Consider the following 54,860-nt stretch of genomic DNA (forward strand, 5'->3'; position numbering starts at 1 on the left):
TTCACCGCGCCCTTCACGAGCGTGAGCCGGTAGGTCTTCGCGGTCCGGCCGTCGCTTGCCAGAGTGCGGATCTCGACCTTGTTCTTGCCGTTCGCCACGTTGACGTCGACGGTCGCGCCGTCGGCCACGGCGCTGCCGTCGACGGTGATCGTGCCGCCGGCGTCGCTCAGCGTCGGGGTCAGGCCGACTGTGCTCGCCCCCTGATCGACGAGCAGCGCGTAGTCACCGCGATGCCCCTCGAAGGCGAATTCCGAGACGCCGGTGAGCTTCAGGTCCTTCAACGTCGCGTCGAAGTGCTGCTGCCCAGGCGCGAGACGCACGCGGAATCCGTCGAACCGCACCTCTCTGTCCTCGAGGTTGGTGATCTCGATCCGGTGCCTGCCCGGTGTCAACCCGGTCTTTCGGAACGCGGTGAAGCGGTCGTACTGGACCGCCTCGTAGAGGTCGATCACCGTCGCCGGGCCGCCGTCGACCGACACGGACACCTTGCCGGTCGTCGTGTTCTTCTCGAAGAACGCGTCGACACCGGTGCCCTCGAACTCGTAGGCCGCCTTGTCACCGGCGGTTTTGCTGATGTGGACGCTGCCGAGATAGGCGGACTGCCGCTGGCGCGGCGCCCAGCCGGGGGAGTAGCCGATGCCGTCGTCGGTGCTGTCGAGCAGGAACGTGTCCGGGACGTCCTGCCCCTCGTACGGGCTGGTCGGCTGGGGAACCGCACCGACGCTCTCGCCCGCGGCCGCCCGCACGAGGTAGTTGTGCAGGGTGTCGAGATATCCCGGGTCGAGGGTGTAGCGCCGCGGGTCGTCCGGGCTGATCGCGCTGTCGACGATCTGCCGCGCCAGTGCCGGGTCGCGCTTTTTCAGGATATAGAGGAGCTCGTAGTCCTCCAGGCCGTCGCGTTGTGCCTCGAGCCGCAGGCTGCTCTTCACCGTCTGGTTGGCCTTGTCGGGATAGACGATGTAGGAGTCGCCCTTCCAGGGACCCACGTACCACGCGTTCCACGCCCAGTGCAGATGACCCTGCACGCCCTCGCGCTCAAGGTCCCAGTACAGCATGCGGCCGGTCATCGTCGGCTGGGTCCAGAACCGGTTGAGCCACGGGGGAGTGTTGACCTCACACGTGTAGACCCACAGATCCTGACCCGCGGCCTGCTGTGCCTTGTAGCCGGCCTTCTTGTGCTCGAATGCCGGCGTCAGCGGAACCCAGGTGTCGACATAGGGCTTGGTCCTGTCGTCGAGCAGGATGCCGTCGGGGTCGGCGTCCATGGTGCGGAAATCAGCGCCGAGGTCCGCGTTGATCTGCTGGATCTTGCGCGCGACATAGGTCCAGAGGTTGCGCTGGTCGGCGCTGATGGGCTCGTCACGAATGTGCTGGTACCACGTCAGGCCCTTCGTCCAGCCCTTGCTCTTCAGGTGCTCGTGCAGCGCGGTCAGGTAGTTCGTCAGGAAGGCGTCGGTGACCGGCAGGCTGTCCGGCAGCTTGGTGTTCCAGCTGTCGTCGGGCTTCTCGTTGTCCGGCATCTTGTTCAGCGCGTGAACGAGATGCTGGTTCGCGAAGTTCGTGATCCCGTGCCGCTTGAACGCCTCGACGTAGCGGTCGAAGTTCGTCCAGTCGATGTCGCCCGGGATCCCCTTGACGAAGTCCGACAGCTCCGTGCCGGTGGACTGCAGGAACAGGTCGGTACGGAGCCAGACCATGTTGGTGCGGTATTCGGCGAGCTTGCGTGCGAACTCGTCCATGAGGCCGAACCACGCGTCGCTGTAGGTGTCGACGCCGTAGTAGTACTTGCCGACGTCGTAGGGCTGACCGGCCTCGCCGTTCCAGCTGAAGCCGTCCCAGGTGAAGCCGTTCGTCATCGTCCAGTGGTAGTTGGTGAACGGTGACTTGTCGATCGCGGGGATCTCGACGTCGCGCACGCTGAGCCGGATCGGGACCGGGTAGCTGCCACGGGTCGTCTCGACCGTGGCCGTGCCGCTGTAGGTGCCGGGCGCCGTACCGCGTGGCACGAAGCCGGTCACGAAGACGGGCTGGGTCCGACCTGCCTCGACCCAGGTCGCCCGGTCGTTGGACAGCGGGTCCGGCATGGCCGACTCGGGATAGAGCGGGTTGCCCGCGCGGTCGGGGAAGAACGGGTTCGCCGCGACCTTGCTGTCGTCCTTGTAGGCGACGAAGTGGTAGCTCAGGTTGGCTCCCGCGATCCGCCGCCTGCCGCCTGCCGTGAGGTCGCCGAATCGGACGCGCTCGATGCGCAGCCGTTCTTTCGCGCGCACGGCGATCTGCGCGCTCTCGTATTCACCGCGGGCGGCTACGAGGTCGATGGAGGTGCTCGGCCTCTGCGGGACGGTCGTCGTGCGATAGACGGTCTTCTGCGGACTCTCGACCCATAGCTGCGCGGCGTTCGGACCGGCCAGGGCGGCCGGCGTGAATGGTCCGAATGGCGCGAGCAGCAAGGTAACGCAGAGTAAGGGGAGTGCTCGACGTCGCATGGGCACTTATCATGGGTTCTTGTTTAAGTCTGGTCAAGGGGCGTACCTCGCCACTTGCCTCATCAGAGGAAAACGCGAGCGATGTCCAGCCACTTGTCCGCGTCCTCGCCGACCGCCGTGAGGTCGGTCTGGGCCCGGGACCTGCGGTGGGTGACTCGGAGGCAGAAGTCGAGGGCGCTGCCCTGAACCCGTTGCGCGGCGTCTTCCGGCCCCCATGCCCAGGTCTGGCCGTCGGGACCGGTCAGCTCGACCCGGAACGGCTCCGCCGGACCAGGCACTTGCGCGGCATAGAACGACAGCTCTCGCCCGACCACTCCCAGCGAGGCCACATGCCGGAGCCGGCCCGTCGGACGGCGTGAGGCACCCAGCGCATCGAAGACGTCCTGCCCGTGAGCCCAGGTTTCCATCAGCCGAAGCGGCACCATGAGCGCTGTGGTCAACTGCGCCCCGTACCACGGAAACCCGTGGTCCGGCGGAACGTCACGTAGCTCCGCCGCCACCTCGGCGCGACCGGCGCGCCACTGCTCCAGCAGCACCGATCGCGGTCTGGCCGCCCCCGCGGCGGCGTCGAGGTCGGCGTATCGGCTGCCTGCGGCTTCCGCCTGCTTCAGCACGGCCTCGAACGCCTCCGGGGTCCGCAGGGCGATGAGGACGTTCGCGTCGGCTGAGGCAAGATGGGCGATCTGGTGGGCGATCGTCCATCCCGCTGCCGGCGTCGGCTTCGACCAGTCGGCCTGCGCCGATACCAGGGCGTCAAGCTCATCCCCTTCGGCTGCCAGGTCGGGCAGAGCGAGGTCGAGCTCTATGGCGGACAGGTCGAGGCCGTAGTTCAACATCGGTGTCACCTTCACGCATCGACGGCAACGGGCTTGTCCCGTTTGCATGGATAAAGTTGATCTAGCGTGGTCAGGCTAACCGACCGCTGTCACCTCGCCGTCGTCGAGGCCGCGCTCCGGCGCGAGCTGGACCGCGGCCTCGACAGGGCGCCCCGGGCCTCCGCCAGCCCGGTCTACGAATCAGTGCTGATCGCGCAAATCATCGCACTCCGCAAGAATCATCGTCCACGAGGCGGCGGGCAGCCGCGCCGTCAGCCGGTCACCGTCAGCCCGTACGGTCAGCGGCTGCGGAAGGGCCTCCACCCGGTGCGGGTCGTCCCCGGCGGCGATCACCGAGGCCGACACCGGCCTGACCGCCGCCGGGAGCCGGGCGGTGAGGTCGAGGTCCTGGTCGGGCGACCGGTTGACGGCGAACAGCGCCACCTGGGACCCGTCGACGGTGGCCACCGCCGACAGCGCGGGCGCCTCGCCGTACCGTCCGGTCTCCAGGAGCGGCCCGGACGGCTCCACCCGTAGCACGGTGCCGCGCGCGTGCCGGGCCGTCAGCGCGAACGGGTGGAAGATCGTCTGACGCCAGGCCGGGCCGCCGGGCTCGGTCCTGATCGGCGCGATGATGTTGGCGAGCTGCGCCTGGCAGGCGATGCTCACCCGGTCGGCGTGCCGCAGCAGCGTGATCAGGAAGTCCCCCACCACCACGGCGTCGGCGGCGGTGAAGGTGTCCTCGATCAGCTCCGGCGCCTCCTGGAACGGCGAGCGCTCGCGCCCGGTGAACCGGCTCTGGTTCCAGACGTTCCACTCGTCGAAGGACAGGTTGATCTTCTTCTTGCGCCGGAGCTTCGCCCCGATGTGGTCGGCCGTGGCCACGATGGCCGAGATGTAGCGATCCATGTCCACGGCGCTGCAGAGGAAGCCGGGCAGGTCGCCGTTCTCCTCGTAGTAGTTGTGCAGCGACAGGTAGTCGACCGCGTCGTAGGCGTGTTCGAGGACGGTGGCCTCCCACGCGCCGAACGTCGGCATCCCGCTGTTGGAGCTGCCGCACAGCACCAGCTCGACGTCGGGGTCGACGAGCCGCATGGCCTTGGCGGTCTCGTTCGCGAGCCGTCCGTACTCGTGCGCGGTCTTGTGGCCGACCTGCCAGGGGCCGTCCATCTCGTTGCCGAGACACCAGAGCCTGATCCCGTACGGGTCGGTCACCCCGTGTTTGACCCGCAGGTCCGACCACTCCGTACCCGAGGGGTGGTTGGCGTATTCGAGCAGGTCACACGCCTCTTGGAGGCCCCGGGTGCCGAGGTTGACGGCCATCATCGGCTCCACCCCGGCGGCCCGGGTCCAGGTCATGAACTCGTTGAGCCCGAACGCGTTCGTCTCGATCTGCCGCCAGGCCAGGTCCAGCCGGGAGGGCCGGTTGGGGCCGACGCCGTCCTCCCAGCGGTAGCCGGAGACGAAGTTGCCTCCCGGGTAGCGGACCACGCTCACGCCCATCTCGCGGGTCAGCTCCAGCACGTCGGTGCGGAAGCCGTGGTCGTCCGCCGCCGGGTGGCCGGGTTCGTAGATGCCGGTGTAGACACACCGGCCCATGTGCTCGACGAACGAGCCGAACAGGCGCCGGTTGACGGGGGCGATGCGGAAAGAGGGGTCAAGGGTCAGGTGTGCTTGCGGCACAGGTCAGGCTCCTCGGTAGACGCGTACGTAGTCGAAGTCGGCGTTGACGGCCGGCTGGGCCCCGCCGTGGGCGACCAGGCCGATGCGCACGGCCGTGTCCTTGGGGAAGGTCCACACGCCGCCCCAGGTCCAGGTCTTGCCGTCGCGGCTGGATCCGGCGCGGAACTCGTGCTCCCCGTTGGCCGGGTCCACGTGGTGCGCCAGCCGCAGCCAGGTGGTCCTGGCGGGCGGGCCGACGATGTTGCCGCCGTAGGACAGGCGGCCGGCGAAGGTCAGCTCGCGGCCGTACTCGACCTGGCGGGTGTTCCAGATGGCGACCTGGGACAGGCGGGCGAAGTCGTCGTCGGAGGCGTAGGCGACCAGCCCGGCCTGCTGGTAGTTGCGGACGGCGTCCTCGCCCAGGTCGAGCGTGACCTTGGTCTCCACGACGTAGTCGCCCTTGGGGGCCTCGCGCAGCAGCACCGACGCCTGGTTGCCGGCCCCGACCAGGTCGGCGCCCTGGACGGGCCAGCGCAGCACGCCCTCCTCGGTCTTGGCCGCGGCGTCCTGCCGCACCCAGGTCCAGCGGGAGTCGAGCGGCCCGCCGAACTCGTCGGCGTCCAGCAGCCTGCCCGTACGCGGCGTCGGCGCCGCCTTGGTGACGGCCTTGAACAGCGGGGCGGCGGAGACGTTGTCGAAGTCGGCGCCCCCGTCGGAGACCAGCCCGATCGGGCCGCTCGCGCTGCCCGTGACGGTGACGCTCGCCTGCGGGTCACGGAGCCGGGCCTCGGTCACCTCGGCGGTGATCGTCCGTCCCTCGACGGTGAGAGCCAGGTTGTGCCAGGTCGCGGCCCCTCCGGGCAGCGCCACCGTACGGGACGCGCCGCCCGAGGTGAGCGTCAGCCCGGCGGGCGAAACGACCGCGGACGTGCCGCCGATGCGGATCCCGGCGGACTTGTCCGTCCTGAGGTCGGTCTCGACGCGGACGTCCCCGCCGAGCGACTTACGGCTGATGAGCGTGCCCTGGCCACGGACATGTCCATCCTGTACGGTCCAGCCGGCCGGGTTCCGCCAGCCCGACAGATCGCCCGCGAACCGGTCGTCCACGACCCCGCGGGTCACCGGCGTCTCCCGCGACTGCTCGGAAGGCCCGGCCCCCGCACGCACGGTCGGCCAGCCGTCGATCCAGTCCAGCCGGTCCAGCAGCATGGGCCGCTCGTTGATCCCGTACGGCTCGTCCAGGAACGGGTCACTTCGATCGATGGCGTGGTAGAGCATCCAGTCCTGACCGGAGAGGTCGGTGAGCTGGGCGTGGTGGCCGGTGCCGATGAAGCGGTTGCCGTTCTGGTCCAGGACGGGGGTGCCGCCGGCGCGCGAGGCCAGCAGCGGCACGCCCTCGCGGTCGACGAACGGCCCGCGCGGGCTGGTCGAGCGCCCGGCCAGCACCGAGTAGCCGGTGGTCGGCCCGGCACAGCAGTTCGCCGAGGAGCCGAGCAGGTAGTAGTAGCCGTCGTGGCGCACCACGTACGCGCCCTCGAACTTGTTGTCGATCGCGACCTGCTGCGGCTGCCCGGTGGCGCGCAGCCCGTCGGCGGACAGCTCGGTCACCCACAGGCCGCCGAAGAACCCGCCGAAGTACAGGTACCTGCGCCCGTCCACGTCGGTGAACTGCGAGGGGTCGATCGTGTTCCAGTACGAGCCGCCCGAGGGACGCGGGGCGACGACCGGGGCGTCGATGTGCGTCCACGGCCCGGCCGGCGTGGGCGCCGTGGCGGCGCCGATCGAGTAGTCCCAGTTGGCGGGCGTGGTGGCGGTGTCGGTGACGGTGAAGTACATGACGTACCGGCCGTCGAGGTAACGGATGTCCGGCGCCCAGAACAGGCTGCCCGGCGACGCGTACGACGGCAGGTTGTCCGGCCCGAACGCGTCGCCCACGTAGGTCCAGTTGACCAGGTCGGCCGAGCGGGCGATCGGCAGCCGGTGCAGGACCTTCTCGCCCTCGCGCAGCGGGTCCGACGTGCCGTAGGAGTACCAGTAGCCGTCCTGCCCCCTGATCACCGACGGGTCGGCGAACGTGTCGGAGAAGGAGCCGGACACCGGATTGGTGAAGAGGGAGAGGATCAGTGTGGCGATGACAGCCAAGTGCATGTGTCAGCCCTTCAGGCCACTACGAGAGATGCCTTCGATGACGTACCGCTGGGTCAGACTGAAGAGGATCAGGACGGGGATGCTGGCCAGCACCGCGCCCGCCATGATCACCGGATAGTGGATCGTGTACGCCCCCTGCAGGATCGACAGGCCCGGCGGCAGCGTGAAGTATTCGGGACTGAAGATCACGTAGATCGGCCAGATGAAGTCGTTCCAGTTGGACAGGAAGCTCAGCACGGCCAGCGTGGCCAGCGCGGGCCGCGACAGCGGCAGCGTGACCCGCCAGAAGATGTGCCAGTGGTTGGCGCCCTCCATCAGCGCGGCCTCGTCCAGCTCGCGCGGCAGCCCGAGGAAGAACTGCCGCAGGAAGAACACCCCGAACGCGCCCGCCGCCCCTGGCACGATGAGCGCCGTCAGGCTGTCCAGCCAGCCGAGCCGGTCGACGATCAGGAACTGCGGGATGAGGAAGACGAACCCCGGCACCAGCAGCGTGCCGACGATCATCCCGAACATCAGCTTCTTGCCGCGGAACTCCAGCCTGGCCAGCGCGTACGCGGCCAGCGACGACACCGCGAGCACCAGCAGCATGTGCCCCGTGGCGGCGATGAGACTGTTGGCGAACCAGCGCAGCACCGGCGTGTCCGTGGTGCCCTGGAAGACCGTCCCGTACGCGGACGTCGTCGGCTCGGTCGGCAGCAGCGTGGGCGGCACCCGGGTGGCCTCGGTCTGCGTCTTGAACGACACGCCCAAGGCCCACACCAGCGGCCCCACGAACAGCACGGCGAGGGCCAGCAGGCCCGTGTAGCGCTTCACGGCCGGGTCCTGAACAGCCGGAAGTTGACCACGCTGACCAGGATCAGCAGCAGCGTGAGCAGGTAGCTCATGGCCGAGGCGCTGCCCATCTTGTACTCCCTGAGCCCCTGCTGGAGCAGGTACATGATCGCGGTCCGCGTCTCCCCGCCCGGCGCCCCCTGGGTCAGCAGGTACGACTGCCCGAACATGTTCGCCGAGGCCAGGATCGTCGTCGTCACCACGAACAGCGCGACGGGCCGCAGCCCCGGCAGCGTGACGTGGACGAACTCGCCCCACCGCCCCGCGCCGTCCACCTTCGCCGCGTCGTACAGCTCGCGCGGGATGTCCTGCATCCCGGCCAGGTAGATCACCGCGTTGAACCCGAGCGTCCACCAGACCGTCACCCCGACCAGCGCGATCCAGGCCCACGGCGTCGCGGTGGTCCAGGGGATCGGCGTGCCGAGTATCCAGTCGACCAGGCCGAGGTTCGGGTCGAGCAGCAGCCGCCACATCAGGCACACCACCGCCACGCCCAGCACGAACGGCGCGAAGAACAGCCCCCGGAACAGCGTCCTGCCCCGGAAGGGCCGGTTGAGCAGCAGCGCCACCCCGAGCGGCAGCACGACCAGGAACGGCACGCTGAACACGGTGAAGATCCCGGTCGCCCGCATCGACATCCAGAAGTCGCCGTAGACGGCCGACTGGTCGTCGAACAGCGCCGTGTAGTTGTCCAGGCCGACGAACGGCTTGCCCTCGAGCAGGTAGTCCCAGTCGTGCAGGCTCACCCAGATCCCGAACAGGGCCGGGGCCAGCACGAACACGGAGAACAGGATCAGGTACGGCGCCAGGAACAGGTACGGCGTCGCCTTGCCCGATCGGGGAACGCGCACCTCCCGCCCCAGCGTCTCTTCCGCTGAGATCGCGACCATCAGGCGCCGTACTTCTTCCGGTTGGCCTCAAGGATCTTGTCGGCCTTTGCGGCGGCCTCCGTGAGCGCGTCCTTGGGGCTCTTCTTGAGCAGGATCGCCGCGTTGATCGCCTGGTCGACGACCGCGGAGGCGTCCCCGATGCCCGCCACCGACGGCGGGAAGTACAGGTAGTCGATCTGGGTGCCGATCGTGGCCTGCTCCTTCAGCGCCGCGAACTCCGCGCTGTCGCGGATCGACTTGCGCGCCGGCACCTGGCCGCCCTTGGCCCACTCCAGCGAGTGGCTGCTGATCCAGTTGATGAACACCTTGGCCGCGGTCAGCTTGTTCTGGTCGGGCGTACGCTGCTTGAACACCACGAACTGGTGCGAGCCCGCCCACGCCGCCGGTTTCGCCCCGATCTGCGGGAGCGGCGCGACGCCCCACTCCAGGCCCTTGATCTCCTTGAGCGTGTTGATGGACCAGATGCCGTTCCAGTTGAACGCGGCCTTGCCGTTCTGCAGGGCGATGAAGTCGGCGTCCTGGCCGACGTTCTTGGGGCTGTAGCCCTTGTTGACGAGGTCGACGAGCCAGGTCAGGGCCTGCACGCCGGGGTCCTCGGCGAAGCGCGAGACGCCGGCGTCGTCGGCGAAGAGCTGGCCGCCGTTCTGGTAGAGCAGCGTCCCGAACTGCATGCTTCCGGTGAACGGGAACGGCGTGGCCCAGTGCCCCTGGATGCCCGCCTTCTTCAGCGCCTCCAGCGCCGCCAGGTACTCCTCGCCGGTCTTGGGCGGCTGCTCCGGGTCGAGCCCGGCCTGCTTCATGACCGTCTTGTTGTAGAACATGCCGAGCGGGTGCACGTCGAGCGGGATCGAGTAGCGCGCGCCCTTGTAGACGCCGGCCTTCCAGACCGGCGGGGAGAAGTCCGCCTCGGTGAGGCCGAGCGCGTTGGCCACGTCGTCGAGGGGCAGGACCACCTGGCGGGCCGCGTTGGTGGCCACGCTGTCGACGTGCATGATGCCGAGGTCGGGGCCTTGACCTGCGGAGACGGCCGCGGGGACCTTCGCGTAGTAGTCCTCCCACTTGTAGACGTTCATCGACACCTGGATGTTCGGGTGCTCGGCGTTGAACTGGTCCACCAGCTTCTTCATGACCGGGCCGTCGCCGCCGGTGAAGCCGTTCCAGAACTTCAGCGAGACCGAGGGGCCGGTGTATTCGGTGGGCGCCGCCGTGGTGGCCGGCGCCTGCGCCTGCTTGGGGCCGCCGCCCCCGCCGCAGCCCGCGGCGCCGATGACCAGCGCACCGAGGCCCAGGCCCAGTGCGCGCCGCCTGGAGAGGTTGTCGAGGGACATGCCAGATCACTCCTGCCCGTGAGGTTACGGACGTTTTACATCGTTGGTTCCAACGTTGTAAATTGCCTGGCGCCAGTTCGTTACATCGTTGTAAACCAGGTAGGGTGCCGATGGCGAAGGGGGCATGGTGCGGCCGAGGCTGAAGGACGTCGCCGAGCTGGCCGGGGTGTCGATCAAGACCGTGTCCAACGTGGTCAACGACTATCCCCATGTCAGTGGCGAGACGCGCGCCCGGGTGGAGGCGGCGATAGCCGAGCTCTCCTACCGGCCGAACCTGTCGGCGCGCAGCCTGCGCGCGGGCCGCTCCGGCGTGGTCGCGCTGGCGGTGCCCGACCTGGACAACCCCTACTTCGCCGAGCTGGCCACGAACGTCATCGAGGCGGCTGACCGGCGAGGCTGGACCGTGCTCATCGACCAGACCCAGGGCGACCGGGCCAAGGAACGCGTGGTGGTCTCCGGGATCCGCGACCACCTCATCGACGGGCTGCTGTTCAGCCCGCTCGCGCTCACGGGCAAGGACCTGGCCGGGCGCGACGAGCGTACGCCGATGGTGCTGCTCGGGGAGCGCATCGGGATGGGCCGCTCGCCGTACGATCACGTCGGCATCGACAACGTGGCCGCCGCGCGGGCGGCCACCCTGCACCTGGCCGAGCGCGGCAGGCGCAGGATCGCCGCCATCGGCGTGCAGCGCACGGCCGTCGCCGCGACGGGCCGCCTGCGGCTGAAGGGCTACCAGCAGGCGCTCGCCGAGGCCGGAATCCCCGCCGACCCGTCACTCGTCGCGCCGGTCGCGCGCTGGGGGCGCGCCGACGGCGCCGAGGCCATGAGCCGCCTGCTCGACTCAGGCGCGCCGGACGCGGTCTTCTGCTTCAACGACACGCTCGCGCTGGGCGCCCTGCGAACGCTGCTCAAGCGGGGGTACGAGGTGCCGGGCGAGGTGATGGTGATGGGGTTCGACGACATCCAGGACGGCCGGTTCGCCACGCCCACGCTGTCGACCGTGGCGCCCGACAAGGCGCTGATCGCGCAGTCGGCGGTCGACCTGCTGGCCGAGCGGCTGAGCGGCGGGACGGACAGGGCGCACGAGGTGTGCGTGCCGCATCGGCTGGCATTTCGGGAGAGCACGGATTCGCCCGCGTCGTAGCGGGGCTGACCGCATACCCATGCCGCGGTATGGGTGTTTCATGCATCGGTGCTGACGTTTGCCATCTTTTGGTCGTCGCTTTTCCGTGAACCGGTAAGGAACAAAGGGGGTATCGCGGTGTCTCTGATCAGGAGGGGTGATCAGAGTGAGCTGGTGGCATCGTTATTCGATCAGGTGCCGCCTGGCCATGGTGGCCGGCGTCGTCACGGCACTGATGTGCACCGCCATGGCGGTGTTCATCGTGCTGATGAGCCGGCAGGCGGCCATCGAATACCGGACCGATCAGCTCTTCACCGGCGCCGCGAGCCTCGGCGCCCAAATGCGCCGGCACGTCCCCGATCTGGCCGAGAGCGGCCCAGGACCGGCGATCCAGGTGTTCGACCCGGCCGGCACCCTGGTCACGGCCACCCATGACATGGCGGGCAAGCCGCCGATGACGAACCTGCGCCCGGATCCCGACGCCTACGCCACCACCACCTCCTGCGACACAAGGGTTTTCCCCGGCCGCTGTATGATCGTCCTCGCCTACCCCTTCCACCGCGACGACGGCGTCTGGCGCCTTGACATGGCCGTCCCCTACGTCCCCTGGTACGTCCGCTCCGAGCTGATCATCCCACTCGCCACCGGCTGCCTGCTGCTGGTCGCGGTGGCCACGGCCGGCAGCTACCGGATCGTGGGCACGACCCTGCAGCCCGTGGACGCCATCAGCGGCAAACTAGCCCAGATCACCACATCCGGCGATCTGCGGCACCGGGTGCCCGTGCCGAAATACCGCGACGAGCTGCGGACCCTGGCCGAGACCGCGAACCGGACGCTGGAACGCGCTCATACCGCGGTGGAGCAGCAGCTCCGCTTCGCCTCCGATGCCTCTCACGACCTGCGCAGCCCCCTGACCGCCATACGTACCCGCATCGAGGAGGCGCTGATCGACCCGGACCAGGCCGACTGGCAGCGCACCGCCGACGCGCTCCTGGACAGCGTGGAACGCATGCAGGCCCTCATCTGCGACCTGCTCCAGGAAGCGCGGCTGGACGCCGGCGTCACCGGCCGCCACGAGCCGATCGACTTCACCGAACTGGTCGCCGGCGAGCTGGAGCGCCGCCTCGCCAAGGCTGACCTGCGCCACCGCCTCATGCCCGGCGTCATGGTGGACGGCTCACGGATCGAGCTGTCCCGGTTGCTGAACAACCTGCTGGACAACGCCGATCGGCACGCCACCTCCGCCGTCACCGTCACCCTGACGCTGGATGCCGACGTCGTGACGCTGGAGGTGAGCGATGACGGTGACGGGATCGCCCCCGAGCACCGGGAGATCATCTTCCAGCGCTTCACCCGCCTTGAAGCCTCCCGCGCCCGCGACCCCGGCGGCACCGGGCTCGGGCTGCCGATCGCCCGGCAGATCGCCCAGGCCCACGGCGGAACCCTGACCGTCGAGGACAGCCGGCGCGGGGCCCGGTTCGTGCTGCGCCTGCCCGAGCTCGCCACGCCTCGGCCGCCGTCGGGGTGAGCGGATCGGGGCGCGGGCCTTCCCGCTATTTCGCCTCGACTCAAAACTTTTCACCCAGCAAGAGCATGAGTGATCACGGGGAGAGACTTTTCGGCTGCGCAATGTGGTTATAAGAAAGCGCCCGAAACCCCGGGTCTCCCCGGCACACTACGTGATGCCGAAAGATCACCGCCGCCGCCGGACGGCACGGCGACTCGTAATCGACCCGATCGGAGCACGACATCAAGACCTCACATCGCCAGGACGTCGAGAATCCCCGGCGCTTACCCCTCGTCCGCGCGTTCGCCCGGAGCTCCTTCTTCGCCGCCGTCGCCCTCGCCTTGCTCGTCGCCGGTCTTTCCACGAGCGTCGTCACCGGCGGCGAATTCCGTACGAGCGGCGCGGCGGAGGCCGTGAGCGCCATCGACGCCCGGCCCAACGACGGTTCCGGCTACTGGCCGGACTTCTCGAACACCGGCTACGCCAACACGCCGGCCAACGCCGGAGGCCTGGGGCTGGGCGCGTACCCGGGCAAGCTCACCGACTACGCGGCGGGCATGAGCGCCGACAAGCCGCTGAGGCTCGAGTTCCCGGACAACAGCGTCATCTCCTACAAGCGCTTCCTCGGCCTGAAGGTGCTGATCTACGGCGACAACCTGACGTTCGTCGGCTGCCTGTTCGAGGGCACCAACCCCAACGACAACCTCGTCCAGATCTACTCGGACAACGACATCAAGTTCCTCTACTCGACGTTCAAGCCGAGCTCCTACGCGATGCCGCCCGGCAACGACGGCACCGTCTCGTCGTCCCACACCAAGCCCGGCACGCCGTTCGAGGACTCCTGGCAGCTCGCCACGACGATGAAGGAAGCCGTGGCCGTCATGGACCACAACGACATCTGGGGCAACGCGGGCATGATCATGGTGACGGGTTTCCCGGACCGCCCGTCGACCTGGACGAACAACTACATCCACGACATGGCCGATACGTCGCACGACGAATACCACCACGACGGCATCGGCCCGCAGAGCGAAGGCAACGGCGGTCCCATGATCGTCGACCACAACACCCTGGCCTCCCTGGGCAACACCAACGCCCTGGCCCTGCAGGGCAGCGGCGTGTACGACCACATCTCGGTCACGAACAACTACGTCTCCGGCTGGGGGTACGCGCTCAGCATCGGTGTCGTCAACAACGCCACGAACATCACGGTCACCGACAACGTCTTCTCGGCCGAACTCGAGCAGCTCTACGGCTTCCTGTACGGCAACATCTGGGGCGGGTCGGCGCGCGGCTCCACCTGGCGCCGCAACCTCATCCAGGCCCGTACGGGCGACGACAACCAGACCTACACGACGGCCGACCACGGCAGATACCTGTGGCCGAGCGGTGAGACCCACGCCACCGACTACACGGGCTGAGCACTTTCCCACGTGACGTCGTGGCGGCGGACATCGCGCGTGCCCGCGCGGTGTCCGCCGCAGGCCCGAGGTCCTTGAGCTGCGGCGTCATGCCGTCACTCCCAGGTCGCGCAGTTCGGCGCGGGCGAAGTCGAGCTCGTCGGCGATGTCGACGGCGAGCTGTCCGGGCGTCCTGGGACGCAGCGCCGGCGCTGGTGACGGTGGAGGAGCTCCGCCAGGTGCTGGCCCGCGACACGGACGCGCTCATCGCCCGCCTGTCCGTGAAGAAGGCAGGCTGACCTGTGTCGTGGCGCGCCGGGGAGAGCCGGCGCGCCACGAAGGCCGTCAGCCGGTGATCAGGTCGAACGACTCCCAGGGTCCGATGGCGGTGCGGTTGGCGATGAGCGGCGCGGCGCCGGCGTTGTCGGCGCAGACGTACTGGCCGTTGGCCTGGGCTTTGAGGCTGATGGTGCCGTCAGGGTTGTTGACGAGCTGGAAGGTCTCCCAGGGTCCGACGGCGTCGCGGTTGGCGATCAACGGTTGCGCTCCGGCGCTTTCCGCGGCCACGTACTTGCCGTTGGCCCTGGCCCTGAGGGCGATGTTGCCGTTGCCGAGGTCCACGCGGTCGAACTGCTCCCAGCCGCCGATCGTCGCGCGGTTGGCGATCAAGGGCTGGGCGCCGGCGTTCTCGGCGGACACGTACAGGTTGTTGGCGCGCGAGCGCAGGCTGATCGCGCCGGACGGCGCCGACCCGGTCGGGAGGCCCAGGGTGGAGGCGGTGCCGCTCAGGGACTTCACGCCCTGGTTGGCGGTGCCGGTGAGCCGGGTGGCGGTGTAGGAGCCGAGCGGCTTCGCGGTGCGCTCCACCACGTAGACGGATCCGGCGGCGGTGGCGAAGCCGATCTCCGCGCTCGAGCTCGTCGTGATGGTCGCGTTGTCGGAGGTGCGGCGGACGCGGACCTGCTGGGTGCCCCACGGGTTGACCACGGTGGCCTGCTTGCCGTACACGCTCTTCAGTCCGACGTACTTGACCTCGCCGGCCTCCCGCTCGGAGCTGACCAGGAAGCCGTCCTTGGCCAGCAGGGTGAACTTGCCGACGAACGAGGAGTCGGCCGGCACGGCGGGGAACACCCGGATCCTGCCGTTGTAGCTCTGCATGAGCGACTCGTTGAGCGCCGTGAGGTGCACGCCCAGGTACTCGAAGACGCCGTTGGTGTTGTTCGTCATGCCGTTCGGGTAGTTCTGGTATTTCTGCAGCATGGTCTTCATGCCGTTGTACGCCTGGTCGCCGAGGCCCAGCCGGGCGGCCTGCACGGCGTCGTTGGACCACACGTTGCCGTAGGGGAAGGGCCGCTGGTTCCAGGTGCTGACCGCGGTCTGGTGGTCGGGGAAGCCGATCCCGGTCAGGTCGTACGGCCAGATCAGCTCGGCGGAGACGTTCTCGTTGTTCCTGGTCTGCGAGATCGGCGGCTGGTGCGGCTGGTAGGCGCCGTTCGAGACCACGTAGGGCACCAGGTGGTCGAGCACGTTCTGCCACGTGGACCGCAGCCCCGCGTCCACCCCGAGCTGCCGGCTGACCTCGATCGTCAGGGGGAAGATCGCGCGCACGGCGGCCAGGTCGGTGATCGCGTTGCGGACGTTCCAGTACGTCTCGTGCGAGTTGGAGTTGGCCAGGTAGTACGTGTTCGTGGCCGCGTCGTGGGAGAGCATGGCCGAGTAGAACTTCGCCGTCTCCCGCATGAACGGGTAGGCCACGTCGCGCAGGTAGTTCGCGTCGTCGGTGTAGCGGTAGCGCAGGTACATGCTGTAGGCGGCCTCGTAGCCGGTCGACAGGATGTTCTTGGTGTAGTCGCTGTTGACCGTGCCGCGCGCGTTGCCGTCCCAGCCCATGGTCTCCGGTACCCACAGGCCGTCGACGTTGTACCGCGTCTGGGTGTACGACTTCAGGGCGTTGTAGTTCCTGGCGTACAGGTTGTTGTGCCTGTCGATGAGGTCGGGATGGTTGGAGGCGAGGAAGGACAGGTAGACGTCACGCTGGTTCCAGTACCAGTACGCGTTGCTCCACTTCGTGTTGTCCTGGGTCGCCCTGAAGACGCCGTTGATGAAGTGGGCCGGGTAGTTGCCGTAGCCGCCCGCGGCGATCATGTACGTGGACAGGTAGTAGACGTTCTCCAGGTAGTCCGCGTCGCCGGACAGGCCGGAATACTGGACGAACGACTTGGCCCAGAAGGCGTGCCACCAGTTGCGGTAGTTGGCGAACGTGGTCGCGTACCCGGTGGACTTCACGGCGGCGAGCTGGTTGCGGGCCTGCCCTGCCGAGTCGCGGTTGGGGGCGTTGACCCGGCCGGCCGCGGTGAACCAGATGGTGTAGCTGGAGGTGGGCGTGATGGTGAGCCGTACCGTGCGGGAGTCGACGACCTGGGTGGAGTAGCTCGCGCCCTCGACCGTGGCGGCCAGCGTGTAGCCGAACCCGTCGGCGTCGCTCTGCCCCCGGCTCAGGCCGGCGGCGCTCGCGTCGGCGAAGGTCGAGACGGTCTTCCAGGTGTTCAGGTCGGGCACATCGCCGCTGTTCTGGAGGTTCGCCGTGTCCCACATGCTCAGGGTCAGGGCCACGCTGGAGACACCGCCGCGGCTGTCGTCCACGTGGATGCCCATCACCTCGGAGTTCGGCGACCCCATGACGGTGACGGTGCGGTTGGAGTCGTACTTGGTGGTGAGGGTGCCGTCGTACAGGGACAGCCGCTGCTGGAAGTTCGTGTACCCGGTGTCCATGCCCGGGCTGGTGGCCAGGTTGACCAGCCCCGCCGCGAACGCGGACTGCTGGGACAGGTCCACCCCCGAGGTCTGCATCGTCAGCCCGTTCTGACTCCAGACCATCGCTCCGGTACGGCCGTTGCCCACGGTCATGCCGTACAGCGGGTTGGTGTTGGGCCTGTTGTAGACGATGTCGTGCTTGGACAGGTAACCCGCGTGGTCGACGTCCAGCGCTCCCGCGGACTGGTCGAACGCGGCGTCGGCCGGTGAGGCCAGCGCCGGCGTCCCGGACAGCAACGCGCCGACGATCGCCAGCAGGGGGAGGGACCGTAACAACCTCTTCACCATGCTCACCTTTCGGGGGGTCGGGATGTGGCATGTCACGTGGTCGGAGGTCTGTGCCGCGCACCCGGGCCGGTGCTCGATCAGCCCTTGATCGCCCCCACCAGCCCGTTGACGAAGTACCGCTGCAGGAACAGGAAGAGCGCGATCACCGGCAGCACGATGATCAGGGAGGCGGCCATGACCTCGTTGTAGCTCGGCACGTCACTGGCGATGAGCGACTCGAGTCCCAGCGGCAGGGTGAACAGCGACCGGTCCGAGAGCGACACCCGCGTCAGCACGTACTCGTTCCACGTCGGCACCGCCGTCAGCACGGCGACGGTGATGTGCGCCGGTTTGGCGAGCGGCAGATACACCGACCAGAAGATCCGCGCTTCGCCCGCGCCGTCCGACCTGGCGGCCTCGCGCAGGTCGCGGGGGATGGAGCCGTAGCTGTTGGTCAGCAGCAGCACCGTCAGCGGCGCGGTGCCGTTGACGAAGGGCAGCACCAGCCCCAGATGGCCGCCCAGCAGCCCGAGGTTCTTCTCCAGGATCACCACCGGCAGCAGCACCGTGATGCCCGGCACGAACAGCAGCGCCACGAAGAACCAGTACAGGAACCGGCGGCCGGGGAAGTCCAGGACGGCGAAGGCGTAGGAGGCCAGGCTGTAGACCACCAGCACGCCGATCACCGTCATCGCCGTGACCTTGAGGCTGTTGAGGAAGTAGTCCAGGAAGTGCAGCCGGCCCCACGTGGCGATGAGGGTGTCGAGCGTGGGCTCGCGCGGCAGCAGGTTGCCCTCGAGGATCTCGCCGCGGGTCTTGAAGGCGCCCGTCACCATCCACAGGAACGGATACACGCTGATCAGGGCGTAGACGAACAGCCCGGCATAGGCGAAACGCTTCACTGGACCCTCCGGAGCAGCCGCGCGTTGGCCAGGGTCAGCAGGACGGCTCCGGCGAACAGCAGCCAGCCCAGCGCGCTCGCGTGGCCGAGCGAGGGCGCCAGGCCCTTCATGAACGCCAGCCGGTACGCCATCAGCCCCAGCACGTCGGTGTGCCCGCCGGGCCCGCCGTTGGTCGTGATCAGGAAGATCTGGAAGCCGTGCAGCGCGTCGCGGACGCCGAGCAGCACGACGGCCACGGTGATGGGCCGCAGCAGCGGCCAGATGACGCGCCGCAGCACGTGCCAGGAGCCGGCGCCGTCGATGCGCGCGGCCTCGACGATGCCGCGGTCGATGGCCTGCAGCCCGCTGAGGTAGAGCAGCGTGGCCACGGGCACGCTCGACCACACCAGGACGACGATCAGCGTCGGCAGCGCGGTGTCCGGGTTGCCGAGGAAGCCCTGCGGCTGCCGCAGACCGCCCAGGCCCAGCGAGCCGAGCAGCAGGTTGATCGCGCCGTCGGGCTGCAGCACGTAACGCCAGGCGTAGTAGACGGCGATGCCGCTGGTCACGTACGGCAGGAAGTAGACGGAGCGGAGAACGGCGCGCAGGCGGGTGATGGAGTTCAGCATCACCGCGAGCGGCAGGGAGACGGCCACGGTCAGCAGCGGCACGGCGACCATCACCTGCGCCGTGTTCCCCGCGGCCCGGCGCAGGTCGGCGGCGAGCGACGGGTCCGCGTACAGCAGGTCGGCGTAGTTGCCGAGCCCGACCCAGCGCCAGTCGGGCGTGAAGCCGTTCCACTTGGCGAAGCTCAGCAGGAACCCGCTGGCGATCGTGTAGGCGCCCATCACCAGGAACAGCACGACCGCGGGCGCGACGAAGGCCCATCCGACCAGCCGGCGCCGCCGGCGGGCCGCCCCCGCCCGCGCCGGCGGCCGCTCGCGCAGCCGCCGGGCGGGGAGTTCGACGGTCGTCGTCACTGGGTGGACTTCCACATCGACGCCATGACCTTGTCCAGCTCCGTGCCCGCCTGCTGCGGGCCGAGCTCCTTCAGCGGCGTCAGCCGCACGGTGAGGTCACCGGGCTTGACCTGGTCCCAGTCGGAGGGGAAGAAGCTGTCGTCGGCCGCCTCGTAGGCGCTCTCCGGCGGCCCGGTGAAGTACTTCTGCAGCGCGGCCAGGTCCTTGCCGAGCAGGGCCTCGGCCTGGGTGCCCAGGTCGGTCGCGGGCAGGTCGAGCGACTCCTTGGCCACCATGCCCGCGCCCTCGGGCGAGGTCACCCAGTCGATCCACTTGATCGCCGCCTCGCGGTTCTTCGTCGTGGCCGTCACGCCGAGCCCGGTCAGCGCCAGCGGCGCCATCGAGATCTGCTTGTGCGTGCCCTCGGCCGACGGCGGGATCGGGAAGGCGAGCACCTTGTCGGGGCTCATCCCGTTCTGTGCGAGGAAGGCCAGCGTGAACGTGCCGCCCACGTCGAAGGCCGACTTGCCCTGCGCGAAGGCGACGTCGGCCTCGTCGATGCCCAGCGTCGTGGCGCCGGGCATCCAGTACGGCGTCAGCTTGGCGTACGTCTCCAGCGTCTTGACTCCGTCCGGCGAGGCGAAGCCCTGCGTGGTGCCCTTGCCGAACAGCGCGTGGAAACGCTCCTTGCCGAGGTAGGCGAAGGCCAGCGGCTGATAGATCCAGTTGAAGCCGGTCTGGGAGATCTTCAGCCCCAGCGACAGCCCGCCCTGGCTCTTGCCGGTCGTGGCCTCCAGCGCCTTCAGGAACTCCTCCCACGACTTCGGCGGGGTGTCCGGATCGAGCCCGGCCGCCCGGAGCTTGTCCTTGTTGGCGTAGACGATGCCGAAGGCTCCGGCCGTGAACGGCACGGAGAAGCGCTGCCCGGCCTTGCCGTTCTTGATGGGGGAGTCGACGGCCACCGAGTCGATCTTCTTCTGGGTCAGCACGCCGCTCTCCCGCGTGGAGGGCAGCAGGCGCTGCTTCCAGTCGCCGGTGACGTCGGCCGCGAGGTCCTGCAGCAGGCCCGACGAGCCCATCTCGAAGTCCTCGCCGGCCGCGTGCACCTCCAGCACGTCCGGCAGGCCGTTGGTCTGGGCGGCGCTCTGGACCTTGCTGACGAACACGTCGTCGGGGGTGACCGCCTCGACCGTGACGCTGATGCCCGTCTTGGCCTTGAACTGCGCCGCCGCCTTGTTCAACGCGTCGGCGTGCGACTTCTTGAACGTCCACATCCGCAACGACTGCCCGGCTTGCTCCTGCCCGCCACCGCCACCGCCACCGCCGCTGGAGCAGGCCGCGAGTCCCATCACGAGCGCCGCGGCCAGGCCGAGCACGCGCTTGCCCACCGTTGTCATCGGTCTTTCCTTCCCGTACGGCTAGCGCACGTTCTCGAACTTCTCGACCCAGTACCGCGTGCGGTCCAGATAGGCGGTCTCGGCGGCCCTGCCCTGCTTGCCGTAGGCGCCCTGGAAGGTCTGGTAACCGTGGCCGGACGGCGGGGTGCCGTCGGCCGGCTCGATGACCGAGCCCTCGTGCCACTCGTTGAAGGAGGTGACCGACACCCAGGTCGGCGAGCCGCCGATGGCCGGGTCCAGGGCGTTGGTCCACTGCCTGTCGTAGGCGGCGCCGTCGGCGCGGGCGACCGTCGGCGTGGTGTTGCCGGGCACGGCGCGGTCGTCGATGTAGCCGGGCGCGACCGAGGGCGCCCAGATCAGCCCGTGGGCCTTGGCGTACTCGCCGGCCTGCTTCCAGCCCGGCGCGGTGGCCCCGGCGATGCCGTCATAGGTGTACATGCCGTTGAAGTGCTCGATCTTGGTGGTGTCGGTGGTCTGGGCGAGGATGACGTTGTCCTTGTTCACCGCCTCCAGCGCGGACCAGTCGGCGACCTGCAGGCTCCAGAACACGTAGAAGACGTTGTCGAAGGCCGGGTGCGAGCCGTACCGCTGGTGCAGGTAGCGGATGTCCTCGACGGTCGAGGCGGCCGTGCGGCCCTCGTACGGCTCCAGGTGCCAGGCGACCTTGATGCCCCGCTTGGCCGCGGCGTCCATGACGCGCCCGGCGAGGCCGTCCTCGTAGCCGCCCTGGCCCCACCAGCTGTAGACGATCACACCGGCGCCGGTCTGCCCGATCCACTTCATGTGCTGGGCCAGGACCCGGGAGTCGCCGGAGTCGTAGGCGCCAAGGGCGGGGTAGAGGTCGGCGCCGACGTCCTCGGGCGGGGTGTGGCCGCCCTGCTGCCAATGACGCCACTCGCCACCGGCGGGCGTGCCGTACCAGGGGTAGTAGAACAGGTGCACGTTCCTCGACAGCTTCGCCGCGGCCGCCGGCGTGGCCTGCGGCAGCCAGGCCAGGGCCGCTAAGAGGAGGACGAGAGCGAGATTCCGACGTTTTGCGATCATGGCGTCCTCTCGGGGGTGAAGGATGCTCCGTGGGATCGGCTGCGCGCGCAAATCGTTAAGATGTTCCCGAAATCTACACGTAACGGATGCGGTGTCAAGAGTCCGCGTTCAGGCCTCAGGCGGATTGACGGCGTACGAGGCGCGCGGGGACGACGAGCTCGGTCGACGGCTCGTCGATGGCGCCGCGCAGCCGTTCGAGCAGCCGCACGGCCGTGGCCTGGCCGATCTCGCGGGCCGGGTTGGCCATGGTGGTCAGGCCGGGCGAGACCATGCCGGCGGCGTCGATGTCGTCGAAGCCCATCACGGCCAGGTCCTCGGGAACGCGCAGGCCCCGCTGCGCCGCCACGTCCAGGGCGCCGATCGCCATGACGTCGTTCGCGCACAGGACGGCGTCGGGCGGTTCGGCGAGCTCCAGCAGCCGGGCCACGCCCTCGGCGCCGCCCGCGCGGCTGAAGTGGGTGTGCGCCACGAGGGCCTGGTCGGGCGGCACGCCGGCGTCGGCGAGCGCCGCGCGGTAGCCGGCCACCCGCTCGGCGGCCGGGCCCTCGGCGGCCGGGCCGCACACGAAGGCGATCCTGCGGTAGCCGCAGCCGAGCAGGTGGCGGGTGGCCTCGGCCGCGCCGCCCTCGTCGTCGCTGTGCACCAGGTCCACGCCGTGCTGGACCAGCCTGCCGCCCAGCCGGACCACCGGGATGCCGGCCTCGATGGCCGGCAGCAGGTCCTCGGCGTGGGTGTGGAACACGGCGAAGGCCAGGCCGTCGACCTGGCGGGCGATCATGTGCTCGATCGCGGCCTGCTCGGTGCGCCGGACGCCGTCGGTGTTGCTGATGATCTGGTCGTAGCCCGCCGGGCCGAGCACGTCCTGCAGGCCGCGGGCCAGCGCCGGGTAGAACGGGTTGGTGATGTCGGGGATGATCAGCCCGATCGTCTGGCTGCGGCTGGTGCGCAGGCCGCGGGCCAGGACGTTGGGCCGGTAACCGAGCTCCTCGATGGCCCGCAGCACGCGCCGCCGCGTCTCGTCCGCCACGGGCCGCCGGCCGTTGAGCGTGTGGGACACGGTCGTCGCGCTCACCCCCGCGAGGTCGGCGACCCGCCTGATGCTCGGCCGCTCGCCGCGGAGCGCGCGCGGCTGCTCCTCGGGGATCGGGGGAGCGTGGTGCGGCGCCGCATCCTGGCGGTGCAGGATGCTCTCGAACGCGCCGCCCAGCACGGCGTACGCCTCCTCCAGCGTGCGCACGCCCCGCGCGACGGCCTCGCCGGGGGGCACCCGCTCGGCGGCCTCCAGCAGGATCGACTCCCACACCTGCCGCACGGGCCCGAGCGCGGAGGCCGCCAGGATCCGCGGCCTGAGGCCACCCGTCTCCCTGGCCGTCTGCCCTGCCGTCTCCCTGGTCGTCTCTCCGGCCAGCGCCTCGGCCAGCGCGTGCTCGCGCGCCGCGAAGAGCTCGCGGCCGTAGGCGCGCAGGGTCTCGCTCCCGCGGTAGATCCGGCCGAAGAGCGCCAGGTCGCCGGCCGGCTCGGCACGCAGGATCCGGCCCAGCTCGACCGGCACCCGCCCGCCCGGCCCGCGCCGCCGCGCCACCTCGGCCGGGTCGCCCGCCAGCAGCGGCTCGTGCTCGAAGAAGAGCTGCTCCTTGACGGGGAAGTAGTTGAACACGGTCTTGGCCGACACGTCCGCCGCCTCGGCGACCTCGTTGACGGTCACCGCGTCGAACCCCCGCAGGGCGAACAGGCGCAGGGCCGCGTCCGCGATGGCGCGCCGGGTCTCGGCCTTCTTGCGTTCGCGCCTGGCAGGGGGCTGCTGGGTGGGCATGCGGAGATATTACATCGGCATAATCCTTTCAGCCGCTGAACCTTTTATCTCAGGGCGCCTCCAGCCCCCCGTCGGGCCTGCGCACCCGGGCGGCCCACCGCTCGTGCTGGTGGGTGACCGGCGGGTGCTTCGCCGCCTGTTTCTCGTCCAGGTCGACGCCCCAGCCGGGTGCGTCATCCGGATAGAGGTAGCCCTGGCTCGGGTTGATCGTGCCGGGGAACGTCTCCAGGACCGCGTCGGGGTAGACGTGGCCCTCCTGGATCTGGAAGGCCGACGTGGTCACGTCGAGCGCGAGGTTGGCCGCCGCCCCGACCGGCGAGACGTCCGCGGGCGCGTGCCACGCCGTGCCGACGCCCGTCAGCTCGCACATCGCCACCAGCTTGCGCGCCGGGGTGAGACCGCCGATCGAGGAGACGTGCAGGCGGAGCAGGTCCACGCCGCCCAGCTTGACGACCCGGGCCGCGTCGGTGACGGAGCCGAGCTGCTCGCCCGCCGCGATCGGCATCGGCGCCGCCTGCCGCACCTCCGGAAGGCGGTCGTAGAACTCCGGCGCGATGGGGTCCTCCAGGAAGAACAGCCGGTACGGCTCCAGCGCCCGCGCCAGCCCGATCGCCTGCTTGGGAGCGAGCCTGGAGTGCACGTCGTGCATGAGGCCCGGCTCCTCCCCGAGCTCCTCCCGGGCACGCTCGAACAGCTTGGGGGTGTCACGCAGGTACCGCTGGACGTCCCAGCCGTCCGGGTACGGCTGCCCGGGGTAGCCGCCCGGCGTGCCGGGGGCGCCGTAGTGCCCCAGACCGGGCGCCCCGGTCTGGAGCCGGACGTTGCGGTAGCCCGCGGCCAGGATCGCCTGAGCGTGCTCGATCGTCTCCTCGACGGTGGCCCCGGCCGCGTGCAGGTAGGTGTCGGCCGCGGCGCGGACCCTGCCGCCGAGCAGCTCGTACACCGGCATGCCCGCGCGCTTGCCGGCGATGTCCCACAGCGCCATGTCCACGCCGGACAGCGCGTTGTTCAGGACCGGCCCGTCGCGCCAGTACGACGACAGGTGGATCATCCGGGTGATGTCCTCGATGTCGGCCGGGTGGCGGCCCACGAGCATCGGCGCCACATGCCGCTCGACGGCGGCGGCCACGGCGTGGCAGCGCTGGGTGAAGGTGGCGCAGCCCAGGCCGTACAGGCCGGGCTCGCTGGTCTCGACCTTCACCACGACCAGCGGCGGCCCCTCGGGCGCGGTGACGATGGGGCGGACCCGCGTGATGCGGAGCCGGTCGCGGGCGGGCCAGGGCGCCTGGGTCTCTCGCATCGGGCTCGTCACGGCAGCACGTGCCTCGCGGTGAAGCCGAGCACCCGCTCGGCGGCGCGCAGGTCGAGCGGCACGGTGCGGTCGGGCAGCGGCGCCCGCCGCTCGCTGTCGGGGTGGAACACGTCCAGCAGCTCCTCGGTCGGATCGGACATGAGCGTGTTGGGCGCGGCGACGGTCACCACGTGGTGGCCCTCGATCGGCCGCGTGAGCGCCAGCCAGGCGGCCCGCGCGGCGTCTCGTACGTCCAGGTAGCTCCACAGCTCCCTGGCGCCCGCCGCCCGGTCGACGGCCCACTCCTCGGCGGTGTGCTGGAGCTTGTCCTCCGGCCCGCCCAGCCGGGGGAAGCGCAGCGCGACGGTGGTCATGCCGTGCCTGCGGCTCATCATCGCCGCCGTGAGCTCGTCGGCCTGCTTGGACAGCGCGTACGGGTCCTCGACCTGCAGCGGGATCTGCTCGTCGACGGGCACGTAGGCCGGGTGGAGTACTTTGTCCGCCCAGGCCAGCCCCAGGGCCGACATGCTGCTGGCGATGGCGGCGCGCCGCACTCCCGCCCGGCCGGCCTCCTCCAGCACCACGAACGTGGCCCTGGTGTTGCCGCAGAACACCTCCTCCGGCGTGCCGAGCATGGGCGCCGGGAGCGCGGCGAGGTGGATCACGGCGTCCACGCCGTCCAGCGCCCGCCTGACCACCTCCGGATCACCCGCGCTGCCCACCACCATGCGATCGGCGGGCAGGCCGCCGGGGTCGCGCAGGTCCAGCCCGGTCGCCGCCACCTGACGGCGTGCGAGGAGATCGAGGGTGGCCAGGCCAACGCTTCCTGCCGCCCCCGTCACCAGCACCCGCCGCGGAAAGTCGGTCATGTACTCTCCACATGTGCAAATCGATTTGTGATCCGCAGCATGCCGTTCGGCCGCCCTGGTGTCAAGATGGGTTTAGCGACTGTAAGTTTCGTCCGCAGCGAATTTGCGCATGTCAGTCGATATCTTGCGGGTTTTCGTCGCTTGTCACCGTTCACTGACTGAACGTGGAGCTTCTTGACAGGCTCCTTACCACGAGATAAGTCTTCACAAAACGTCAAGCGCAATGTGAGCACGCGCCTCCAACCTCCCTGACGTCCCCCGGTCAGGAAAGGAACCCCCCATGTCTGCGTGGTCCAAGCTCCTCGTCGCGGCGTCGCTGGTGCTCACCAGCGCGGCGGCGCTGGACATCCCACCCGGCGACTATCAGCAGGTCCAGCTGGCCCTCGGGCCGGCCGAACTCGGCGAGCCCATGTCGCTCGCGGTCCTGCCCGACAGGTCGGTGCTGCACACCGCCCGCGACGGCACGGTCCGCCTCACCGACGCCTCCGGCGCGACGAAGGTGGCGGGCAAGCTCGACGTCTACACCCACGACGAGGAAGGGCTGCAGGGCATCGCCGTCGATCCCGGCTTCGCCAGCAACCGCTTCGTCTACCTGTACTACTCGCCCAAGCTGAACACCCCGGGCGGGGACGCCCCCGTGACCGGCACCGAGGCCGACTTCGCGCCCTGGAAAGGTCACCTGAACCTGTCGCGCTTCACGCTGAAGGCGGACGGCACCCTCGATCTGGCCGGTGAGAAGGTCGTGCTGGAGGTGCCCAACGACCGCGGCCAGTGCTGTCACGTGGGCGGTGACATCGACTTCGACGCCGCCGGCAACCTCTATCTCACCACCGGCGACGACACCAACCCGTTCGAGTCCAGTGGCTTCTCGCCGCTCGACGAGCGTACCGACCGCAACCCGCAGTTCGACGCGCAGCGTTCCTCGGGCAACACCAACGACCTGCGCGGCAAGCTGCTGCGCATCAAGCCGCAGGCGGACGGGACCTACACCGTCCCGGCGGGCAACCTCTTCCCGCCCGGCACGGCCAGGACCCGGCCCGAGATCTACGCCATGGGCTTCCGCAACCCCTTCCGCATGTCGGTCGACAAGCAGACGGGCACCGTCTACCTGGGCGACTACGGCCCGGACGCGGGCGCCGCCGACGCCAACCGGGGCCCCGGCGGGCAGGTGGAGTTCGACCGCATCACCGGCCCGGGCAACTACGGCTGGCCGTACTGCACCGGCACCAACACCGCCGCCGAGACCTACAACGAGTACACCTTCCCCAGCGGCCCCTCCGCGGCCAGGTACAACTGCGCGGGCGGACCGGCGAACAACTCCTTCCGCAACACCGGGCTCGCCACGCTGCCGGCCGCCAAGCCGAGCTGGATCAAGTACGGCGACGCGGGCTCGCCGCCCGAGTTCGGCGGCGGCTCCGAGTCGCCCATGGGCGGCGACGTCTACCGCTACGACGCGAGCTCGACCTCGTCGGTCAAGTTCCCGCAGTCGCTCGACGGCCGCTATTTCGCCATGGAGTTCGGCCGCCAGTGGATCAAGGCGATCGAGGTCAAGGGCGACGGCACCCCCGGCGTGATCGAGGACTTCCCGTGGGACGGCACGCAGATCATCGACTCGAAGTTCGGCCCCGACGGCGCCCTGTACGTGCTGGACTACGGCACGGGCGGCGGCAACCAGGCGCTCTACCGGATCGAATATCTCGGCGGCGCCAACCGCAACCCCGTCGCCAGGGCCGCGGCCGACAAGACCTCAGGGAAGGCGCCGCTGGCCGTGGCCTTCTCCTCGGCCGGCAGCTCCGACCCCGAGGGCGGCGCGCTCACCTACGCGTGGGACTTCGGCGACGGCGCCACCTCCACGCAGGCGAACCCGTCGCACACCTACAGCGCCAACGGCACCTTCCGGCCGACCCTGACCGTACGTGACCCGCAGGGCCTGACCGGGACCGCCAGCCTGGTGATCACGGTCGGCAACACCGCGCCCACGGTGACGCTGACGACCCCGGCCGACGGACAGCTCTTCTCCTACGGTCAGGCCGTGCCCTTCAAGGTCACCGTCACCGACCCCGAGGACGGCACGGTGGACTGCGCCGGCGTCAAGGTGACGTACCTGGTGGGACACGACAGCCACACCCACGCGATCACCTCGAAGAACGGCTGCGAGGGATCGATCACCATCCCGGTCGACGGCGAGCACGACGCGGCGGCCAACCTCTACGGCGTCTTCGACGCCGAGTACACCGACAAGGGCGGGCTGACCGGCCACAGCCTGCGCACGCTGCAGCCGGTGCACCGCCAGGCCGAGCACTTCGGCGCCCAGCAGGGCATCCAGGTCGCCAACCACGGCGGGGCCGAGGGCGCGGCGACGGTCGGCTTCACCGACAACGGCGACTGGATCTCCTTCGAGCCCTACGTGCTGGCCGGAGCCACGAGGCTGACCGCCCGGGTCTCCTCCGGCGGCCCCGGCGGCACGATCGAGGTGCGATCCGGCTCATCGACCGGCACCCTGCTCGGCACGCTCACCGTGGCCAACACCGGAGGCTGGGACACCTTCACCGACGTCTCCGCCGCGCTGGGCAACGCCCCCGGCGGCACGACGAAGCTGTTCCTGGTCTTCAAGGGCGTGTCGGGACAGGGCAACCTGTTCGATGTGGACGCCTTCACCTTCACCACCGGATCGGCGCCGAGCACCACCGCCGAGGGCGAGTCCCACACCTCCGGCTCCGGCGTGCAGGCCGCGGCCCACGCGCCGGCGAGCGGCGGCCAGACGCTCGGCTTCATCGAGAACGGCGACTGGGCGGGCTACTCGAACGTCGACACGGCGGGCGCCAAGACCTTCTCCGCCCGCGTGTCGTCGGCCGGGGCGGGCGGCACGATCCAGGTCCGCTCGGGGTCGGCCACCGGCACCTTGCTCGGCTCCGTGACCGTGCCGGTCACCGGCGGGTGGGAGAACTTCCAGAACGTCACCACCACGCTGACCGGCTCCGCCGCCGGACCGCTCTTCCTGGTCTTCACCGGCGGCGGCGGCTACCTCTTCGACATCGACACCTTGACGATCACCAGGTAGGGGAAGGCGATGATCCACAAACTTCTGAGCCTCGTGCTCGCGGCGGCGAGCCTGACCGCCCCCTCCGCGGACCCGGCCTACCAAGTGCTGGTCTTCTCCAAGACCGCGGGGTTCCGCCACGACTCGATCCCGGCCGGCATCCAGGCCATCCGCGATCTCGGCGCGGCGAACAACTTCACCGTGACCGCCACCGAGGACGGCGCCGCGTTCACCGGCGCCAACCTGGCCGGCTACAAGGCCGTCGTCTTCCTCAACACCACCGGCGACGTGCTCAACGACACCCAGCAGGCGGCCTTCCAGTCCTACGTCGACGCGGGCGGCGGGTACCTGGGCGTCCACGCCGCCGCCGACACCGAATACGACTGGCCGTACTACGAGAAGCTGGCCGGCGCCTGGTTCAAGGGCCACCCCGCCATCCAGCAGGCCACCGTGCGCACCGAGAACCGCGCGCACCCCGCGACCGCCCACCTCGGTCCGACCTGGACGCGTACCGACGAGTGGTACAACTACCGCACCAACCCCCGCCCCTCGGTACGCGTGCTGCAGAGCCTCGACGAAAGCAGCTACAGCGGCGGCGACATGGGCGACCACCCCATCACCTGGTGCCACCCGCAGGGCCAGGGGCGCGCGTTCTACACCGGCCTCGGCCACACCATCGAGTCGTACGCCGACCCCGCCTTCCGCAACGAGCTCCTCGGCGGCATCAGGTACGCGGCCGGGGTCGCCAAGGCGGACTGCCGGCCGGAGACCGGCTACACCACGCTGTACAACGGCTCCACCGGCGGCTGGTCCCAGGCCGGCCCGGGCAGCTTCGCCAACGCCGACGCCACCCTGAGCTCGCAGGGCGGGATGGGCCTGCTGTGGTACGGCACCAAGGAGTTCGGCTCCTACTCGCTGAAGCTGGACTGGAAGCTGACCGGCGACAGCAACTCCGGGGTCTTCGTCGGCTTCCCAGCCTCCGCCGATCCGCAGTCGGCCGTCGACAACGGCTACGAGGTGCAGATCGACGCCACCGACACCGCGGACCGCACCACCGGGGCGATCTACGGCTTCAAGGCCGCCGACCAGGCCGCCCGCGACGCGGCGCTGAACCCGCCCGGCGAGTGGAACACCTACGAGCTGCTGGTGGAGGGCGAGCGCCTGCAGGTCCTGCTGAACGGCGTGAAGATCAACGACTTCACCAACGCCGACCCGCGGCGCTCGCTGCGCCAGGGCTACGTCGGGATCCAGAACCACGGCGCCTCCGACCAGGCCGCCTTCCGCAACATCCGGATCAAGGAGCTGGGCGGCGGCGGACCCGTCACCGTCGAGGGCGAGTCCTACACCTCCAGTTCGGGGGTGCAGGTCGCGGCCCACGCGCCGGCGAGCGGCGGCCAGACGCTCGGCTACGTCGACAACGGCGACTGGGCGGGCTACTCCCAGGTCAGCACCGCGGGCGCCACCCGGTTCAGCGCCCGCATCTCCTCGGGCGGGGCGGGCGGCACGATCCAGGTCCGCTCGGGCTCGGCCACCGGCACCCTGCTCGGCTCGGTCTCCGTACCGTCCACCGGCGGGTGGGAGAACTTCCAGAACGTCTCGACCACGCTGACCGGCTCCGGCGCCGGGCCGCTCTTCCTGGTCTTCACCGGCGGCAGCGGCAACCTGTTCGACGTCGACACCCTCACCCTGGAGAGCTCGACCAGCGGAGGCACGCCGCTGTCGGACAAGGTGCACGTCTTCTACTACCCCTGGTACGGCTCACCGCAGGTCAGTGGCGGCTGGCGGCACTGGCCGCAGGGCGGGCACACCCCGCCCGACGACATCGGCGCGGACTTCTACCCCGCGCTGGGCGCGTACGACTCCGGAGACTTCGCCGGCACGGTGGCCCAGCACATGAAGTGGATCAAACAGGCGGGCACCGGGGTGCTGGTGCTCAGCTGGTGGGGCCGCGGCAGCTACGAGGACAACCTCGCCAGAGGGATCATGGACGCGGCGGCGAAGGAAGGGCTCAAGGTGGCCTGGCACCTGGAGCCGTACTCCGGCCGGACCGCCGCCTCGACCGTGGACGACATCCGCTACATCAACCAGACCTACGGGTCGCATCCGGCCTTCCGCAACGCCTTCTACGTCTTCGAGAGCCTGCGCATCACCGACTGGTCCGCCCTGAGCCAGGTCAACCAGAACAACGTCATCCTGGCCCAGACCACCGACACCACGAAGATCGCGAACTTCAACGGCATGTACACCTACGACGCGATCGCCGGCGCCACCGCGCCCGGCTGGCAGCAGGCCGCCGACTACGCCCGCCAGCGCGGGCTGGTGTGGGCCCCGTCGGTGGGCCCCGGCTACCTCGACGACCGCGCGGTGCCGGGCAACACCACGCCCACCCTCGCCCGGGACAACGGAGCCACCTACGACAAGGAGTGGTCCAACGCCCTGCAGACCAGGCCCACGTGGGTGTCCATCACGTCCTTCAACGAGTGGCACGAGGGCAGCGTGATCGAGCCCGCGGTCGCGCGGTCGGGCTACCAGAGCTACGAGGGCGCCTACGGACGCACCGGCGCCCCGGCCCAGACCGCCTATCTGGACCGCACCGCGTACTGGGTCGGCCAGTTCGCGGCAGCCGGCTGACCGCGGACGCCGGCCGGTCCTGACCCGGCAGGAACGAGGGCCCGCCCGGGATCCGGGCGGGCCCTGACCGCGCGCGGCCCCTCGTGAGAGAGCGCTCCCTCGCGGGGGTGCGGCCCGGCGGCGACGGCTGTCAAGAAGGCCGATTTTCGCGACCGGGGGCCGTCCTTTCGTGGGTGCGCGCGTCCTCCCAGCTCACATGCGATTCGCCTGCCCCAGCCCCGCGTAGAGAGCGCTCTCTAACGTGACGACGGCGTTTCGCCGATATTAACCGAGACCTTGACAGCAATAGGAGACGCGCGCACTCTCCATCTGAGAGAGCGCTCCCCGAACCAATTCCCGACTTTGACGGAGACGTCGTGAGTCCACCCCCCAATCCGAGTCTGCGACGCCTCGGGACACTCGTCGCCCTCATGATCACGCTGTCGCTGACGGCGGTCCTGCCCGCGACCGCCGCCGCGGACCCGCTCCTGTCCCAGGGCAAGACCGCCACCGCCTCCTCCGCCGAGAACGTGGCCTTCCCCGCCTCGGCGGCCGTCGACGGCGACCCCGGCACCCGCTGGTCCAGCGCCTTCTCCGACCCCCAGTGGATCCAGGTCGACCTCGGCGCCGCCGCGTCCATCAGCCAGGTGCAGCTGAGCTGGGAGGCCGCGTACGCCACCGCCTTCCAGGTGCAGGTGTCGGCCGACGGCACGTCCTGGACCACCGTCCACTCCACGACCACCGGCACCGGCGGCGACCAGACGCTGAACGTGTCGGGCAACGGCCGGTACGTCCGCGTCCACGGCACCCAGCGCGCCACCCAGTACGGTTACAGCCTCTGGGAGTTCAAGGTCTACGGGACCTCAGGCGGCCCGGGCGGCGGCGAGCGGCTGCTGTCGTACAACAAGCCCGGCGTGGCCTCCAGCTCCCAGAACGACGGCAACTGCTGGGAGTGCACCCCGGCCAGGGCGTTCGACCTCGATCCCGCCAGCAGGTGGGCCACCAGCGCCACCACCGGCTGGGTCGACCCCGGCTGGATCTACGTCGACCTGGGCGCGACCGCGCAGCTCAGCAAGGTCGTCCTGCAGTGGGACCCGGCCTACGCCACGTCGTACCAGATCCAGGTGTCGCCCGACGCGAACACCTGGACGACCGTCTACAGCACCACCACCGGCACCGGCTTCAAGCAGACGCTGAACGTCAGCGGCTCGGGCCGCTACGTCCGGATGTACGGCACGACGCGGGCCGGCCCCTACGGCTACAGCCTGTGGGAGTTCCAGGTATACGGCACCGGCGGCGACCCCGTCGATCCGCCCGCCCCGCCGAAGGACCCGGCCAACCCGCCGGCCCTGGTGTGGAGCGACGAGTTCAACGGCCCGGCCGGCGGCAAGCCCGACGCCGCCAAGTGGCGCGCCGACCCGGGCACCGGGCCGAACAACGAGCTGGAGTACTACACCAACCACGACAACGCCTCCATGGACGGCCAGGGACACCTGGTCATGGAGGCGCGCAAGCAGGCCACGCCGGGCACGACCTGCCCGACGGACCCGCTGACCGGCAGCGGCACCTGCCAGTACACCTCGGCCAGGATGAACACCGGCACGAAGTTCCACTTCACGTACGGCCGGGTCGAGGCCAGGATCAAGGTGCCCAAGGGCAACGGGTTCTGGCCGGCGTTCTGGATGATGGGGGCCGACTTCCTGACCGGGCGGCCGTGGCCGTACAACGGCGAGGTCGACATCATGGAGGTCCTCGGCAAGGACGTGAAGACGTCCTACTCGACCGTGCACGCGCCCGCGTACAACGGCGGTGGAGGCATCGGCTCGCCCTACACCCTGCCGAACGGCGCGGACTTCTCCGACGACTTCCATGTCTGGGCCGCGAACTGGGACAGCAAGGGCATCGTGTACACGCTCGACGGCAGGACGGTGTTCACGCTGAGCAAGGACCAGGTGGAGCAGACGCGCGGCCCGTGGGTCTTCGACCACCCGTTCTACATCATCCTCAACCTGGCGATCGGCGGTGACTGGCCGGGGCCGCCCGACGCCGCCACGCCGTTCCCCTCCCGCATGCTCGTCGACTACGTGAGGGTCTACCAATGACAACCAGGAAAACCACACTGCTCGCGCTGTTATCCCTGCTGATCGGCATGGTCGCCGTCGCGCCGCGCCCGGCCGAGGCCCGGGTGATCAAGGTGGCGGAGTTCCTCGCGGACTGCCCGTTCAGCCACCGGCTGCCGGACGACCCGATCGTCTTCCCGGGGCTGCCCGGCGCCTCGCACATGCACAGCTTCTTCGGCAGCCGCGTCACGAACGCCTACACGCAGCTCTCCGACCTGCAGAACGGCGCCACGAACTGCAACCCGGCCGTCGACAGGTCCTCGTACTGGGTGCCGACCTTCTACCGGGACGGCGCTGCGGTCGAGCCGGCCATCGTCACCTTCTACTACCTGGGCGAAGGGGTGCGTGACGACGTCATCGCCACGACTCAGCCGCTGCCGCTGGGGCTGCGGATCGTGGCGGGCAACGCCAAGGCGACCGGCCCCGACGGCTCGTCGACCTCCCGGTGGTCGTGCCTGCACGCCGGTGAGGTGCCCCCGTCGAAGGACTTCGTCAACTGCCCGTCGGGGACGATGCTGGAGTCGTACCTGGACTTCCCGCAGTGCTGGAACGGGCGTGATCTGGACTCGGCCGACCACAAGAGCCACATGGCCTATCCGGTGGCCGGCGCCTGCCCCGGCACGCATCCCGTACCCGTGCCGAAGCTGCGGCAGGTGATCCGGTACCCGGTGAGCGGCGACCCGTCGCACTTCCGGCTGGCGTCGGGGGGCGGGTTCACGATGCACGGCGACTTCTTCAACGCCTGGCCGGCCGCGGAGATGGAGCGCCGGGTGCGTGACTGCATCCGTCCGATCGTCAAGTGCGGCGCCGACGGGCGTCCGGTGTAAGCGCGGCGCCGACGGGCGCCCGGTGTAATCCGCTGCCCGGGCGGGCCTTCCGGTCCGCCCGGGCCCGACCAGGTGGGACGCCGGTGGTACGGGTCTTCGTGTTCCTGCTGTTGTCCGTCCTGCTGCTCGGGTGCGCCCCGGCTCCTGAGCAGCCCGAGAAGGGGTTCAACGCCACCGACGTGGCCTGGCTGCAACTCGCCGACGCCCTGCACACCCGCGCGCTGCCGCTGCTCGGGCTCGTTCGCGGGCGCTCCGGCAGCCGGGCGCTCGCGGACCTGGCCGCGCGGCTCGGCAGAAAGCACGAGGACGAACGGGTCCGGCTGCGCGCCCTGCTCGCCCGGGCGCGCGTCACCGGTGAGAACCCGCATGCGCAGCACGACATGCCGGGCATGCCCACGGCCGACGCCCTCCGTACGCTGACCGGCCTGCGGGACGACGCCTTCGACCGGCGGTTCGTCGCGTTGTTCCGTGCGTACCTGGACCAGCTCGTGCTGGTGGCCAAGGGCGAGCAGCGCTCGGGCCGCGCGCCCGAGGCCCGCGAGCTGGCGGCCGCGATGGAGCGCGACCACGCCGCCGACCTCGCCGAGCTGGAAAAAGCCGGCGGCCCGGCCGCGACCGGATCGGGCCGGCCGGGCGCCGGCTGAATGCGGACAGTGCCTCATCTACCTGGCCATATGATCAGCGGCATGGCATTGAGACTCGTTCAGGTGAACTTCAAGGCCCGGGATGACGCGGCGCTCGGCCGGTTCTGGGCGGAGGCGCTCGGTTGGGGGGTTTCCAGCGAGGGACCCGGCGTGACCAACCTTGAGCCCGAGGGGTTCGTCTGGCCGGACCCCGCCGGCTTCTACATCGACATGGTGACCGTCCCGGACCCCGAAACGGTGAAGTACCGCGCGCACCTCGAACTCGCGACCGCCTCTGCGGCCCATCAGGCCGAGTTGGTCGCGCGGCTGAAGGAGCTCGGCGCCACACCCGCCGATGTTGGTCAGGGCGACGTTCCGTGGACGGCTCTGACCGACCCGGAGGGCAACGTGTTCCGCGTGCTGGAGCCTCGGGAGATCTACCGGGACACCGGGCCGATCGCCGCGGTGGTGGTCGACTGCGCGGACCCGCGGGCCCTGGCCCGGTTCTGGGGCGAGGCGGTGGACCTGACCCTGCACGAGGTGAGCGGCGATCACGCGCTGCTGCGCTCCGCCGAGGGCGTCGGATCGTATCTGGAGCTTCGCCGCACGTCCGACGTGACGACCGTGCGGAATCGCGTCCATCTCGACCTGCTGCCGTACCCGGTCGACGACAAGGAGGCGGAGGTGGCCCGGCTGCGGGCGCTGGGCGCCACCAGCGCCGACGTCGGCCAGGGCGAGGTGCCGTGGACGGTGCTCGCCGACCCGGAGGGCAACGAGTTCTGCGTCCTCGGCAGGGGCTGACGCGGAGCTTGTGCTTTGTGCTTGACTACGGCACGCCACCGTCGTGGCGTGCCGATCGTCGTTCCGCGCTACTGGGCCTGCTGGTCGTACAGGCCGTCCATCATCCGCAGGAGCGGCGCGGGGTACGAGCCCTCACCCTCGTCGCTGAACTGCCCCCCGTACGAGGCTTGCCAGTCGCCGGTTGAGGTGTTCCGGATGGAGGTGTGGGTCAGCGTGCCACCCTCCGTGTTGTAGCTGTACAGGCCCCAATGGTGGGCGGTGCGGTCGTTGGTCCCCGACTTGGCGCTGACGGTGTCGTCGGTCTCTGAGGCGAGGAAGGTGTAGTCCGTGCCCATCTGGGACTGCGGCTGCTTGCCCAGCCAGCTGAGGAAGCCGCTGCCCGGACGCATGTCGCTGCACTGCTCATGGGTGATGGCGCACGCGGTCACCACCGCGCTGCCGATGCCCTGGTGTGGTGTGGCCAACGTGACCATGTCCTCGATGTACAGGAACGGGGGCCAGTCTCTGGGCCACGTGGTCGCGCCGAGGTTGTTCCGGTCGACCGTCAGCCCGCTCATGTCGGGTGGCGTCTTGCCCACGCCGTACCTGTTGACGCCTTCGATGGCTGCCTTCGCGACCAGGCCGCCCATGGAGTGCGTCACGACGTCGATCGCCACGTCCTTGCTGGAGTACAGGTAGTAGACGGTCCACGCGAACTGGCGGCCGACCTCCTGGATGCGGGTGTCGGTGGTTCCCTGGAGCCTGAGGTCGCAGTTGGTGGCCTTGTTGTAGTAGCCGAAGGTGACGACGTCGCCCCAGCCATTGGCGTTCAGCAGATTCCTGGCGCTGTTCCACGCGCCGGTGCAGCTGATGTCGGCCTCGCGGTCGAAGCCGTGGACCATGACGGTGACGCGGTGTCCGTTAGTGCGTGCGGGTGCGGCTGACGCTGCCGGTGCGGTGGCGACCAGGGTGGCCGCGACTATGGCCCCGATTAAGGACAGGGCAAAACCGGATCTGGCTAATTTGGGCATCCACGGTCTCCGTTTCCGTTAGGCCGGAGGCAGAGTAACCCGCAGACGATCATTCTGTGAATCAGTTGAACAATTGGCTCCAGGCGCTCGTGCCGGCTCGCGACCGAGCAGGCGCGGGGCCCGGGATGACGTGCCTTCCGGAGTCATGGCGAGGTCGGTGCCGTCGCACGGCTCGGCCTGGTCCGAGGACAGGCCCGGCGCGGACGCGCTCACACTCCGGTGCCGCTGGTCCCACCCGCAGGTCAGGCGGGTCAGGCGGGTCGCCGCGCAGGCCGGTTCGTATGGGCACCGCCGAGTCTGGAAGGCAGTTCGTTCGCGAGGTCCTCGCGGGCTTGTGGCGGGTACGGCGCGGCGTTCCTGAGCGCCAGACCTGCCGTGGCGACGGAGCGCGGAGAAAGCCCGCCGCCACGGCAGCAGTTGAACGGGCTGCGAGGCACCCGCGCGACCACGTCCGTGTTCGAGCGGATACCGCTCCGGGATCTCGGGACGACTACCTTCCCCGGGCGACCATGGCCAGGAGGTCGAACGTGAGGCCGGCGGCGGCCAGTGCGGTGATCTGAGCGTGGTCGTAGGCGGGTGAGACCTCGACGACATCCGCACCGACGATGTCGAGGTCCGCGAGGCAGTACAGCAGCAGCTGAAGCTCCCGGGTGCTCAGCCCGCCGGGCTCAGGGGTGCCGGTCGCGGGCGCATGGGCGGGATCGAGCACGTCGATGTCGATGCTGATGTAGACCGGCCGATCAGCCACTCTCTCCCGGAGCCGGTCGGCGGCGTGCTCGATGCCGCGCCGCACGACGTCGAGTGTGGAGATCGTCGCGAATCCCAGCTCCCTGTCGTTCTCCAGATCCTTGGCGGCCGGCGTGGTATGGCGGATGCCCACATGGGCGCAGTGGTTCACCGCCAGCAGTCCCTCCTCGGTGGCCCGGCGGAACGGAGTGCCGTGAGTGAGCCGCGCACCGAACACGTTGTCCCAGGTGTCGAGGTGGGCGTCGAAGTGGATGAGTGCCACGGGGCCGTGGTGCCGATGGGCGGCTCGCAGCATCGGGAGGGCGACGGTGTGGTCGCCGCCCAGAGTGATGATCCGGTCAGCACGTCGATACAGCCGCTGAGCGGCGGACTCGATCTGACTCACCGCCTCGGCGATGTCGAAGGGAGTCGCGCCGACGTCACCGGCGTCGGCGACCTGCAACCTCGACCACGGCTCGATCTCGAGCCCGAGGTGGTACGGCCTCAGGAGTTTGGAGCCGGCGCGAATGGCCTCCGGGCCGAATCGTGCGCCTGGCCGGTAGGTGGTACCGGCATCGAACGGCACGCCGAAGATCGCGACGTCGGCCCGGGAGACCTCGTCGAGCCGCGGCAGGCGGGCGAACGTGGAGGGCCCCGCGAAACGCGGGAGCCGCGTGATGGAATCGGGCGGTCCGACGATCCCTGTGTCGCCGGACTCCGCGAGCTCGTCGCTCTCAACGCTCGACAAGGCGATTCTCCCTCCAAGGTGACCGGCCCCCGTCTTCTGGGCCTCACAGTAGTGAGAGCTCTCTCCCGGGCATTCGGTCGATCGCACGAGGGATTCGCGCCGCTTCCGGCCTTCGGCACAATGCGCCGGCACCTGGTGAGGACAATCATGCGAAGGTCGGCATGACACCCACGAGTGAGGATTCCGCTTGCCTGAGAATGCATCGGATGCGTACGCGTCCTCGACTGACGACCTGCTCGGCGCCCTGGACGGAGAGCGCCGGCGATTGGGCATCCCGGGTGCCGTCGTCCACGTGAGCGGTCCGTCGTACGGCAGCTGGACCCGTGCGCTCGGCGTCTGCGATCTGGCCACCGGGGTGCGGCTCACCGCCGACAGCCGCATGAGGATCGGGAGCCTCACGAAGACCATCGTGGCGCTGATCGTCCTGCGCCTGGCGGAGGCCGGAGACCTCTCCCTGGACGACGAGATACAGGCCCATCTGGCAGAGCCGCAGATCCCGCGAGGAGTCACCGTTCGCCGTCTCCTCGACATGACCTCGGGCCTGCCCGACTACACCTCGGAGGAGTTCGTCGCCGGTCTGCTCCTCGAGCCCGACCGGCTCTGGACTCCTTCCGAGCTGCTCAAGGTCGCCCTGCGGAACCCGGAGCAGTTCGAGCCCGGCACCTCCTGGGCGTACTGCAACGCCGGCTACATCATGCTGGGAATGCTCATCGAGCACGTAACCGGCGCACGAGTCGAGGACGTCGCGCGCCGGCTGGTCTTCGACCCCCTCGGCATGCGGGAGACCGAGCTCCCGCCGCTGACGCACGACGCCGCCGCCCTGCCGGATCCTCGGCTGCGTGGGTACCACCGCCGGGACGGCGAACTCGTCGACGCGACGCGCGTCAACCCGTCCTGGGCGTGGACCGCCGGTAACGCGGTGTCCACCGTGGGCGACTTGAGACTGCTCGTCGAGGCATCGGTACGCGGCGACCTCCTCCAGGAGCAGACCCGGCGTGAACGCATGCGCACCCACCCGGTGCCGGACAGCACCATCACCTACGGCCTCGGCATCGCGAACTTCGACGGCATGTGGGGCCACAACGGCGAACTGCCCGGATTCCAATCGTTCGCCGGCCACGACCCGGCGACCGCGATGACCGTCGTCGTCCTCACCAACCTCGACGACCACTCCGCGGACCTGCTCGCCACGTTCCTGCGGACCCGGCTCGCGAACGCTGCCGGCTCATGAGAAGAAGGCCGACACCCGAGGATTCCACCGGGCCGGAGGTGTCCGGGAACCTGTCGCTCCTCCTCGAGGATCTGAGCGGACTCGTTCGTACCGAGTCACCGTCGACGGACCTGGACGCGGTCGGCCGCTCCGCGCGGGTGGTCGCGGACTTGGTTCATGAACGTTTGGGGCGTCGGCCAGAGATCCTGCGCGTCGACGGAGTCGACCATGTCCTGCTGCGCGGGGCCGACCCGAAGGTCATGCTCCTCGGGCACCACGACACCGTCTGGCCGCTCGGCACGTTGGACGAGCTGCCCTACACCGAAACCGCCGGCGTCGTCCGTGGCCCGGGCTGCTTCGACATGAAACTCGGCCTAGTCCAGGCGATCCACGCTCTCGCGTGGCTGCGGCGATGCCGCGGCGCCGGCGTCCTCGACCAGGTGACCCTCCTCATCACGGGCGATGAGGAGCTGGGGTCCACGACATCACGGGCACTGATCGAGCAGGAAGCAGGCCGCTGCCGGGCAGCCCTCGTGCTGGAGGCGGCCGGCCCGGGCGGCGCCCTGAAGACGGGGCGCAAAGGCGTGTCCCTCTACCGGATCGAAGTGCTCGGTCGTGCCGCACACAGCGGTCTCGATCCGGAGAAGGGCGTGAACGCGACCGTCGCGATCGCCGAGGTGGTGCTGGCGATCGCCCAGCTCGCTGACCCGGCGGCCGGTACGACCGTCACCCCGACGGTGATGAGCGCGGGCACGACGCCCAACACCGTGCCCGCGACGGCCACTGTGACTGTCGACGTCCGGGCCGGCACCGCCGAGGAGCAGCATCGCGTGGACCGGGCGATCCGCGAGGTCACGCCGGTTCTCGTCGGGGCGGAGCTCCGGGTGCGGGGCGGAATCAACCGGCCGCCCATGGAACGGAGCGCGGCGGCGGCGCTGTTCACCCAGGCACAACGAATCGCACGCCGCCTCGGCCATCCTCCGCTGGAGGAGATGACGGTCGGCGGCGCATCGGACGGGAACTTCACCGCGGGTATGGGAGTGCCCACCCTGGATGGGCTCGGTGCCGTCGGCGGCGGCGCGCACGCCCGCGACGAGCACGCGGAGACCGCGTGGATCCTCCCGCGTACGCACCTGCTCACCACCCTCATCGAGGAACTCACTGGCAGGAGCGCCGGGCCTCAACGGCGGGCGGAGATCACCTGACGCGCACGCACGCTGCTCGCCGCGAGTTCGTACAGGACTGTGATGAATCCGAGGAGATCCGCCGACGCCGTGAGGACGGTCGACACCGTCCGGTCGGCCGTCCGGGCGCAGCCGGGGATGCAGGCGGCGAGCTCGGCGGCCACCGGCGAGGGCAGGTCGACCTCGACCTCGAACGACGGGGGCGGCGGCGGGCAGCTCAGTGCCGACGCGCGGGCCACGGCATCGGCGGCCCCTTCCCGCACCAGGGTCCTCGCCACGCTCGGCGCGACGGAGTCCGTGGCCGAGAATCCATGTGTCTTCTTCACGGTCACGATCGTGGCCTCGGGGAAGATCTCGGTCGCGATCGCGCCGATGACGTCATCCCCGGTGACCAGGCCCACCGGGACACCGAGCGAGGCCGCGTACAGGGCGTTGACCTCGGCCTCCGACACCGGTGACCCGTTGACTCTGACCTCACCGAAGTAGGCGGAGAAGGTGTGCGCCAAGAGCCCGGGCGTGCCGGCCGGCGCGTGGTAGCCCACGAAGAGCGCCACGGCGCAGTCCTCGGTCAGGCCCTCGGCCATGCACTGGGCCTTGGGCTGCCCGAAGACCAGCCGTGCCCTCGGGTCGAGGCGCTCGTGGATCAGGTTGTCCATCGTCCCGTGGGAGTCGTTCACGAGCACGCTCGTCGCTCCGCCGTCGAAGGCGCCCGCGATCGCGGCATTGGCCTCCTCGGTCATGAGCTCCTGGGCTCGTGGGTAGCCGTACCCGCCGCGCACGATCTGGTCGAGGGTCGCGATGCCGGCGACGCCCTCCATGTCGACGGAGATGTACGCCTTCATCGCTGAGCTGCTCCTTCATCGGTGCCACGCGTCACTCCCATTGTCGTCGAGGCTTTCGCACCAACACTGGGTCGATCGACCGAATCAAATCGGACACAGATGTACGATCACACAATGCAAGGCGGTACGAGCAGTCCAGCGGACCTGGGGCGGGTGGTCGAGCGGCTCGGCTCGACGTTGCTGACCATCAAGGCGGGGCCGCGTCAGCCGGCTCGTGCCGTGACGACCGTCGTCCTTCACGATCCTCTGGACCAACCCGACGTCCCGCCGGACGCAGTGGTGCTGGGCGTCGGCGTGGCGGCTGACGACAGCTTGGTCACCCTGGTCAGAGCGCTGGGCGAAGCCGGGGCCACGGCCCTCGTGGTCCGGGAGCCGCTGGCCGTCGACGAGGAGGTCGCCCGCGAAGCGGAGCGCGGCAAGGTGTCCGTCTTCGGCCTGGTGCAGGGCGCATCGTGGATCCAGGTGGCGACGTTGCTGAGCGGCGCTCTGCATCTCGGTGCCGATGGGGCGCCCGCTGTCGGCGGCGATGCGGACCGAGACCTGTTCGCCCTGGCGAACTCGCTGTCGGCCCTCCTCGATGCCCCGGTCACCATCGAGGATCTGTCGTCGCGGGTGGTCGCCTTCTCGGCTGACCAGGCCGGCGCCGACGAGCCGCGCCGTCTGACGATCCTTGGCCTCCAGGTGCCGCAGATCTACAGCGAATACCAGAGAGAACAGGGCATGTTCCGCCGCGTGTACGCCTCGGAGCGACCGGTGTTCATGCAGAACCCCGCCCCCGGCACCCGTCCTCGGGCGGCGATGAGGGTCCAGGCGGGAAATGAGCTTCTCGGCTCCATCTGGGCCGCCGTGGCGGGGCCGCTCACCCCCGAGCGGGAGGCCGCCCTGATCGAGGCAGCACGGGTGATCGCGCTCGAGATGCTGCGTGCCCGCGTCAGCGCCGATGCCTCCCAACGACTCGGAGTGGCCCTGCTGTCCATGCTCCTTGAGGGAGGGACCGGCGCGCGCGAAGCCGCGCAGCAGCTGGCCTTCGGTTCGTCGCCGGCCTGCGTCCTGGTCCTGGGGCCGCTGCAGTCCGACGACGAGGTCCGCACGGCGGCCGACATCCAGCGAACGGCCTCCGCACTTCGGACGCACCTCAGGCCCACCTATCCGCGTGCCATCGTCGCCCAACTCGGCGGCGCGGTCTACGCCGTCGTCCCCGTGCGTGCCGCGGCCGCCCCGGCGCTGGCCGCCATGAAGGACCTGGCCGCCGAGTTCATCGCTCGTCTGGACACCGCCACCGGGTTCTGCGCCGGACTCGGTGGCATCGTCGAGGACGTCAGCGAACTCGGCTCATCCCGGCGCGACGCCGATGCCGCGATGCGGGTGCTGAGCTCCAATCCGCGCGCGGGCAGACGCGTCGCGTCACTGGCGGAGGTGTCGATCGAGTTCCTCCTGCTCCGCCTCGGCGACCTGATGGCAGCCGACCGCATCGAACTGACCGGCCCGCTCGCCGACCTGGAGGACTACGACACCGAACACGACACCCAGTTGGTGCCGACACTCCAGAGCTGGCTCGAGCACTTCGGGGACGTCGCCGCCGCGGCACGAGCCGTCCACGTGCACAAGAACACGTTCCGATACCGGCTCGGCCGGATCGAGAAGATCGGCGGCGTGGATCTGACCGACCCCGACGAACGATTCGCTCTGATGCTGCAACTCCGCCTCGGCCCCGGTCGGCGATCGCCGCGGCCACCCGCGTAGCGACCGGGGTCGCATCAGCCGGTCCCGGGTTGGCCGATCGTCCAAGGTCCGCGCACGCAGATCAGGCGGACGTACGATGCGCCTCTCCGACCAGGCGGGTGACTCTTGGTGTTCGACGTCACACCCCGACTCGGACCTTAAGGCGGGCCTGCCATGAATCGACGCGCCGCTGCTTTCGCAGCCCTCCTCATCGCTCTGCCGGCTCTTGCGGCTTGCGGCGGCTCGGGCTCGGCCTCGGACGGGGGCCAGGCGGGCTTCGCGACGGACGGCACGTTCGCGGTCGCGATCGACTCCGACCCGGGCGACCTGAATCCGCTCGTCACCAACATCGTCAACGCGCAGATCGTCGGAATGTACTCCTACGACACGCTGATCTTCCTCGACCCCGAGACGGCCAAGCCCGCGCCCTTCCTGGCGAAGAGCTGGACCGAAAGCCCGACCAAGGTCACCTACACCCTGAACGACGGCATCACCTGCGCCGACGGCACGCCGTTCACCGCGCGGACCGCCGCTGACAACCTCAACTGGATCGTCGACCCCGCCAACAAGTCGCCGCGCCTGGAATCCGTCGTGCCGGCAGATGCCAAGGCGAGCGCGAAGGGGAACGTTCTCACCGTCACCACCTCCAAGCCGCGGCCCTTCATGCTGTACGACATCGGCGCGCAGCAGCTGGTGTGCGAGCGCGGCCTGAAGGACCCCAAGAGCCTCTCCGCGGGGAGCGACGGCACCGGCCCGTTCGCCATCGATCGCGTCGTGGCCGGAGACTCGATCACGATGACCCGCAGAGAGGGCTACACGTGGGGCCCCAAGAACAGCACCTCGGACACGCCGGGGATGCCGAAGACCGTGACGACCAAGATCGTGCCGAGCCCGTCGACCAGAGCGAACCTGCTGCTGTCCGGTCAACTCAACGCGGCCATGGTGAGCGGCAAGGACGAGGAACGCCTCGCCGCTCTCAAGTCGCAGCCGACGCCGGCCATGTCCGGGATGATCGTCTACAACCACCATCAAGGTCTCCCGACCGCTGAGGCCGGCGTACGGCGCGCGCTGACTCAGGCGATCGACCTCGACACCCTCACGAAGATCCTGACCGGCGGCAAGGGCGAACGAGCGAAATCGCTGCTCTCCGAAAACCCGAGCCTGTGCGCCTACGACACCGTCCAGGGCAACCTGCCTTCCCACGACCCGAACGCCGCCGGCCAGGCCCTGCGCGCGGTGGGCAAGCCGGTCGACATCACACTTGTCTACGACAACACCACAGACACAGGCAGCGCCGCCGCGGAATACGTCGCGAAGCAGTGGGAGAGCGCCGGCGCCGCCGTGAAACTCGACGGCGGTGACGAGAACTACATCATCAGCCGGACCTTCGCGGCCAAAGACCCGTCGGGCTGGACGGCATCGCTGGGGCTCAACCTCCAGACGGGCACACCGGCCATCTTCCCGCAGTACCTCTCCGGACCTGCCGCCCCTGCGGGGACGAACTTCGCCTCCATCGACAACAAGGACTACAACCGCCGCGTCGCCGCGGCCGCCGGCCGGACCGGTGACGATGCCTGCAAGGCCTGGGCCGAGGCGGAGAAGACCCTGATGACAAGCGCTGACCTCATACCGGTGTCCGTCACGCCGTACAAGATGTACTTCAATGGCGCGACGGCGCTCTACCTGCCCATCGGCGGGCAGCTGCCCGGTTCCGCGATCCGCGTGCTGAAGTGACCACGGAACCGACCGTCACCCTGCTGACGGGAACCGGGGCGGGACCGGATTCCGCGACCGGAACGTTCCGGGGCAGAGGTGGGCGACTGAGTGCCTTCATCGTGCGGCGGCTGGTCCGGCTCGCGTATTCGGTGGTCACCCTGGTGACCGTCGTCTTCCTGATGGTCCGGCTGATCCCGGGGGACCCGGTTCGCAATGCCCTCGGAATCAACGCGACGGCCGCGGTCGTGGAGGCACAACGCGAAAGCTTGGGACTGAACGACCCGCTGTGGACGCAGTACCTGAACTTCTGGAAGGGGCTGCTCACGTGGTCTCTCGGGGACTCCTTCTCCCTTCACCTGCCGGTGACCACGATCATCGAGCAGCGCCTGCCGGCGACCCTGGAACTCGCGTTCCTGTCGCTGGCGCTGGTGCTCCTGGTGTCGGTCCCGCTCGGCATCGTCGTCGCCGCGCTCACCCGAGGTGGCCGCAGACCCACCGTCGACCTGGCCTACACCTCGGCGAGCGGCCTGTTCGCCGTCATCCCCGAGTTCCTCATGGGAGTCGCTCTGGTGTACTTCTTCGCCGTTCAGAGCCACCTGCTGCCCGTGGCGGGCCGAACCGATCCGAGCTCGTACGTGCTGCCCGTCCTGGCACTGTCGATCGCGGTCGCCGCGGGCGTCTCGAGGATCGTCCGGGTCGAGGCGCTCACCGTGTTCGAGCAGGACTACATCCGGACGGCGCGGGCGAAGCGCATGTCGAGGTGGCGCCTGTACTTCCGCCACGCTCTGCCGAACCTGGTGACCTCCTCGCTGACCGTCGCCGGAATCGTGCTCGGCTCCCTCGTCGCGGGCACGGTGCTGATCGAGACCATCTTTTCGTGGCCCGGACTCGGGCTCACGATCGTGGACGCGGTGCGGAGCAAGGACTTCCCGCTCGCGCAGGGGATCGTCATCGTCTACGGCTTGATCGTCCTCGTCTCCAACCTCTTGATCGACATCGTCCTGGTCTGCCTTGACCCGCGTTCAGCGCTGAAGGACACGTGATGGCGGTGACAAGCATGTCCTCTCCCGACTCCGCGCTGGCAGGGCCGGCCGCCGCGACGGCGGCGGGCGAGCCGATGCCCATGGCGGTCTCGGCTCGCCGCAGGTTCCTGACCGTCCTGCGCTCTCCCCTCGGCATCGGCGCGCTGGCCGCCCTGATGGTGGTCGCGTTCTTCGCGGTGTCCGGCCCGGTGCTGTGGGGCGAGGTCGCGCGGCAGGCCGATCTGACCCAGCTGTCCGCCAAGCCCAGCGCGGACCACCTCCTCGGCACCGACGCGGGTGGCCGGGACGTTCTCGCGCGGGTGCTGACCGCGACCCGGCTCTCGATCGTCACCGCCGTCCTGGCGGCGGCCCTCGGCGTGTTCGTCGGTGTGGTCATCGGCCTGCTGCCGACGATCGCGCCCCGGCGGCTGGGGCGGCTGGTCAACAGCGCCATCGGCGTGGCACTCGCCTTTCCGGCTCTCCTGCTCGCCATCGTCGTGTCGATCACCCTCGGTGTGGGCGCCACCAGTGTCACACTGGCGATCGGCCTGGCCATGGCGCCGTCCTACGCCCGGCTCACTCAGACCCTCGGCGCGTCGGTGACCGGGCGCGACTTCGTGGCCGCCGCTCGCATCCTCGGCGTCAGCCGAGCGCGGATCCTGGTACGGCACGTCCTGCCCAACGTGCGAGACCCGCTCATCGTCAACGCCAGCATCGGCGCCGGCACCGCGCTGGTCGCGGCGACGGGGCTGTCCTTCCTGGGTCTCGGCGTACAGGCGCCGGACTACGACTGGGGCCGCATGCTCAACGAGAGCATGGGAGCCATCTATGTGAACCCCGCTCCATCTCTGGGGCTGGGCGCCGCCATCGTGTTCGCCGGCGTGACGTTCGCGCTCGCCGGTGAGGTGCTCGCCCGGGCATTCGGGCTGCACCGGCCCTCCGGCCGCCGACGGCGGCGGCAGAGCGCCGGCTCGACGGCGGCATCACCGGTCCCGCAGGTCGCGGCCGACCCCGTGCTCAGGGTACGCGGCCTGCGCGTGGAGGCGCCCCGGGGGGACGGATGGGCGACGCCGGTTCGTGGCGTCAGCTTCGACATCGGTCGCGGGGAGATCGTCGGCATCGTCGGTGAGTCGGGCTCAGGGAAGTCGCTGACCTGCATGGCGGTCGCGTCACTCCTGGAAGAGCCACTTCGCGTGACGGCGTCATCGGTCCGGTTCGAGGACACGGAGCTTGTCGTCAGGGACAAGGTGCCCGGGGGAGCGCGGTCCAGGTCGCTGGCCCGCCGGCTCGGCACGCGACTGGCGTTCGTCTTCCAGGATCCCTCGACCTCGCTCAACCCCGCCCTTCATGTCGGCACGCAGGTCGCGGAGGTCGGTCTCCTGCATGGCGGCCTCAGCCGGCGCGCGGCACGTCAGCGTGCGGTCGACCGGCTGGCCGCGGTACGGCTCTCCGACCCGGCTCGCCGTGCCCGCCAGTATCCCCACGAGTTCTCGGGTGGCATGCGGCAACGGGCCACGATCGCGATGGGGCTCATGGGCGAACCGGCGCTGGTCATAGCCGACGAGCCGACGACGGCCCTCGACGTCACGGTGCAGCGGGAGGTCCTGGCGCTCCTGCGGAAGGTGAACCGTGAGCATGGGACGGCCGTCATGTTCGTCTCACACGACATTTCGCTGGTCGCGTCGTTCTGCACGCGCGTCCTGGTCATGTACCGAGGAGCCATCGTGGAGAGCCTGAGCACCGAGGATCTCGCGAGCGGACGCGCGGAGCATCCCTATACCCGGGCGCTGGTGGCAGCGGTGCCGCACATGGACGCGGTCCCGGGCGCCGAGTTCGCCACGATCGCCGAGGACGCCGAGTTTCCCCTCGATGCCGTACGGGAGGGGCAGGCATGAGCGACCTCGCCTTTGAGAACGTGGAAGTCAGGTACGGCAGCGGACCCGCCGCCCACCAGGCGGTTCGCGGGGTGAGTCTCCACGTGCCGAGCGGCCGGACGGTCGGGCTGGTGGGTGAGTCCGGTTCGGGCAAGTCGACGCTGGCTCGTGCCGTCGTCGGTCTGCACGAGGCTCATGCGGGCCGCATCCTGGTCGACGGCACCGATGTCGTCGGCGCCCGGGGGAGTGCCGCGTCCGTCCGCCGCACCGTGCAGCTGATTTTCCAGGACGCGAACTCCTGCCTGAACCCGAGGATGTCCATCGGCGCCTCGATCGAGGAGGCGCTTGCCGTACGCGGAAGATCCACGCGACGCGATCGCGCTCACCGGCGCGGCGAGGTGGCCGCACTTCTCGAGATGGTCGAGCTCGACCCGGCCCGTGCCGGCGATCTGCCCATGCAGCTGTCGGGGGGTCAACGTCAACGCGTCGCGATCGCGCGGGCGCTCGCCGCCGAGCCCCGGGTGCTGCTCGCCGACGAGATCACTTCAGCGCTGGACGTCTCGGTGCAGGGGACCGTGCTGAATCTGCTGATGCGTGTCCAGCGGGACCTCGATCTGACGGTTCTGTTCATCAGCCACAACCTCGCCGTCGTCAGGCAGTTGTGCGACGACGTCGCGGTCATGAAGGACGGGCAGGTCGTCGAGGTCGGATCGGCGACCGAGGTGATCGACCACCCCGAACATCCCTACACACGTGAGCTGGTCCGTGCCGTCCCCAGGATCGGCACTCCGCTCTTCGGCGAAGGAACCACCATATGAACTCTCGCCCGTTCAGTCTCGATGACGTCCGTCAGGTCGTCACCGCTCCCGAGACTGCGATCACGGCGGATGGAGGAACGGTCGTCTACGACGGGCGCCGCTTCCCGCGGCAGGAGCGCTCATGACGACCCAGGCGCCGAGCTCGGCCTCCATGGAGTTGCGGCTGCTTCACCGCCCGGAGGAGATGTCCGCCGCCTCCGAGCTCGTGGCGCGGATCTGGAAGGTCCAGAACACCCAGTCGCATGTCAGCCCAGAGCTCCTCACGGCGTTCGCGCACGCGGGCAACTACGTCGCCGGTGGTTTCCGCGGCGATGAGCTCATGGCGGTCTGCGTCGGCTTCTTCTACCAGCCCCGGGAGAACGCCCTGCACTCCCACATCGCCGGCGTGCGACCGGACGCGGCAGGCACAGGATGGGGCAGAGCCCTCAAGCACCACCAGCGCGACTGGTGCCTGGCCCGCGGTGTCACCCGCGTGACGTGGACCTTTGACCCCTTGGTGGCCAGGAACGCGTACTTCAACCTGCACAAGCTCGGCTGTGAGGTCGAGGTCTACCTTCCCGACTTCTACGGGCCGATGGGCGACGGGCTCAACCAGGGCCAGCACAGCGACCGGATCATGGTGGCCTGGCACATCGGGCAGGCCACGACGCCCTCACGAGCCGAGAACGAGCACGGCCCGGCCGTACTGAGGTCCGTGGACCGGCGACCCCGGCTCGACCTCGGCCGGGCGGAGTCGCTGACCCGATGCACCGTGGAGATCCCCCCGGACATCGAGGCTCTACGGCGCCACGAACCCGAGCTCGCGATCTCATGGCGGCTCGCGCTGCGACGGGCGCTGGGCGGACTGCTGGAAGAAGGCTGGGCCGTCGTCGACTTCGACCGCCGGGGTCACTACCGCCTCACAAGGAGCACCTGAGAATGCACATCGAGCGTGTCGAGCTCATCACGGTCCGGATGCCGCTGATCCACCCGTTCACCACCTCGTTCTCCACCCAGACGGAGCGCCTTCCGCTCCTGATCCGGGTCACGGCCTCGGACCGCGGCGGCACCGTGACCGGGTGGGGCGAGTGCGTCGCCCTCGCCGAGCCGTTCTACTCGCCGGAATACCTTGAGGGAGCACGAGAGGTCCTGCGGCGATTCCTCGTGCCCGCGCTGTTCGAGTGGCAGGCCGCGGGTCACGCCGTGTCGGCGTCGACGGTCGGCACGGCACTTGAGCACGTGGTCGGCCATCGCATGGCCAAGGGCGCTCTGGAGATGGCGATCCTGGATGCCCAGCTGCGGCTGCGGAACATGTCGTTCGCGGCGCAGCTCGGTGTGACCCGCGCCTCGGTGCCGTCGGGGGTCAGCGTCGGCATCGAGAAGTCGATTCCCGACCTGCTCGGCCGGGTGGGCGACTTCGTCGACCAGGGCTACGCGCGCGTCAAACTCAAGATCCAGCCCGGGTGGGACCTCGAGCCGGTCAAGGCGGTGCGCGAGCGCTTCGGCGACATCGCGCTGCAGGTCGACGCGAACACCGCCTACCGGCTCTCCGACGCCCGGCTGCTGCGCGGACTCGACCCCTTCGACCTGCTGCTGATCGAACAGCCGCTGGGCGAGGAGGACCTGCGGCAACACGCTCTGCTCGCGGGCCTGCTCACCACGCCGATCTGCCTGGACGAGTCGATCGTCGACGCGCGGTCGGCCGCCGACGCGATCGCGCTGGGGGCGGCGAGTGTCATCAACATCAAGCCAGGAAGGGTCGGGGGATACCTCGAGGCGGCACGCATCCACGACCTCGCGCTGGCGCACGGCGTCGCGGTCTGGTGCGGCGGCATGCTCGAAACCGGCATCGGCCGGGCCGCCAACGCGGCGCTGGCCGGGCTCCCGGGCTTCACGCTGCCCGGCGACATCTCAGGCTCGGACCGGTTCTACGCCCAGGACATCACCGAGCCGATCGTCATGAAGGACGGCGCGGTGTCGATCCCCGGCGGGCCCGGGTTCGGTGTCGAACCCCTTCCCGCGGCACTCGGCGAGCTGACCGTTCACACGCTCGACCTCACCGCCTAGCGACGAGACCAAGGATCAGGCCAGATGGGATCAGCAGGCAGCTACGACACCATCGTCGTCGGAGCGGGCTCGTCCGGCGCGGCACTCGCGGCACGGCTCGCGGACGCGGGACAGCGGGTGCTGTTGCTCGAGGCCGGCCGGGACTACGCGGCCTCACAGCTTCCGGAGGCCTGGAGGTCGCCGAATCCGTTGAACGCGATCCTGGACTCCGACTACGACGCGTTCTTGTGGGACGGGCACCTGGCCACCAGGACCGAGGCCCAGGAGCCCTACCTGTACTGGCGAGGCAAGGGCCTCGGCGGAAGCTCGACGGTGAACGGGCAGATCGCGATCCGGCCGCCCACCGAGGACTTCGACGAGTGGGCGGCCTCCGGTTGCACCGGATGGTCGTCCGCGGAGGTCATGGCGGACTTCGTCGCACTGGAGTCCGACGCCGGCTTCGGCGACGAGGACTACCACGGCACCGCCGGCCCGATCCCCGTCTACCGGGCCCCGGTCGACACGTGGGGCTCGGTCGACAAGGCGCTCCGTGCGGCAGCGCTCGCCTCGGGTTTCGGGTGGGCCCCGGACGTCAACGCACCCGGCGCGACCGGCGTCTCTCCCTACCCCATCAACTCGATCGACCGTCGACGGGTCTCGTGCCACGACGCCTACCTGGAGCCACGTCGCGACAACCCGGGCCTCACCATCCGCGGCGACAGTCTGGTCGACGTGGTTCTCTTCGAACGTGCTCGGGCAGTCGGCGTCCGGCTGGCCGACGGATCGGCCTTCCACGCGAACCAGGTCGTGCTCAGCGCGGGCGCCACGGCCTCGCCCTCGATCCTCATGCGCTCGGGCATCGGCCCCGCCGATGACCTCCGACGGCTGGGCATCGAGGTCCGTGCCGATCTGCCGGTGGGCCGTGGGCTCCAGGACCATCCGATGGCCCTGATCGGCATCCCGCTCACCGAGGCGGCCTCGGCCGGCCCCGCCGACCGGCACACGAACTGCTGCGTGCGCTACAGCAGCGGCACCGTGCCCGGCGGGAACGACATGATGCTGGCCGCCCTCAACCAGAACGCGCTGGCCATGGCATCGGCCGAAGTGCGCGCCGGCGCCGGTGCCGTCGGGGTGTTCGTCAACCGGACCTACTCCCGCGGAACGCTGAAGCTTCAAAGCGCCGACCCGGGCACGCAGCCCCGGGTGGCGTTGAACATGTTGTCGGACGAGCGCGACATCGACCGCCTGGACGCGGGCATCAGGCTCCTCGGCGACCTGGTGGCCCACTCCAGCTTCGCGGAGATCGCCGACGGCGATCTCTGGCGGGTCAATTCCTCGCTGCGCGGCGCCCTGGACACACCAGGGCGACTGCGCGACTACCTGCGCGCCAGCGTGGTCGACACGCAGCACGCGACGAGCACGTGCCGGATGGGAGATCCGAACGCGCCGGAGACGGTCGTCGACCCCGGGTGCGAGGTCCTCGGTTTCGAGGGCCTTCGAGTCGTCGACGCCTCCGTCTTCCCCTTCGTCCCACGCGCCAACACCCATCTCGCCTGCGTGATGTTCGGCGAGCACATGGCCCGCAGGCTCCACTGAAGCCGGCTTCGATCCAGAAGGAACGAGCAGATGAAGCGCCTGAGCAACATCATCGACGGCACCCCGGTCGAAGCCGCGGACCCGGAACTCCGCAGCGTCGTCAACCCGGCCACCGAACAGGTCGTCGCACTGATTCCGGCCGGATCGGCCGCCGACGCCGCGGTGGCGGTGGAGTCGGCGCAGGCCGCGCACGCGGGCTGGGCGAGGCTCGACCTCGAGGACCGCCTCGGCCGGCTGAGCCGCACCGCCGACCTCCTCGAACGGCATGTGCGCGAGCTGGCGGAACTCGAGAACCGGGAGATGGGCAAGCCTGTCCCGCTCGCCGAGCAGTTCATCGCGGGCGGAATCGCCTCGTTCCGGCTCGGCATCGAGCGGGCGCGGTCCTATCCGTTCGTCGCCGACGTCACAGCTCCGGGCGAGTCCGGACGGACAGTGGTCACCCGTGAGCCGCTGGGCGTGCTGGCACTCATCGTGCCCTGGAACTTCACGGTGACCTCGATCCTGGGAGCCCTCGGCCCCCTGCTCGCCGCCGGCAACACCGTGGTGATCAAGCCCTCGGAGAAGGCGCCGCTGTCCGCGGCCCGGCTCGTCGAGCTGTGCGACCTTCCGGCAGGCGTGGTGAACCTTCTCCTGGGCGACGCGCGCGCCGGCAAGCCTTTGGCCGAGCACGAGGCGGTCAAGCTGGTGCACTTCACCGGGTCTGTCGAGGCGGGCCGCAGCGTCGCCGTCGCCGCGGCGAAGCGCCTTCAGCGAACGATCCTGGAACTGGGAGGGAACGACCCCGTCCTCGTCGACGCCGACGTCGACGTGGCCGCCACCGCCAAGGCGGTCGCGACGTCGACGTTCCTCAACAGCGGACAGATCTGCACGTCGTCGGAGCGGATCTACGTGCACCGCGCGGTCGCGGACGAGTTCGTCGCCGCCCTCGTGGCCGAAGCCGAAGGCTGGACGATGAGCGACGACCCCTACTCCCCGGGCCTGGGACCACTGGTCGACGACACCCAGCGGAGGATCGTGCACGACCACGTCCGCGAAGCCGTCGACCGCGGGGCGACGCTGCTCTGCGGCGGCGGGCAACCTGACCGGCCCGGATACTTCTACCCCGCGACGGTGCTGACCGAGGTCACCTCGGACATGCGCATCATGAAAGAGGAGACCTTCGGGCCGGTCGCCCCCGTCACCGTGGTCGACTCCTTCGCCGAAGCCATCGACCTGGCCAACACCACGAGCTTCGGACTCGCGGCGACGGTCTATTCCTCGACCCCCGAGAGCCTGCGGCGCTGCAGGGAGATCAACGCCGCTCTCGTGTGGGTCAACGAGTGGCAACACGGTGGCGTCAACATGGTCTACGAGCCGTGGGGGGTCAGCGGGATGGGTGCGACCGGGGCAGCGGCGTCGTTCGACGCCGCCACCCGCCCGGTGTCGATGCTCTACTCGCCGTCCACGAACCACGTGTAGTACGGGGCCGCACTCCGGCGAGCCGAACATGAGTAGGGGCTACTCATGTCCGGCGGTGGGCCGCGGGACAGGATGCGATCACGGGGCTGGGAGTGCCCGCCCGCGATCCGTTCCTTGATCTCTCCCGGAGGAAGAACATGCTCACACGTTCCGGCAGGCTCGCGGCGATGACCGCGTCGGGATGCCTGGCGATGTCGGTGCTCGGGGTCACGGGGGCCGGCGCCGAGACCGCGTTCGCCCCTGACACCTGCGCCAGCGGGTACGTCTGGCGCGGCGCGCGGTCCAGCGACCACGTCTGCGTGGACCCGGCCGTACGCGACCGGACGCGGTCGGAGAACGCCTCCGGGGTCTGGCACGCGTGTACGACCGGGTTCGTCTGGCGGGAGGCGTACACCGGTGACTACCGGTGCGTGGTCCCCAGCTCCCGCTCCCAGGCGCGGCAGGACAACGGCAGCGCGGCCCGCAGGCTCGCCTGGGTCGTCATGATGAAGCGCAACCACGCCGGTAACGGGCCCTCGTGCGACGGTGAAACCTGCTCCACCACCAACGAGGGGCCGTACCAGACGGTGGGCGTCCGCGGCTACTACCTGACGCCGGGCACCCAGGTCGCCGTCCAGGTCAGGCGCGCCTCGGATGACCGGGTGCTGTGGCAGGGCCGGGCCACGGCGCAGTCGGGCGGTAACGGACCGGCGGGCAGCTACTCGGTCGACACGGGGCGGGTCCTGTGCGGTGGCAGCTCGTTCGCGGCGCCGCTCACCGCGTACGTGGTGGTGCGCGGCGACGGCGGGCAGTGGTCGCCGCGCGTGCCGATCGCCTGGCGGTCCTGCGGACTGGTGTGATCAGCGTGCCGGGGGTTCCGGCCGGGGCCCGGTGAGGTTCCCGGCGTTGAGCACCGTGGTGATCTTGAGGGCCCACTCGCTGCCGTAGCGCAGCCCGTTGTCGTCCGTCCAGGCGATCACCGGCCGGCCCTGGCCGTCCAGGGTCATGGCCAGGCCGGCGCCGGGGCCGTACCGGATCCTGCCCACGGCGGCGCTCTCGCACCGGCCGTCCGAGCAGGTGGCCAGCATGATCTGGTGGGCGGCGACATCTGGCAAAGCCATCCAGTTCCTCATGCCTGTACCGTCTGGGCGGTGACTATGGGCCGGCCCGCTCGGCTGGGGTGCTCAGCGGCAGGCGTAGGACGAAGCCGGCTCCGCCGATCGCGGCCTGCTCGACGTGCAGGGTGCCCTGGTGGGCGGTGGCGATGTCCCGGGCGATGGCCAGGCCCGGGCCGGTGCCTCCGCGGTCGCGGCTGCGGGCGGCGTCGAGGCGGACGAACCGCTGGAAGATCCGTTCTCGGTCGGCCGGGGGAACGCCGTCCCCG

Annotated in this window: 41 protein-coding genes (1 of these 41 only partly in view); 21 read left to right on the top strand and 20 right to left on the bottom strand. The window is 69.8% G+C overall.

The annotated features are described in order from the left end of the window. From ABZS69_RS41375 to ABZS69_RS41405, 7 genes are all read right to left on the bottom strand, one after another. Positions 1-2,450, bottom strand: the 5' portion of a protein-coding gene (locus tag ABZS69_RS41375) for a glycoside hydrolase domain-containing protein (protein ID WP_355381991.1). Its footprint begins 511 nt before the window's first position; 2,450 of the gene's 2,961 nt are visible here — the first part of the coding sequence; its start codon is at positions 2,448-2,450; the stop codon falls past the left edge of the window. A gap of 98 nt (positions 2,451-2,548) precedes the next feature. After that, on the bottom strand, positions 2,549-3,322 hold the full coding sequence (locus ABZS69_RS41380) for a TIGR03084 family metal-binding protein (RefSeq protein ID WP_355381993.1): 774 nt from the start codon (positions 3,320-3,322) through the stop codon (positions 2,549-2,551). Positions 3,323-3,502: 180 nt separating this feature from the next. Beyond that, positions 3,503-4,984: an alpha-N-arabinofuranosidase gene (locus tag ABZS69_RS41385; protein WP_355381995.1), complete on the bottom strand. Its 1,482-nt coding sequence runs from the start codon at positions 4,982-4,984 to the stop codon at positions 3,503-3,505. A 3-nt stretch (positions 4,985-4,987) separates the two neighbouring features. Further along, entirely contained in the window at positions 4,988-7,111 is a 2,124-nt protein-coding gene (locus ABZS69_RS41390; protein WP_355381996.1) for a family 43 glycosylhydrolase, read from the bottom strand. 3 nt (positions 7,112-7,114) lie between these two features. Continuing rightward, positions 7,115-7,924 carry a carbohydrate ABC transporter permease gene (locus tag ABZS69_RS41395; protein WP_355381998.1) on the bottom strand — a complete coding sequence of 270 codons (810 nt, stop codon included), beginning with the start codon at positions 7,922-7,924 and terminating at the stop codon, positions 7,115-7,117. Then, positions 7,921-8,832, bottom strand: coding sequence for a sugar ABC transporter permease (locus tag ABZS69_RS41400; protein ID WP_355382000.1), 912 nt, complete (start codon positions 8,830-8,832; stop codon positions 7,921-7,923). Before ABZS69_RS41400 ends, ABZS69_RS41395 begins: the two co-directional genes overlap by 4 nt. After that, positions 8,832-10,160 (bottom strand): ABC transporter substrate-binding protein, encoded by a 1,329-nt coding sequence (locus tag ABZS69_RS41405; RefSeq protein WP_355382002.1) that lies wholly within the window; start codon positions 10,158-10,160, stop codon positions 8,832-8,834. The genes ABZS69_RS41400 and ABZS69_RS41405 overlap by 1 nt, the downstream gene beginning before the upstream one ends. Before the next feature lie 124 nt (positions 10,161-10,284). Between ABZS69_RS41405 and ABZS69_RS41410 the strand changes: the two genes are divergently transcribed. The 3 genes from ABZS69_RS41410 to ABZS69_RS41420 all read left to right on the top strand — a co-directional run bounded on the left by ABZS69_RS41410 (position 10,285) and on the right by ABZS69_RS41420 (position 14,211). After that, complete coding sequence (locus tag ABZS69_RS41410; protein WP_355382004.1) at positions 10,285-11,304, top strand: LacI family DNA-binding transcriptional regulator; 1,020 nt, start codon at positions 10,285-10,287, stop codon at positions 11,302-11,304. Between the two features lie 145 nt (positions 11,305-11,449). Then, a complete protein-coding gene (locus tag ABZS69_RS41415) occupies positions 11,450-12,811 on the top strand; it encodes a HAMP domain-containing sensor histidine kinase (protein WP_355382006.1) in 1,362 nt (453 codons plus the stop codon). Between the two features lie 320 nt (positions 12,812-13,131). After that, complete coding sequence (locus ABZS69_RS41420; protein WP_355382008.1) at positions 13,132-14,211, top strand: hypothetical protein; 1,080 nt, start codon at positions 13,132-13,134, stop codon at positions 14,209-14,211. A 324-nt stretch (positions 14,212-14,535) separates the two neighbouring features. On the opposite strand, the gene ABZS69_RS41425 is transcribed toward ABZS69_RS41420, so the two are convergent. The 8 genes from ABZS69_RS41425 to ABZS69_RS41460 all read right to left on the bottom strand — a co-directional run bounded on the left by ABZS69_RS41425 (position 14,536) and on the right by ABZS69_RS41460 (position 25,525). Next, a complete protein-coding gene (locus tag ABZS69_RS41425) occupies positions 14,536-17,292 on the bottom strand; it encodes a glycoside hydrolase family 95-like protein (RefSeq protein ID WP_355382009.1) in 2,757 nt (918 codons plus the stop codon). A 77-nt stretch (positions 17,293-17,369) separates the two neighbouring features. Further along, entirely contained in the window at positions 17,370-18,173 is an 804-nt protein-coding gene (locus tag ABZS69_RS41430) for a carbohydrate ABC transporter permease (RefSeq protein WP_355382011.1), read from the bottom strand. Next, positions 18,170-19,132, bottom strand: coding sequence for a sugar ABC transporter permease (locus ABZS69_RS41435; protein ID WP_355382013.1), 963 nt, complete (start codon positions 19,130-19,132; stop codon positions 18,170-18,172). Before ABZS69_RS41435 ends, ABZS69_RS41430 begins: the two co-directional genes overlap by 4 nt. Further along, positions 19,129-20,508: an extracellular solute-binding protein gene (locus tag ABZS69_RS41440; protein WP_355382015.1), complete on the bottom strand. Its 1,380-nt coding sequence runs from the start codon at positions 20,506-20,508 to the stop codon at positions 19,129-19,131. Before ABZS69_RS41440 ends, ABZS69_RS41435 begins: the two co-directional genes overlap by 4 nt. A gap of 21 nt (positions 20,509-20,529) precedes the next feature. Then, the gene (locus ABZS69_RS41445; protein WP_355382017.1) at positions 20,530-21,552 is read right to left on the bottom strand and encodes a glycoside hydrolase family 99 protein; all 1,023 of its coding nucleotides are present in this window, start codon (positions 21,550-21,552) and stop codon (positions 20,530-20,532) included. Positions 21,553-21,667: 115 nt separating this feature from the next. Continuing rightward, positions 21,668-23,365 carry a substrate-binding domain-containing protein gene (locus ABZS69_RS41450; protein WP_355382019.1) on the bottom strand — a complete coding sequence of 566 codons (1,698 nt, stop codon included), beginning with the start codon at positions 23,363-23,365 and terminating at the stop codon, positions 21,668-21,670. 49 nt (positions 23,366-23,414) lie between these two features. Continuing rightward, positions 23,415-24,665 (bottom strand): enolase C-terminal domain-like protein, encoded by a 1,251-nt coding sequence (locus ABZS69_RS41455; protein WP_355382021.1) that lies wholly within the window; start codon positions 24,663-24,665, stop codon positions 23,415-23,417. A gap of 8 nt (positions 24,666-24,673) precedes the next feature. Beyond that, positions 24,674-25,525 (bottom strand): NAD(P)-dependent oxidoreductase, encoded by an 852-nt coding sequence (locus ABZS69_RS41460; protein WP_355382023.1) that lies wholly within the window; start codon positions 25,523-25,525, stop codon positions 24,674-24,676. A 280-nt stretch (positions 25,526-25,805) separates the two neighbouring features. On the opposite strand from ABZS69_RS41460, the gene ABZS69_RS41465 reads away from it, so the two are divergent. The 6 genes from ABZS69_RS41465 (at position 25,806) to ABZS69_RS41490 (ending at position 35,546) form a co-directional block, all read left to right on the top strand. Continuing rightward, positions 25,806-28,586, top strand: a complete 2,781-nt coding sequence (locus tag ABZS69_RS41465; RefSeq protein ID WP_355382025.1) for a carbohydrate-binding protein — start codon at positions 25,806-25,808, stop codon at positions 28,584-28,586. Between the two features lie 9 nt (positions 28,587-28,595). Then, positions 28,596-31,196, top strand: coding sequence for a ThuA domain-containing protein (locus ABZS69_RS41470; protein ID WP_355382027.1), 2,601 nt, complete (start codon positions 28,596-28,598; stop codon positions 31,194-31,196). 356 nt (positions 31,197-31,552) lie between these two features. Next, a complete protein-coding gene (locus tag ABZS69_RS41475; protein WP_355382029.1) occupies positions 31,553-33,277 on the top strand; it encodes a discoidin domain-containing protein in 1,725 nt (574 codons plus the stop codon). Then, positions 33,274-34,122 (top strand): DUF1996 domain-containing protein, encoded by an 849-nt coding sequence (locus ABZS69_RS41480; RefSeq protein ID WP_355382031.1) that lies wholly within the window; start codon positions 33,274-33,276, stop codon positions 34,120-34,122. The genes ABZS69_RS41475 and ABZS69_RS41480 overlap by 4 nt, the downstream gene beginning before the upstream one ends. An 83-nt stretch (positions 34,123-34,205) precedes the next feature. Continuing rightward, positions 34,206-34,766 (top strand): DUF305 domain-containing protein, encoded by a 561-nt coding sequence (locus ABZS69_RS41485; RefSeq protein ID WP_355382033.1) that lies wholly within the window; start codon positions 34,206-34,208, stop codon positions 34,764-34,766. A gap of 42 nt (positions 34,767-34,808) precedes the next feature. Further along, complete coding sequence (locus ABZS69_RS41490) at positions 34,809-35,546, top strand: VOC family protein (protein ID WP_355382035.1); 738 nt, start codon at positions 34,809-34,811, stop codon at positions 35,544-35,546. 68 nt (positions 35,547-35,614) lie between these two features. Here the strand turns inward: ABZS69_RS41490 and ABZS69_RS41495 are convergent, their stop codons facing one another. Then, the gene (locus tag ABZS69_RS41495) at positions 35,615-36,427 is read right to left on the bottom strand and encodes a hypothetical protein (RefSeq protein WP_355382037.1); all 813 of its coding nucleotides are present in this window, start codon (positions 36,425-36,427) and stop codon (positions 35,615-35,617) included. A gap of 619 nt (positions 36,428-37,046) precedes the next feature. Continuing rightward, on the bottom strand, positions 37,047-38,030 hold the full coding sequence (speB, locus tag ABZS69_RS41500) for an agmatinase (protein WP_355382039.1): 984 nt from the start codon (positions 38,028-38,030) through the stop codon (positions 37,047-37,049). Positions 38,031-38,217: 187 nt separating this feature from the next. On the opposite strand from speB, the gene ABZS69_RS41505 reads away from it, so the two are divergent. Beyond that, a complete protein-coding gene (locus tag ABZS69_RS41505) occupies positions 38,218-39,261 on the top strand; it encodes a serine hydrolase domain-containing protein (protein WP_355382041.1) in 1,044 nt (347 codons plus the stop codon). A 164-nt stretch (positions 39,262-39,425) separates the two neighbouring features. Further along, positions 39,426-40,445 carry a M20 family metallopeptidase gene (locus ABZS69_RS41510; RefSeq protein WP_355382043.1) on the top strand — a complete coding sequence of 340 codons (1,020 nt, stop codon included), beginning with the start codon at positions 39,426-39,428 and terminating at the stop codon, positions 40,443-40,445. On the opposite strand, the gene ABZS69_RS41515 is transcribed toward ABZS69_RS41510, so the two are convergent. Further along, positions 40,421-41,266 carry a M55 family metallopeptidase gene (locus ABZS69_RS41515; protein ID WP_355382045.1) on the bottom strand — a complete coding sequence of 282 codons (846 nt, stop codon included), beginning with the start codon at positions 41,264-41,266 and terminating at the stop codon, positions 40,421-40,423. The genes ABZS69_RS41510 and ABZS69_RS41515 overlap by 25 nt on opposite strands. A gap of 114 nt (positions 41,267-41,380) precedes the next feature. On the opposite strand from ABZS69_RS41515, the gene ABZS69_RS41520 reads away from it, so the two are divergent. The 10 genes from ABZS69_RS41520 to ABZS69_RS41565 all read left to right on the top strand — a co-directional run bounded on the left by ABZS69_RS41520 (position 41,381) and on the right by ABZS69_RS41565 (position 54,336). Then, entirely contained in the window at positions 41,381-43,009 is a 1,629-nt protein-coding gene (locus tag ABZS69_RS41520; protein WP_355382047.1) for a helix-turn-helix domain-containing protein, read from the top strand. Between the two features lie 153 nt (positions 43,010-43,162). Further along, positions 43,163-44,722 (top strand): ABC transporter substrate-binding protein, encoded by a 1,560-nt coding sequence (locus tag ABZS69_RS41525; RefSeq protein WP_355382049.1) that lies wholly within the window; start codon positions 43,163-43,165, stop codon positions 44,720-44,722. 101 nt (positions 44,723-44,823) lie between these two features. Beyond that, entirely contained in the window at positions 44,824-45,747 is a 924-nt protein-coding gene (locus ABZS69_RS41530; RefSeq protein WP_355382051.1) for an ABC transporter permease, read from the top strand. Further along, positions 45,747-47,621 (top strand): dipeptide/oligopeptide/nickel ABC transporter permease/ATP-binding protein, encoded by a 1,875-nt coding sequence (locus ABZS69_RS41535; protein ID WP_355382052.1) that lies wholly within the window; start codon positions 45,747-45,749, stop codon positions 47,619-47,621. The genes ABZS69_RS41530 and ABZS69_RS41535 overlap by 1 nt, the downstream gene beginning before the upstream one ends. Then, positions 47,618-48,418, top strand: a complete 801-nt coding sequence (locus ABZS69_RS41540; RefSeq protein WP_355382054.1) for an ATP-binding cassette domain-containing protein — start codon at positions 47,618-47,620, stop codon at positions 48,416-48,418. The genes ABZS69_RS41535 and ABZS69_RS41540 overlap by 4 nt, the downstream gene beginning before the upstream one ends. 121 nt (positions 48,419-48,539) lie before the next feature. Continuing rightward, the gene (locus tag ABZS69_RS41545; protein ID WP_355382056.1) at positions 48,540-49,334 is read left to right on the top strand and encodes a GNAT family N-acetyltransferase; all 795 of its coding nucleotides are present in this window, start codon (positions 48,540-48,542) and stop codon (positions 49,332-49,334) included. 2 nt (positions 49,335-49,336) lie between these two features. After that, complete coding sequence (gene menC, locus ABZS69_RS41550; protein ID WP_355382058.1) at positions 49,337-50,464, top strand: o-succinylbenzoate synthase; 1,128 nt, start codon at positions 49,337-49,339, stop codon at positions 50,462-50,464. Positions 50,465-50,488: 24 nt separating this feature from the next. Beyond that, positions 50,489-52,039 carry a GMC family oxidoreductase N-terminal domain-containing protein gene (locus tag ABZS69_RS41555; protein WP_355382060.1) on the top strand — a complete coding sequence of 517 codons (1,551 nt, stop codon included), beginning with the start codon at positions 50,489-50,491 and terminating at the stop codon, positions 52,037-52,039. Between the two features lie 30 nt (positions 52,040-52,069). Further along, entirely contained in the window at positions 52,070-53,497 is a 1,428-nt protein-coding gene (locus ABZS69_RS41560; RefSeq protein WP_355382062.1) for an aldehyde dehydrogenase family protein, read from the top strand. Between the two features lie 137 nt (positions 53,498-53,634). After that, positions 53,635-54,336 (top strand): hypothetical protein, encoded by a 702-nt coding sequence (locus ABZS69_RS41565; RefSeq protein ID WP_192791890.1) that lies wholly within the window; start codon positions 53,635-53,637, stop codon positions 54,334-54,336. On the opposite strand, the gene ABZS69_RS41570 is transcribed toward ABZS69_RS41565, so the two are convergent. After that, positions 54,337-54,597: a hypothetical protein gene (locus tag ABZS69_RS41570; RefSeq protein ID WP_355382064.1), complete on the bottom strand. Its 261-nt coding sequence runs from the start codon at positions 54,595-54,597 to the stop codon at positions 54,337-54,339. Positions 54,598-54,631: 34 nt separating this feature from the next. Beyond that, positions 54,632-54,860, bottom strand: a 229-nt coding sequence (locus ABZS69_RS41575; protein ID WP_355382066.1) for an ATP-binding protein, incomplete at its 5' end; no start/stop codon positions are given.

It is taken from the genome of Nonomuraea sp. NPDC005650, from assembly GCF_040605375.1.
Taxonomy (GTDB): domain Bacteria; phylum Actinomycetota; class Actinomycetes; order Streptosporangiales; family Streptosporangiaceae; genus Nonomuraea.

Coding starts and splice junctions, on each gene's coding strand:
- ABZS69_RS41565 (WP_192791890.1), top strand. CDS start 53,635: ATGCTCACACGTTCCGGCAGGCTCGCGGCGATGACCGCGTCGGGATGC.
- ABZS69_RS41425 (WP_355382009.1), bottom strand. CDS start 17,292: ATGGTGAAGAGGTTGTTACGGTCCCTCCCCCTGCTGGCGATCGTCGGC.
- ABZS69_RS41490 (WP_355382035.1), top strand. CDS start 34,809: ATGGCATTGAGACTCGTTCAGGTGAACTTCAAGGCCCGGGATGACGCG.
- ABZS69_RS41390 (WP_355381996.1), bottom strand. CDS start 7,111: ATGCACTTGGCTGTCATCGCCACACTGATCCTCTCCCTCTTCACCAAT.
- ABZS69_RS41525 (WP_355382049.1), top strand. CDS start 43,163: ATGAATCGACGCGCCGCTGCTTTCGCAGCCCTCCTCATCGCTCTGCCG.
- ABZS69_RS41535 (WP_355382052.1), top strand. CDS start 45,747: ATGGCGGTGACAAGCATGTCCTCTCCCGACTCCGCGCTGGCAGGGCCG.
- menC (WP_355382058.1), top strand. CDS start 49,337: ATGCACATCGAGCGTGTCGAGCTCATCACGGTCCGGATGCCGCTGATC.
- ABZS69_RS41480 (WP_355382031.1), top strand. CDS start 33,274: ATGACAACCAGGAAAACCACACTGCTCGCGCTGTTATCCCTGCTGATC.
- ABZS69_RS41465 (WP_355382025.1), top strand. CDS start 25,806: ATGTCTGCGTGGTCCAAGCTCCTCGTCGCGGCGTCGCTGGTGCTCACC.
- ABZS69_RS41400 (WP_355382000.1), bottom strand. CDS start 8,832: ATGGTCGCGATCTCAGCGGAAGAGACGCTGGGGCGGGAGGTGCGCGTT.
- ABZS69_RS41405 (WP_355382002.1), bottom strand. CDS start 10,160: ATGTCCCTCGACAACCTCTCCAGGCGGCGCGCACTGGGCCTGGGCCTC.
- ABZS69_RS41445 (WP_355382017.1), bottom strand. CDS start 21,552: ATGATCGCAAAACGTCGGAATCTCGCTCTCGTCCTCCTCTTAGCGGCC.
- ABZS69_RS41555 (WP_355382060.1), top strand. CDS start 50,489: ATGGGATCAGCAGGCAGCTACGACACCATCGTCGTCGGAGCGGGCTCG.
- ABZS69_RS41440 (WP_355382015.1), bottom strand. CDS start 20,508: ATGACAACGGTGGGCAAGCGCGTGCTCGGCCTGGCCGCGGCGCTCGTG.
- ABZS69_RS41545 (WP_355382056.1), top strand. CDS start 48,540: ATGACGACCCAGGCGCCGAGCTCGGCCTCCATGGAGTTGCGGCTGCTT.
- ABZS69_RS41540 (WP_355382054.1), top strand. CDS start 47,618: ATGAGCGACCTCGCCTTTGAGAACGTGGAAGTCAGGTACGGCAGCGGA.
- ABZS69_RS41450 (WP_355382019.1), bottom strand. CDS start 23,365: ATGCCCACCCAGCAGCCCCCTGCCAGGCGCGAACGCAAGAAGGCCGAG.
- ABZS69_RS41515 (WP_355382045.1), bottom strand. CDS start 41,266: ATGAAGGCGTACATCTCCGTCGACATGGAGGGCGTCGCCGGCATCGCG.
- ABZS69_RS41520 (WP_355382047.1), top strand. CDS start 41,381: ATGCAAGGCGGTACGAGCAGTCCAGCGGACCTGGGGCGGGTGGTCGAG.
- ABZS69_RS41470 (WP_355382027.1), top strand. CDS start 28,596: ATGATCCACAAACTTCTGAGCCTCGTGCTCGCGGCGGCGAGCCTGACC.
- ABZS69_RS41460 (WP_355382023.1), bottom strand. CDS start 25,525: ATGACCGACTTTCCGCGGCGGGTGCTGGTGACGGGGGCGGCAGGAAGC.
- ABZS69_RS41570 (WP_355382064.1), bottom strand. CDS start 54,597: ATGGCTTTGCCAGATGTCGCCGCCCACCAGATCATGCTGGCCACCTGC.
- ABZS69_RS41410 (WP_355382004.1), top strand. CDS start 10,285: ATGGTGCGGCCGAGGCTGAAGGACGTCGCCGAGCTGGCCGGGGTGTCG.
- ABZS69_RS41380 (WP_355381993.1), bottom strand. CDS start 3,322: ATGTTGAACTACGGCCTCGACCTGTCCGCCATAGAGCTCGACCTCGCT.
- ABZS69_RS41560 (WP_355382062.1), top strand. CDS start 52,070: ATGAAGCGCCTGAGCAACATCATCGACGGCACCCCGGTCGAAGCCGCG.
- ABZS69_RS41455 (WP_355382021.1), bottom strand. CDS start 24,665: ATGCGAGAGACCCAGGCGCCCTGGCCCGCCCGCGACCGGCTCCGCATC.
- ABZS69_RS41495 (WP_355382037.1), bottom strand. CDS start 36,427: ATGGTCCACGGCTTCGACCGCGAGGCCGACATCAGCTGCACCGGCGCG.